This window comes from Clostridium swellfunianum (genome assembly GCF_023656515.1).
GTDB lineage: Bacteria > Bacillota > Clostridia > Clostridiales > Clostridiaceae > Clostridium_AT > Clostridium_AT swellfunianum.
The window spans coordinates 3,822,501-3,880,171 of record NZ_JAMOFV010000006.1 but is presented as its reverse complement, the minus strand read 5'-3'; the positions used below and the strand labels follow the sequence as shown (position 1 = coordinate 3,880,171).

Sequence of the window (57,671 nt, the reverse complement as noted above, 5' to 3'; positions counted from 1 at the left end):
ATTCTTTCATAGTACTCACTTGAATCTATAATAGGCTTATGTACCTCTTTGCTGCTAATAAAAAGAATATCCCAAGGCCTAAGCTTATAATACTTGCCTTCAATTGCGTAGGTTACATTCCCTGAAATAAAAATTACTATCTTGTTAAAATCATGATAGTGAAAAGCATGCTCTTCAGCTTTCTTATCTTTTAAGTGAAAGAATCTAAAATCTTCATTTAGATAACCTCTTTTAATCTTAATCAAAGCATTATCTTCCAAAACAACACCTCCATTTTATTAATTAATTATAGCACCTTTAGCAATGTATTAACCATTTTAAGCAATAAAAATTGCATTTTATTATACTATAATACTACTATAAAAGTGATTTCTGCATGTTCAGGAGGTAAAAATATGAAATTAAACGAACTACTAAAAGGCTTAACCTACGAGATTATTCAAGGAAGCGATAATATTGAAATCAATAATATAGGCTGGGATTCAAGAAAAGTATTATCCAACTCTCTTTTTATTTGTGTGAGAAATAGAAATGTTGATAGGCACTCTTATGCCTCCGCTGCTATTCAAAATGGTGCAGTTGCTTTGGTTATTGAGCATGATATAGAAGAGGTACCAGCAAAAGTTACAATTATTAAAGTGGAGGACTCGAAAAAAGCTATGGCAAGCATAGCAAATATATATTTTGGAGAGCCTTCTAAAAAATTTAATCTAATTGGAATAACAGGAACTAACGGTAAAACTTCGGTAACCTATTTTGTTTATAAGGTCTTAGAGAACGCAGGAAGATTGACAGGAATTATTGGTACTATTGAAAATAAAGTAGGAGACAAGGAGCTTAAAACAGAAAAGCTTAATCCTACTACTCCAGACTCAATTGAGCTTCAAGCGTCCTTTAAGGAGATATCTGAGGCCGGAGGCTCTGATGTAGTTATGGAGGTTACCTCCTCAGCTCTTGATAAAGGAAGAGTTTATGAATGTGATTTTAACATTGGCGCCTTTACAAATTTGACACAGGATCACCTTGAAGAGCATGGAACCATGGAAAACTATAAGAATGCAAAGCTTAAGCTTTTTAAAAAGTGCAAAAAAACTCTAACTAATATTGATGATCCAGTTTCAAAAGAAATAATAGAGACAGCCTCTGGAGAAGTTTTCACCTATGGTATAGAACGCGCTGCAGATTTTAAAGCCTTTGATATAGTTTACGGTCTAAATTTTATAGAGTTTTCCTTAAGCTTTAAAAGCCAGATTAAAAATGTAAAATTTAATGTTCCGGGAAAATTCAGCGTTTATAATGCTTTAGCAACCATAGGTATATGCTATTTGTCAGGATTAGAACTGGAGGAAATAATTGAAGGATTAAAGAATATTACTGGGGTGCCCGGAAGAATAGAAAAAATAGCAAATGATAAAGAAATTTTGACTATTGTAGACTATGCCCACTCTCCTGACAGCCTCGAGAATATAATAAAATCCATGAAGGATATAGCAAGAGGAAAAGTAATTACTGTATTTGGCTGCGGCGGTAATAGAGATACCTCTAAACGCCCTATAATGGGAGACATAGCAGGAAAGCTTTCTGATTTTGTAGTTATAACTTCTGATAATCCGAGAAATGAAAACCCTGCAGCAATTATTGATGAAATAGAGCAAGGAATTCTAAAGACCAATTGTGACTATATAAAGTCCGAAAATAGGGAGGAAGCTATATATACTGCCTTAGGCAAGGCAAATTCCGGTGATGTGGTGATTATTGCAGGAAAAGGTCATGAAACTTATCAGATTCTTGGAGATAACATTATACATTTCGATGATAGAGAAGTTGCTAGAAAATACTTTAGCAGATAAATATTCAGTGTACAGGAGGCGTAACAATTAATAATTGTTATGTACCTCAGAGAAATACAGGAGGGTAAAAAATGAATTTATTAAAATCTTACAAATCTTCTTTAATACTTCTCAGTTCTGTAATTATAGGAGGCTTAGTCGGCGCAATTGTTGGTCCTAAAGCATCTATAGTTGAGCCGCTTGGTGATTTATTTCTAAACTTGATGTTTATGATTATTGTTCCACTAGTGTTTTTCAGTGTTACTTCAGCAATTGGCAACATGGTTAGCATGAAAAGGCTTGGCAAAATACTCGCTGCAATATTTATAGTGTTCACAAGCACAGCCCTTTTAACTGCTGTTATAAGTTTTATTGGAGCCTTAATTATGAATCCTACAAATGGAATTGATACTTCAGCTATTAAAGCCCTAATGTCCAAAGCTGCTGAAGGTACTCAAAGCACAGAGAAAGTTGGTTTTTTAAAGCAGCTTGTTAATACCTTTACAGTATCGGATTTTATAAGCTTATTTTCAAGAAAAAATATGCTTCAGCTTATAGTATTTTCTGTAGGCCTTGGTTCGGCAATTGCCATGGTTAAGGAAAAGGCACAGCCTCTTGCAAAATTTCTGGATGCTGGAGCCAGTGTAATGATGAAGCTTGTTGATATAATAATGTACTATGCTCCAATAGGTCTTGGCTGCTATTTTGCTTCTGTAGTAGGACAACTTGGCCCACAAATCCTTCAAGGCTATCTAAAATCCTTTTTACTATATTTAATATTAACCGTTGTGGTATATTTGGGACTATTTACTCTTTATGCTTTCATTGCTGGCGGAAAAAAAGGAATAAAGATTTTCTGGGAAAATGCCATAACTCCATCTATAACAGCCTTAGCAACCTGCTCAAGTGCAGCCTGCATACCTGTTAACCTTGAGTACGTAAAAAAAATGGGCGTAACAAAAGATATTGCAGAAACTGTAATTCCACTTGGCGCAAATACTCATAAAGATGGCTCAGTAATAGGTGGTGTATTGAAAGTAACCTTCTTATTTGGTTTATTTGGCTATAGTATGACGGACTTAAAATCAGCATTATCTATAATTTTTACTGCCTTTCTAGTAGGTGCAGTAATGGGCGCAATCCCGGGAGGAGGAATGATTGGTGAAATGCTTATAATAAGTGTTTATGGCTTCCCTCCAGAAGTCCTTCCTATAATAGCAGTAATAAGTACAATCATAGATGCTCCTGCTACTCTATTAAATTCTACAGGAAATACGGTATGTTCTATGCTGGTAACTAGAATGGTTGAAGGAAGATTAAAATTCGCTAAAATTTTAGCTTCCGAAGCCGGATTAAGCGAGCCCGCTTAAAACTGAAGCTTTCTCTGTCAAAATCAATATTACCAAAGTAAAGAATCCACAAAATCTATAGCAGATAGCAAAACTAGCCAGCCATATAAGAATATAACAATTTAACCATATGGCTGGCTAGCCCTTAATCTCTTAAAAGAATCAGTATTAGTGACTCAAATTCCAAAACTTTACTTATACCTTCTATTGTAATGGGTAAACTATAGATATGCTAAATTTAGCATAATTCAAAGTTTTGAAAGTGGGGAATTTAATATGAACGATAAAAATCTTCAAGAAACTCAACAATTAAACGCACAGGCAAGGTCAAACTCAACATCTGATGGAAAGTCAAAAGTCAGCCTAACTCATCCTGAGCTAGGACAAAGCTTTACAAACAGCATTTCTAGCTCAGATCTTCAAGAAGCTGTAGAACTTAATCAAAAGTCTAGACAAAATAAAAATAGATAAATATATGATCATAAAAATGCAAGGCAGGTTTCATAACCTGCCTTTACCTAAAATATTATTTTCTCTAAGTCCTTTAAAGAAGTAACTATATAATCTGCTTCTAAAGAAATGTATGCCTTATTGGTATTATACAAGCAGGATTTAGCTCCAGAACTTTTAGCCCCTATTATCTCGATGTCCCTATCACCAACAACTAAAGTTTCAGCCTTATTCATGTCATATTTATTAATTAAATATATGAAGCCTTCAATATCAGGTTTTCTTTTGAACCCTTTGTCTATGGTTACTACTTCAGTAAAAAGTTCTGTCATGTCATGAAAATCTAAAATTTTAAGTGCAGTATCCTCTTCTCTATGAGTCAAAATAAAGTTCCTGCCACCTTTATTTATAAGTTCTCTGCAAACTTCCTTAGCATAAGCAAATGGTATTATTTTACCCAAGTCTGAATTTTTTTCATATACTCTATATTCTTCCACGAACCTGCTATCAAGCTTATAAAGTTCAGTAAAGTGTTTAGCTGCCGTATAGAAGGAAACTTTCATATGTTCTAAAATATTTTCTTCACTTTCCTTTATCTCTCTATCTTCAAGAGCTCTCTTGAAAGCGTACACCATTGCAGGATAAGTATTAAATAGCGTGCCGTCAAAGTCCCAAATTATATTCTTAAACATTTGCATCCCTCCTTTTATTTTATATAAGGTTTACCTAGATTTTCAGTTAAATTAACCAAGTCATCTTTCATTATTATTCTGTCTAAGCTCTTCAATATTTCACCTTTATCTTCAGCTTCAATGTTCATGGATGCTAGTATCATATTTTTTAGTTCAGCTATCTCTTTATTTTTATTATCGATAATATTTTCATACTTTTGTTCCATTTCAGTCCAATTTCTGTTGAGCATATTTATTAAAGACGCCATTTCATCAGAACTACCTACTATACGATTTAGGAGTAGCAGATTAAGCCTTAAGACCTCTGGAATTTCTCCGTGTGAATATCTCAACTGGTGATCTATCTCACCATACCCTTCTTCAAAAATTGTTCTCACTTGTATTTCAGCAATAACCTTGTGATTTGTTGGGAAGGATTCAATCAAGTAATGAACTGAACGATATCCGGATTTTCTTGAATGAATTTGAATATTAAGTTCCTCAAAACGTTTGGTGTCATCACCTTCTCTAACATTTGCAGTAATCTCAACAACTTTCCACATGCTCGTTATAAATTTATGTATTTCTTCCCAATCCTCTTTAAAAATATGTATGGCTCTAATTCCTATTAAATCTGTAATTTGTTCCTTATAATTTTCAGCAGAAAACTTAAAATCTTCACCATATTTTTTCTTCCTATCTGGAGTCTTTCTAATTATCTTCTCTATTAAATGTTCTGATTCCTTAACTCTAGATTTTACAGAATGTATTTTCCCATGAGTTCTTAGGGTACTTGCTATAAAGTCAGCCTGAGTTTCATAAATATTTTTATATATATTATAATCTGAATAGATAGCATTAAGAGTTTCCCAGTTTATTCCCATGCTTTCAACTTCATTTTCAGTAAGATGATATTTCATTAAAAAGTCTTTCCTTGAGATTTTCATGAAATAGCCTCCTTAATATTATTTCTTCATAGATTATATCATAATGCTTTAATTTAAAATAGAAAAAACCATCAGTGCGGTTTAAACTGCTTGATGGTTTTTTCTATTGCTCTATTTACCTAGCTGCAAGAAGAGGCTATTTAATTTAGATGCCAAAAACACCGTGAAAATTGGGGAAGATAAACTATACTAGAGGGAATAGTATAATTATTGGGTCTACTTTTACCTCTTCTTTTGCTTGTTACTTGCTCTGTTATATTCATCTACTTAATTATGATCATAAATGCTTCAACTTGAAGCATTTATTAAATCAAGAAACTCAATTACTTGACAATAAAAAATACCCATACCAAAAAGGCATGGGTGTAAAATCTTTCCAAACCTTTCGGCAACTGGCTGACGTAGTGTTTCTCACTTTAGTCCCTATAGCTTTGCGTCACTAACTTTCGTTAGTTTTGCCTTTATCGAGTTTTACTTTCTCTAAACTAATTATATAAAAGGTCCTTATAGTTTGCAATAGGACAAATATGAATGTTTATAAAACTTTATATATTTATTTTATGAACTGAACTGTAAATGCATCCTTGGAAAGTGCATCAAATTCATACCCCATCACTTTTAACCCCTCAATAACTTGAGGAAGTGCCTCAGTTGAAGTAGTTTTCAATCTGCTGCCGTGCATAAGAATAATAGCTTTATTCTTTCCTTTTGCCCCCTGTAAAACATTTTTCACTATTGTTTCCTTAGGAACAGTATCTGCTGCCGCATCCGCTGAAGACACGTTCCAATCAAAATATTGGTAGCCTTGTTCTCTAACTGTAGATATAAGCTTTTTCATGAAAAGCCTTCCACCATATGCCCAACTTACTTGGTTATTTGAGCCTCCAGGAAAACGGATAAGCTTTGGTCTCATTCCTGCTGCTTCATATATAAAATCATTTAACTTTTCTGTGTCCTCCATATACTTGTCAATTGAAGAATAAATATATGAATATTTATGCGAAGCAGTATGGTTTCCTATTTCATGTCCTTCATCAGCCATTCTTTTAAGCATTCGTTTTTCAAATTCAGAGTTTTTCCCATCAAGCTCCAAGTTAGGAAAAAAAGTTGCCTTTATGTTATATTTCGCTAAAGTATCCAGAATTCTAGCTGTATTTTCTGACATGGTATCATCGAAAGTTAAGTATGCTATTTTCTTATTATCATTGATAACTTCATCGGCACTTTTTTCCTTAAACTTGAGAGCTAGTTCAGTATATTTCATGCTTTTATTTCTTAATATCGCCTCTGAGATTTCATCATTATTATCTTGCTCCTCTGGTGTGCTGATTGATTTGGCCTCAGAAATAGCCTTTTCTGAAAGCAGGTTTTCCTGTTGCTTTTTTTGTGAGCTGCATCCTGAAATAAAAATAATAGCCACTATAACAAAAAGCACTGTAGAAGTAGTTCTGTTAAGCATTTTTATCCCCCTATAACCTACGCCTGTACATACGTTTTATAATCCTTTGTATTATATCTTAATTGTATGTGCCGAAGTAAATACTAATACTAATACTATGAAAACAATGGGAAAAACCGCTAAAGCAACATTAATTACCTTAACGGTTCTTAGTTTATCTATTCATAAACTGTTCAATATCTTCTACAGTTTTAATTATATCTTTAGACAGGTTCTCATAACCACTCTCAGTTACAAGAACATCATCCTCAATCCTGATTCCTATCTTCTCTTCTTCAATGTAAAGTCCAGGTTCCACAGTTAATACCATTCCAGACTTAAGCTCTGTATTTCCATCTCCAACATCATGAGTATCAAGACCTAAATAGTGACTCACTCCATGATAATAGTATTTCGAGAGCTCTGAGTCTTCATTAATAAGTCCTATTTTCTTTAGGCTCTCTGCAAGAGATAGTTTTGTAGCCTCGTTAAGCTTTGAAAATGGAACTCCTGGTTTTATAACTGCCATAGTATCTTCCATTGCTTTTAGAACAATATTATAAATTTCCTTTTGTCTTTCAGTAAATTTTCCATTAACAGGGAAAGTTCTGCTAATATCTGCATTATAGTACTTCCACTGCGCTCCTAAATCAAATAAAATCAAATCACCATCTTGTGTATTGGCGTTGTTTTTTGAATAGTGAAGTACTGTGCCGTTAACTCCTGATGCAGCAATGGTTTTAAATGCATAATCAGTTACTCCGCTACACTTTAAAACATAATCAAAGTTAGCCTCAATTTGGTATTCAAGCATGCCTGGTCTTGCATTATTCATGAGGCTCTTAATACCTTCGTAAGTTATTTCTATAGCTTTTTTTATTTCAACAATTTCTTCTTCGCCTTTTATAACTCTTAAATTGCAAATATCATGATATATATTCTTAATCTTAATCTGCGGGTATTTTTCAAAAACTGTCCTCGCAAATAAATTAGCTCTTGTGGGTACTGAGTCCCATCCCCTACTTTCAAGATCAAGATATAGTCTCTTTACATCATATGAAAGTATGTATCTACCTAAGACGCTTTCAAAGCCATCCAATAACTTAATATTATCTATTCCTGAGGCTTCTTTAGCTTCTTCAACTGTCATTCTTTTTCCTACCCATTTTTCTACAACTGGATCCGCTTTTTCTATAAATAGCGTCTGACTAACTTTATCGTCTATCTTTGTTATCATTAATATTGTCTTTTCTCTATTTACACCTGTTAAGTAATAAAAATTTCTATTAGGTGTAAAACTATAATCTTCATCCGCAGACTTTTGAGGTGCTTCTCCTGAAAACAGTACTAGTATAGAATTATCTTTTATTCTTTTTAATAGATTTGCTCTATTTCTTGTAAAAAATTCTTTATTCATAAAATTTCCCCCATTAAACTTAAATTGATATTTAAATATCTTTTTATATATATTTCTATGCCACTTTGAAAATTCCTGCTAAGTCAATTAAGCCTTGGCATTTTTATATAAAGCTCTTGGTTTTAACTAAAGCAGTTATTATCAGAATTTATTATATTTGTATTATAAAAATAAAGAGGCTAAGTCATTACAACTTAGCCTACTCATTATATATTCCAAAGCTTCTAAACTTATCATATCTTCTATTTAAAAGCGTATCTCTATCATATTTTACTAATATACCTATTGTTTCTTCTAAAGCTGATTTAATGTTAGCTGCTGTTTCATCAACATTTTTGTGTGCTCCACCTAATGGTTCCTTAATAACTCTGTCTATGATTCCAAAGCTTTTTAAATCATCAGCAGTTATTTTCATGACACCAGCTGCTTCTTTAGCCCTACTGCTATCCTTCCAAAGTATGCTTGCAAAGCCTTCTGGTGAGAGAATTGAATATATGGAGTTTTCAAGCATCCATACCTCATCAGCTACAGCCATAGCCAATGCTCCACCGCTGCCACCTTCACCAATTACTACTGACACCACAGGTACCTTTAGATTTGCCATTTCCATAAGGTTTCTTGCTATAGCTTCTCCTTGTCCTCTTTCCTCTGCCCCTATTCCTGGATAAGCCCCCGGAGTATCTACAAAGCATATTACCGGTCTATTAAACTTTTCTGCCTGCTTCATAAGCCTTAAAGCTTTTCTATAGCCTTCAGGATTTGGCATTCCAAAGTTTCTCTTAATATATTCCTTAGTATCTCTTCCTTTTTGTTGACCAATAACAGTTACTGGTCTTCCGTTTAGCTTCCCAACTCCACCAACTATTGAAGGATCATCACCAAACAGCCTGTCACCGTGGAACTCAATAAAATCTGTAAATATCTTTTCAATATAATCTAAAGCTGTAGGTCTTTCCACAAGCTTTGCCAAGGTTACTTTCTCCCACGCACTTAGATTGGTGTAAACCTGGCTTTTCATTTCCTCAAGCTTTTTCTCAAGCTTTTCAATTTCAATTGAAAGATCTACATCCTGCTCCTTTGAAAATCTCTTAACATCCTCTATCTTATTAGCTAACTCTTCAATTTTCTTTTCAAATTCTAGTACAGCCACGATATCACCACCTAAATTACGTGCAGATTTAAAATCTGCGCTAAAACTTCCTTTTGCTTTTCTCTTGGAACAACGGCATCAATAAAGCCATGCTCTAGTAAAAATTCAGCAGTCTGAAAACCTTCTGGAAGACTTTGTTTTATTGTCTGTTCAATTACTCTCTTACCAGCAAAGCCAATTAAAGCTCCTGGTTCTGCCAAGATTATGTCTCCAAGCATTGCAAAGCTCGCAGTAACTCCGCCTGTAGTTGGGTCTGTAAGCACAGGAACGTATAGTAGCCCTTCTTCATTATGCCTAGCAAGTGCTGCGCTTACCTTAGCCATCTGCATTAAGGAGTACATTCCCTCCTGCATTCTAGCTCCACCAGAGGCAGTAAATATTACTACAGGAAGCCTTTTCTTTGTAGCATTTTCAATAGCTCTAGTTAATTTTTCTCCAACAACTGAGCCCATGCTGCCCATCATGAATCGGCTATCCATGACCCCAATTACAACAGCCTGCCCATTTATTTTCCCTTTGCCAACTACCGCAGCCTCATCCAAACCTGTATCCTCTCTTAACCCCTTAAGCTTATTTTCGTAGCCCGGGAAGTCTAATGGATTTCCACTGGTCATTTTTCTATCAAGTTCTACAAAGGTTCCTTCATCAATTATATAGTTAATTCTATCTAAAGCTGGCATTCTAAAGTGCTTGCCACAATCTTGGCATACAAGCTGATGCTTTTCCAAATCTTTCTTGTATAGGGTTTTCCCACAGCATTCACACTTCACCCACATGCCGTTTGGTATATTGGGCTTTTGTTCCTCCTGCTTATTTTCAGGCTTAGTATTTTGTGAAACAGTATTAACAGGAGTCTGACTTACAGTTATATATTTAGTTTTCTTAAACAGTCCATTAAACATCGGCTACCACCAACTTCCAGATAAAATTAAACATTTATTTTAAGCACTTTGGGAATGAATCCAGTATCAAATTCCCCGCTTGCAAAGACTTCGTTACTTAGAATTCTAAATTGAAAATCTATATTTGTATCTACACCTTCTATTACAAACTCACCTAAGGCTCTCTTCATCCTATTAATTGCCTCTTCACGAGTCTTACCGTGAACGATAAGCTTTCCTATCATAGAATCATAGGTTGGAGGGATAACGTATCCTTGGTAAGCAGCACTGTCAAGTCTTACTCCAAGTCCCCCTGGTATGTGCATTCTTTCTATTCTTCCCGGTGAAGGTCTAAAACCTAAATCAGGATTTTCAGCATTTATACGGCACTCAATAGCATGACCTTCTATTCTTATATCTTCTTGCTTTATAGAAAGCTTTTCTCCAGCTGCTATCTTTATTTGCTCTTTTATTAAATCAACACCAGTTATCATTTCTGTTATAGGATGTTCCACCTGTATACGGGTATTCATTTCCATGAAATAATAACTACCATATTTATCAACAAGAAATTCTATAGTTCCTGCATTTTTATAGTTAACTGCCTTAGCTGCCTTTACAGCAATATCACCCATTTGTTTTCTAAGTTCTCCAGTCATAACAGGTGAAGGTGCTTCCTCCAAAACCTTTTGGTTTCTTCTTTGGATAGAGCAGTCTCTTTCTCCTAGATAAACTGTGTTGCCATAGCTGTCAGCCAAAATTTGAAACTCTATATGCCTTGGATTTTCAACAAACTTCTCTACATACATAGTGTCATCGCCAAAGGCACCTTTTGCTTCTGACTTTGCTGTCTCAAAAGCCTTAGCAAACTCATTACTGTTTTTAACTATTCTTATACCTCGTCCTCCGCCTCCGGCGGAAGCTTTTATCATTACTGGGTATCCTATTTTTTCTGCAAGTTCAAGACCAATTTCTATGTTTTCTACCGAACCACTTGAACCTGGAACAACAGGAACACCTGCCTCCATCATTATCTCCCTGGCTCTTGACTTGTTACCCATCTTTTCAATGCTTTCCGAGTCTGGGCCAATAAATGTTATATTGCACTCTCTGCACATTTCAGCAAATTCGCTGTTTTCAGAAAGAAAACCAAAACCAGGGTGTATTGCCTCAGCGCCTGAAAGCACTGTAGCACTTATTATATTTTGCATATTTAAATAACTGTCTCTTGCTTTAGCTGGGCCTATACATACAGCATAATCGGCCATTTCAGCATGAAGAGCATCCTTATCTGCCTGAGAATAAACTGCAACAGTTTCAATTCCCATTTCTCTGCAAGCACGAATGATTCTAACAGCTATTTCACCTCTATTTGCAATAAGAATCTTCTTAAACATAATTCCCTCCTATATCCTTGAGTAGGGATACTTACTGAATTATAAATGAAAGCTCAGCTTCTGCAGCTTTCTTGTCATCTACATAAGCTATTGCCTTTCCAATGCCTATAGGGCCTTTCCTTTTTGTCATTTCAACTTCAAGCCTTAAAACATCTCCAGGCACTACTTTTTTTCTGAACTTAGCCCTATCTATGCCTGTAAAATAGCCAATCTTGCCTTTAAACTCATCAAGGCTAAGCATAGCAACAGCTCCAACCTGAGCTAGAGCTTCAATTATAAGCACTCCTGGCATAACAGGTTCCCCGGGGAAATGTCCTTGAAAGAAATATTCATTCATAGTCACATTTTTATAGCCTACTGCTTTAACACCTGGCTCTAGTGTTTCTATTTTATCTACAAGTAGGAAAGGATACCTATGCGGTAGAATTTCCATAATCTCTTTAATGTTTAACATAGCACTCTCCTAAACAATTCTAAATAATGGCTGACCGAATTCAACCATCTGCTCATTCTCAACTAAAATTTCTGCAACTTCACCATCTATTTCACTTTCAATTTCATTCATAAGTTTCATAGCTTCAATTATGCAAAGCACTTGGCCTTTCTTAACCTTTGAACCCAGAGATACAAAAACTTCTGCGTTTGGTCCTGGTGAAGCGTAGAAGGTTCCAACTATTGGTGAAGTTACTATTGTACCTTCTTGTTTAACCTGTTGAGCTCTTACTTGTTCGTTTTCTTCGCTTCTCACAAGCTCGCTTATTACTGGAATCTGCTGTTCTACTGCAACAGTCTTTACAACTTCTGGTATTCTTTCAAAAGAAACAACTTCTTGTTTTTTTTCAAGCTTTATCTTCATTCCTTCTGTTTCTAATTCCACAAGGGTAAGTTGTGAATCACTTACTGTCTTTATAAGCTCCTGGATTGCTTTATAATCCATAGAATCCTCCTCTTACTCGGAACACTGGGCAATCTAACTGATTAGATTGCCCATTAAAGTTCATTTTGAACCTTAATCGCCCTTTATTCACTCCACTTTTTAAACATTATTGTAGCATTGTGCCCTCCAAAACCAAGTGAGTTTGATGCAGCATACTTAAGCTCTGCTTCTCTGCCTTGATTTGGAACATAATCTAAATCACACTCTGGATCTGGAGTATTGTAGTTAATTGTAGGTGGAACATATCCTTCTTGAAGCGCCTTAACGCATATAATTCCTTCTATTGCACCCGCTGCTCCAAGCAAATGTCCTGTCATAGACTTAGTTGAACTAACAGGCACTTTATAAGCATATTCACCTAAAACTGTTTTTATAGCCATTGTTTCATACTTATCATTTAATGGTGTACTTGTTCCATGTGCATTTATATATGATACCTCAGATACATCAATTCCAGAATCCTCTATAGCTAATTTTAACGCTCTAGCTCCACCTTCACCTTCTGGTGCAGGTGCAGTCATATGATGAGCATCACAAGTTGATCCATATCCAACAAGCTCAGCATATATTTTTGCACCTCTTTTTTGAGCATGCTCTAAAGTTTCAAGAATTAAAATTCCAGCACCCTCTCCCATAACAAAACCACTTCTGTTTACATCAAATGGAGTTGAAGCACTGTTAGGATCATTACTGTTGCTAAGTGCAGTTAAATTGGTAAAACCTGCAATCGCAAGTTCAGTAACGGAAGCTTCAGCACCACCAGCTATAATGACATCTGCCATTCCATATTGAAGAAGTCTTAAAGAATCTCCAATTGCATTTGTTCCTGTTGCGCAAGCCGTAACAACAGAAGTACACATTCCCTTAGCACCATATCTTATAGCAATGTTTCCTGCTGCCATATTGCTTATAGCCATTGGTATAAAAAGTGGTGAAACTCTATTTGGTCCTTTTTCAACTAGGGTTTTAACTTCTCTTTCTATTGTTGCCAATCCTCCAATTCCTGAACCAACAACTACACCTAATCTTTCCTTATTTATATTGTCCAGATCCAACCCCGAATCCTCAATTGCTTCTTTAGAAGCAGCTAAAGCTAGCTGGCAGTATCTGTCCATTCTCTTTGCTTCTTTTCTATCAATATAGCTTTCAGGCTTAAAGTCTTTTACCTCTGCTGCAACCTTAACCTTTAATCTTTCAGTATTAATTTGAGTTATATAGTCTATCCCATTTTTTCCTTCTTTAATTCCCTTCCAAAAGGAATTCACATCGTTACCCAGAGGCGTTATTGCTCCCATTCCAGTAACTACAACTCTATTTTTCATAATTGCCTCCCTTACATTACCATTCCGCCGTCTACGTTTATAACCTGGCCTGTTATATAGCTTGCATTTTCTGAAGCCAAAAATGCTGCTAAATTAGCCACATCCTCTGGACTTCCAAGCCTCTTAAGAGGAACATTTTCCAGTAGCTTTTCCTTAACCTTATCTGATAATACCTCAGTCATATCAGTAGTTATAAAACCTGGAGCAATTGCATTAGCAGTTATTCCACGAGTTCCAAGCTCCTTTGCAACGGATTTGGTAAAGCCTATAATTCCAGCCTTTGCAGCTGCATAATTTGCCTGACCGGCATTACCGATAAGACCTATGACTGAAGAAATATTTATTATCCTGCCGCTCTTTTGCTTAAGCATTATATTACTTGCATGCTTTGTGCAGTTAAATACTCCCTTTAAGTTAATGTCTAAGACTTTGCTAAAATCATCTTCTTTCATTCTTAAAAGTAGAGTATCTTTAGTAATGCCAGCATTATTTACTAGAATATCTAATCTCCCAAAGTTTTCAACAGCAAACTTTATAACTTTTTCTGCCTCATCAAAGCTGCTTACATCACCCTGCACCATCTCGGCCTTTCCGCCACAATTTCTTATCTCAGAAACAACATCCTCAGCTTCCTTTGCACTGCTTCTATAATTGATAACTATGCTAGCTCCAAGCTGTGCTAGTTTTACGGCAATAGCTCTTCCTATTCCTCTGCCTGCTCCTGTTACTACTGCTACCTTTCCAGTTAGCATACTCTATCTCTCCTGACTGTTTAATATTTCACAAACCTTTTCTAAAGACTTCATGTCTTCAACGTTTACTACAGTAACTTTTCTATCTATCTTTTTAACAAACCCGCTTAACACTTTTCCTGGTCCAAGCTCTACAAAGGTATCTACTCCATCCTCAATCATTTTTCTTATGGAGTTTTCCCATAATACAGAACTCATAACCTGTCTCTTAAGAAGTCCTTTTATATCTCCAGCTTCCTTAACATAGTCCCCTGTTACGTTGGTTATGATAGGAACCTTAATTTCACCAATTTCAACTGAGTTCAACTCTTCTTCAAGTTTTCTTGCAGCAAGTTTTAACATAGAGGTATGGAAAGGTGCACTAACTGAAAGAGGCATAACCTTTGCTCCTCTTTCTTTTGCTTTTTCAGAAGCAATTCTAACAGCTTCTATTTCTCCGCCTATTACAATTTGCCCTGGACAGTTAAAGTTAGCTGGTTCAACTATTCCAAATTCACTAGCTTCAGCACAAGCTGACCTAACTTCTTCTGCTCCAAGCCCAAGTACTGCTGCCATAGTACCTATTCCTACAGGAACAGCCTCTTGCATAAACTTTCCTCTCTTTTTAACCAGCTTTACAGCCTCACTGAAGTTTAATGCACTGCTGCAAACTAAAGCTGAATATTCTCCAAGACTTAAGCCTGCAACAACGTCAGGCTTAAACCCTTTTTGCTCTAAAGCTCTTAAAGCTGCAACACTTGTAGTTAAAATTGCCGGTTGAGTGTTTTCAGTTTTATCTAATTCTTCTTTAGGACCTTCAAAGCAAAGCTTGCTTATAGGGAAACCTAAAGCTTTATCTGCTTCATCAAATACTTCTCTACTTGCTGCTATATTTTCTGCAAGTTCTTTTCCCATACCCGCATATTGAGCGCCTTGGCCCGCAAATATAAATGCAATCTTACCCATAACCTTTCTCCCTTCAGTGGAAACACTGGATAGTTTAAGCTTGTTTATTCCTGCTCACAAACTACCATTAAAGTCAATTTAGGACTTTAACCTATACAAATTTTTTGCATACTGCTTCAGCTTCAGTAAACATCTCTTCAACTATCTCTTTACAGCTTTGCTTCTTTTTTATAAGACCAGCAATCTGTCCCGCCATAACTGAGCCGTAGTCTACGTCTCCTTCTCTAACTGCTTTTGGCAAAGCACCTTTACCTAAAGCTTCAAGTTCTTCAACGGAAGCTCCACTTTTCTCCAATACCTGGTATTGTCTTGCAAGTTTGTTTCTTAGAATACGAACTGGGTGACCTGTTGGTCTTCCGGTGACTACTGTATCTATATCTCCTGCATCTAGAACTTTCTGCTTGTAGTTTTCATGAATCGTACATTCATCAGCAACCAAGAATCTTGTTCCAATTTGCACGCCTTCTGCGCCCAGCATAAATGCTGCGGCAACTCCTCTTCCATCACCAATTCCACCAGCTGCAATAACAGGAATATTTACCGCATCTACAACCTGAGGAACAAGTGCCATGGTAGTAAGCTCACCTACGTGTCCTCCAGACTCGCAGCCTTCAGCAACAACCGCATCTGCCCCTGTTCTCTCCATTCTCTTAGCAAGAGCTACAGAAGGAACAACTGGAATAACTATAATTCCATGAGCCTTCCACATTTCTATATACTTTCCTGGATTACCTGCTCCAGTAGTGACTACCTTAACTCCTTCTTCGCAAACAAGCTTTGCAAGCTCCTCTGCATTGCTGCTCATAAGCATTATGTTCACACCAAAAGGCTTATCAGTTAAAGCTTTCGCTTTTCTGATTTCTTCCCTTATATAATCAACTGGTGCATTAGCTCCTGCTATAAGCCCTAAGCCTCCAGCGTTAGAAACCGCTGCTGCAAGTGAGCTGTCTGCAACCCAAGCCATTCCACCTTGAATAATTGGATATTTAATTCCTATCATGTCGCACAATTTAGATTTAAACATGGTAGCCCTCCCATAATATCAGTCTACTACTTCTATTCTTCCACTCTTTCTTCAACATACTTTACTGCATCCTGAACTGTTTTGATGCTTTCAGCCTCTTCTATTTGAATTCCAAATTCTTCTTCAAGCTCGATTATAATTTGGAAAAGATCCAATGAATCTACTCCTAAATCTTCAAAGCTTGTCTCTAATTTAATTTCATCCTCTTCAATTCCTAATTGGCTTGCTATAACTCCCTTAATCTTTTCAAATATCATTTTAAAATTCCTCCCTAATCACTAAATCATATTTTTAAATTTTTTATTATTTATTTTTAGAAACTCCATTCAACTAGAGCTACTGACCAAGTAAATCCTGCCCCAAAGGCAACCAATATAATCTTATCTCCCTTTTGCAGCAGTCCTTTTTCAACCATTTCATCCAAAGCAATTGGAATACTTGCTGCTGAGGTATTACCATAGTTCTGGAGATTTACATAGAACTTATCATTTGCCGCACCAAGTTTTTTTGCTGCAAACTCAATGATTCTATAGTTAGCTTGATGAGGTACTATATATTTAACATCATCAAGGCTATAACCTGTATCTTTTAGCACCTTATCAATTGCCTCAAGAATAATTCCAGAAGCAAATCTAAACACTTCTCTTCCATCCATGCTTATTTTAAAGTCCTCAAGCTTTTCTGGCTTAACTAAAGGATTTTTTACTGGGACGCAGCCAAGAGTTAAAAACTCAGTTTTTCTTCCATCAGCTCCATTAAATATAGAAGCAATACCTTTTTCCTCGCTTGGCATAAGTACTGCTGCTCCTGCACCATCACCAAATAGTACACAAGTATTTCTATCTGTCCAATCAGTAACTTTTGATAGCACTTCTGCACCAACAACTAAAGCTTTCTTGCTTTGACCAGTCTTAATAAACTGTGCTGCAACATTTAAAGCATATATAAAACCTGAGCAAGCTGCAGATATATCAAAGCATGCTGCATTAAACGCTCCTATCTTAGACTGAATATATACAGCAGTAGAAGGACTTAATGCATCTGGTGATGAGGTTGCAACTACAATCAAGTCAATTTCTTCAGGAGTTAGAGACGCTTTTTCAAGCGCTTTAATTGCTGCTTTTGCACCTAAGTCTGAAGTATTCTCTCCTTCTGAAATCCTTCTTTCTTTTATACCTGTTCTAGTTGTAATCCATTCGTCATTTGTATCTACAAGCTTGGATAAATCATCATTTGTCATTATTTTGGGTGGAACATAACTTCCTATGGAAGCAATTTTAACTTGTTTCATTATACTTAACCCTCTTTACTAGTTAGATTGTATTTTGATTTAAAAAATCTATTTAGTTTCTCAAGTGAGTGTATTAATACTTCCTCTTCCTGTTCGCTCAAATCCTGAATTGTTTCTCTGATCATATCCTTATGAAACTTATCATGTATCCTATAGGCAAGCTTGCCTCTTTTAGTAAGCCTAATTAAAACGACCCTTCTATCTCCCTCAAGCCTCTCTCTTTCAACATAACCCTTCTTAACAAGATTGTTTATTGCAGTAGTTAGAGTGCCTACAGTTATCTCTAAGTCTTTTGCTACCTCAGACATACTTCTAGCTTCATACATACCTATAGCCTCAATGGTGTGTATTTCCGTTATAGATAAATCCTTAAATTCGCCTTCGCTTAAAGCTCTCTGTTCAATAGTAAGTATGTCGTTAAATAAATCCACTAAAAGTTCATTTAACACATTTATAGTTTTACTCATTTATAAGCTCTCAGCCTCCTTTACTAATTCATCCATAAGCTCTCTCACTGTAACAATCTTATTAAGCCTATAGGCATTACTGCCTGTGAAAATAAGGCCTTCCTCAACATTACCTTTTACTGCTTCAATAAGAGCCTTAGAAATACAATAAGGAGTCACAGCAGGTTCACAGGGTTTCAGACAATTGTAGCATTTCTTCACCGCAATTCTGCCATTCTTAAGCTTATCTAAGAATGTATTGTGTATTGCTCTTCCCGGCATTCCTACTGGACTTTTTACTATTTCAATATCTTCTAGCTTTGAATTTACATAAGCCATTTTGTATCTTATGTCTGCATCGCATTCCTCTGTGGCTACAAATCGTGTCGCCATCTGAACTCCTGCTGCACCTATTCTTATAAGTTCAACTATATCTTTGCCAGTATAAACACCACCAGCAGCTACTACAGGAATGCTCTTTTCATACTTCTGTTCATAAGGCTTTATAGCTTGAATAACTTCTCTTACTATATCAGCCAACTCTGGTTCTTCTCCTGGATTAAGCTGCTCTAAGGAGTATCCTAGATGCCCTCCAGCCTTAGGTCCTTCTACAACTATCAAATCGGGGATATAAGAATATTTATGGTCCCAAAGCTTTGTAATTACTGCTGCAGCCTTACCCGATGAAACAATAGGAGCAATTTTTGTATCTGAACCTTTTATCAAGCTTGGAAGCTCAGTAGGTAGCCCTGCTCCTGAGATAATTAAATCTATTTTTTCATTCACTACAGTTTTGACCATTTCTCTATAATTATTCATAGCAACCATTATATTTACTGCTATAATTCCCTTAGGGCTTAACTCTCTTGCCTTTTTTATTTCCTTTTTCATAGCTCTAAGGTTAGCTTCTTCAGTGTTAGTCTCAAAATCTGCTTCTTCAAAACCAATTTGAGCGCTTGATATAACACCTATACCACCCTCATTAGCTACCGCTGAAGCAAGTTTAGACCTTGAAACTCCTACCCCCATGCCACCTTGTATAATTGGAACGCTTGCCACTAACTCACCTATTTTTAAAGGAGGTAGTTTCATATTATCCTCTCCTTAAGTTTTTTTGATTGTCAAATGTTTTGACTATCAAAGCATTTATTTTGATAATCAAAGTATATAAGAAAGTTAAATAACTGTCAACCCACTTCCATAAAAAGTATTTTAATTATTTATGAACATTTATAGCAAGTTGTAGAGTTAATATTGTTCTTTAAAAGAAAAATGGTGCATTTCTGCACCATCTACTATTTTTCTAAAAGCTCTCTTCTAAGCCAATCAAGGGTATTTACAACAGTTCTATTTCTTATTTTTTGCCTATCTCCAAACATATTGAGCTTCTTAACTTTAACTTCACCTTTTATATAAAGGCCTACATAAACCAACCCTACTGGCTTTTCCTCTGTACCTCCACCTGGACCCGCTATACCTGTTACTGATATTCCTACATCAGTATTGGCTGCTTTTGCAATGCCTTCAGCCATTTCTCTAGCTGTTTCTTCACTTACAGCCCCAAATTTATTTAAGGTTTCTTCCTTAACGCCAAGTCTCTTCATTTTTGCCTCATTGCTATAAGTTATGGCTCCTTCCATAAAAACGGAAGATATACCAGGATAGTTTATAAGCGTACCTGCTAGAAGTCCGCCAGTGCAGGATTCAGCAGTAGCAATAGTAAGGTTTCTGCTAACAAGCATCTCACCTACTACATTTTCTATTGTAGTCTCTCCCTCAGCATAAACATTTAGTTCAAGTCTATCTCTAATCTCCTTTTCCATAGGAATAATAAGCCGTTCTGCTTCTTCCTTGGTCTTTCCTTTTGCAGTAATTCTAAGGATTGATTCATAATCCTTTGCATAAGGCGCAGCCGTCGGATTTTTGCTATTCTCTAATATATCTATAACTTTTTCTGCCATGGCACTTTCGCCAAGTCCTAAAACCCTAAGCACCTTTGAAACCAAAACACCATCTGAAAACTTTTCAAGATAAGGAACTACTGAAGTTTCAAACATAGGCACCATTTCCTTTGGAGGTCCCGGCATCATTACAAGTATTTTGTTTTTTTCTTCAACAATACATCCTGGAGCAGTTCCATTTGGGTTTGAAAGTATTATTGCCCCCTCTGGAAACAAGGCTTGCTTTCTATTTCCCTCACTCATAGGCCTGTTTAATCTTTCAAAAAAATTCTTTATATATTCTAAGGATTCTTCGTGTATTATTAATTTCTTATTAAAATATCTTGCTCCTATTTCCTTTGTTAAATCGTCATTTGTTGGTCCAAGTCCGCCTGTTGCTATAACTATATCTGCCCTGCTAAAAGCCAGTTCGTAAGCTTTAAGAAGTCTGTCTTCGTTATCTCCAACAACGGTTTGATAATAAACAGATATCCCCAAATTCGCTAACCTTTTGGATATGTAGTGTGAATTCGTATTTACTATGTCTCCTAAAAGTATTTCTGTACCTACTGCTAAAATTTCAGCTCTCATTTAAATCAACCTTCCTTAATCAGTATCTATAGTTTAATTCCTGTTTGTTTTAATTTAACTTCTCCACCTATAAAAGGTGCATAGGTCATATAAGCATGATTTTCTGTAACATATTCATCCTTTATTAATTCTTTGTCTGTGGTATATATCCTTCTCCATATAGTATTATTTCTAACATAGCCTCCAAACATACCGGCTGTAATGCTATGTTCTTTTTCATAAATATCATATGAATACCTGTTTTCACTGTTGCTTTTCCATTCACCCTCCAAGTTCTGCTCTGTTACTTTAAGACAGAGCTGAAACTCCTTGTTTGTTCCATTATAAAACTGTAAATCAAGGTAATTATAAGAACAAGTTGCTCCAGAGCCAAAGGGTTGAGTTCTGTTCACATCAGGGAAAACATCATGACTATGTCTGTATCTTTCTGCAACAGTTAAAGGACTATGCAAGGTCATCCAGTAAATTAAGTTAGACAACTGACAAAGCCCTCCCCCTACTCCAGGCTTAAAACTGCCATCTGGACATAGGACTACTCCGTCTAAATATCCTTTTTTATAGGTGGGCTTTCCTATAAGCTTCCAATAGGAAAAAGTCTCTCCTGGTTTTATGACTACTCCATTAAGTCTTTCAACAGCAAGCTTCAAATTAGTTATTTTATTGTACTGAAGATACATGTCTACATCTTTTAGCTTCCTTAATAGAGGAGCGCTATGAGAAAACACTAAATACTTATATTGCTTGTCAACTTTTAGCTTTGCATAGCGTTTCCCGCTAAACGCCCATTGAAGATATTTTCTTAGGGTGTAGTACTTTCGCCCCAGATAAATTCTAAGCTGTGATCTTATAATTGGTTTTCTTTCTCTATAGTTCATTTTTACCTTCCTCCATAAGCATAAAAATTCTATAGCATATTAAACATTCTAAGCCCAATAATTATTATTGCAGCATCTGCAAATATATGAACAAGCCAAGAATTTATAAAATTATTTGATTTTGTATTAAGCCAATTAAAAATAAATCCTACTGAAATCAAACCAAACAGACAGAGCATAATTAAACCCAAACTAAACCAAGTTTTAAAAATAGCTATGTGATACAATCCAAATAGTAATGAAGAATATACATAGGCAAGCTTTGTGTTTTTCTTATTGTATAGATTTAAAAATATGAAACCTCTAAAAAAGAATTCTTCAAGAAAGGAGTTTCCAAAGGTTATATATAATCCAATCAAAATAAAATTAGCCGATGTTATATTTTTTTGCTGCAAATCCATTGCTATGCTATCTAAATCCATAAAGCCTCTAAAAATAAAGAATGCTGCTAATATTATAATAAAGCAAGCCAGGCCAAATATAAATCCAAGTCTTAATCGCTTTTTATCCAACTGTTTCAGCTTTAATTCTTCTGATATACTGGTCCTATTTATAAATTTTATATAGATCATCGGTAGCGCTATGAATAAAATCAGCTTAGACAGCGTCTTTACAACATAGCTTGCAGCAAAATACTGCTCTATAAAATACAAGCATATACATGCAGCTAAAGAACTAAATATTATATATTTTTCTTTCATAGTTTCTCTCCTATCAAATCTTTATTACTGTTTTTATATTTCCATCTTTAGTATTCAGTTAAGTAGTAAAGTAAACTCAGTAAATAATCGCAAAGATTAAGTTATATTATCCTTATTCTATAATCTACTGAAAATTCCTTTTATATCTTAAAACATAGTTTAAAAATGAGGCCTAATTGAATTTCTTCAACTAGGCCTATACAAATTTAAATTAAAAATATCTATTCTTCTTTTTATTAAGTAAAGCATTGGTGTCTAGCTTATCATCCTCTTTTTTCTTTTCCTTCTTATCCTTGTTTATATCTGTTTTCATAGTTTGTATTTGATCTGAAGTTTGAGGCTGTAGCGATTTATCCTTTATATTACTTTGAACCATAACCGTTTCTTCATTTTTTACTTTCTTCTTATATAAATCTTTTATAGATAAATTTAGTTTTCTAATAACTATATCAAAGAAGAAGAGTATAAGCGCCATAGTAAGAAAATAAGGTGTTAAATTAGTCTTACTGGATACTTCCTTAAGTTCACCTGCAAAAACCTCTGAAGGACTTTTTATATAGCTTACACCCATTTCACTTAGCATCTTGTCAAGATTGCTCCTACTTTGAGTTGCGATTTTATACTCAGGAGAATATTGAAGAGCAACTGCAGAATTTATTGCTCCAAGGACATGCTCTCCTTTATTCTGTCTTACATTAACCATATACACACCTGTTTCCTTCATGTCAAAGCTTCCTGTGTACTTTCCTGGTGATGAAGGATTAAGTTTAATCTCTTTATTTGTTGAATCTGGAGCCATAACTACTGCAGTTACAGATAAATCCTCACCTGCGTTTTTAGTTTCCAAGGTTATTTCTCCCTTGCTGCCCACATTTTTAACTTCTACATGTCCACTCTCATCTCCATAATTCTCAACAGTATAGTTTATTATGTTCTGCCACAGCTTTAAGTTCTTATCCCAATTTATATAATTCCTGCTCCATTTGCCGCTTATATCAGAGTTCCAAGCTACGGTCTTTCCAAGACCGTACTGCCAAACTGAAAGTATAGGATCTTCTTCATCGCTTCTAAGTATCATCCTTGCTGTTTCTTTAGGCGAGGAACCTACATATCCAAATAAGTTTGGAAGTTTTTCCTCTGTAAGAACCCCATTCAATATTTGATGGTTGCTGTTCAGTACAGGTGTAAATTCTCTTTCATTCAAATACACACTTGCAGCCATAAATATTTCTTTAGCAAATATTCTTGGTATGTTTGTATTCTCGTCTGTGTAGTAGTATCGGCCCCCTGCTTTCTTAGCAATACCTTGCAAAAGCTTTGTATCTGAATCTTTACCTACTGCTACTGTAGACACTGTAATTTTTTCCTGCTTCAGCTTTTCTATAAGAGGGTCATAGCCTGTATTCTCAGCCTGCCCATCTGTTAAAAGAATTATATGCTTTATTTTTGTCTTACTATCTTTTAAAGACTTATACGCTTCTGCTAGTGAAGGAAGAATAGTAGTTCCGCCTCGAATATTTATGTTTCCAATCTTATTTTTAATATCATTTCTATTTTCAGCCTTCTGTCTTTTAACAGCCCATTCCACTTGGTCGTCAAAGGCAATTACTCCAATTTCATCTATATCTCTTAAGGTATCTGCTGCTTTAAGAGCTGCGTCTTTGGCTAGGTCAATCTTTTTAACATGCTGATTTCCTCCATCCATACTTCCAGATCTGTCTATAACAAGCACTAACCCCATTTCCGGAATAGACTTCTTGCCTCGCATATCCATGTACACTGGAAGAACCTTTTCTAAAGGTGAATTAAGATATTCTCCTAATATAAAGCCTTCATCTCCACCAGTAGCAATAAAGCCTCCAGCAAAATCTTTCACGTAAGGCTCCATAGCGTTCAAAAAGCCTTTGTTCAAACTATCAATATGCACATTACAGGTTATTATTGTCTTATACTGATTTAGTTCCTCGATATTTCTAGGGGCAGCTGCTGCATTAATTTTCTTATAGTCCATCTTTGAAGCTATAAGCATCTTTTCAAGCTCAGATGCTTCACCACTTTTATCTTCTATTAAAAGAATTCTAGGCTTGTCCTGTACATTAGTAAAGGACGAATATTCATTATTCTTAAGTTCTGTATCGCTTGCTGGCTCAACTACAACTTTGTAACTTTTAAAGCCACCAGCATCTGCTGTATCCTTAAAGACAAATTTATTATTTCCTTTTTGAAGCTGAACCTCCTGCTCGCCCCTTTTATCTCTACCGCTATATAGGGTTACTTTAGCTGACGTACTGAGGGTGCTAGTTATGTTGGTAACTATCGTAAACTCATCACCAAGATTTATTTTTTCAGGGATAGTTACACTTTCTACCGCAACCTCGTTTCCTTCAGCCTTTTCTATCTTAAAAACCTTAAAATCAATATTCTGTTCAAGCAGCGATGGTGCAATTTTATAGGCACTGCCCTCATTTTCTTCTCCATCGGTTATTAGTACAACCCTCTTTTTATTATTTTGAGGCAAAAGAGACAAGGCTGTAGTCAATCCATTTTCAATATTAGTGTAAGTACCCACAGGCTTTGTTTCAAGCTTGCTAAATGTGTTATTCTTTGAAATGAACTGCTCTATTAAACTATCACTTCCAAAGGTTATAACCCCTGTCTTGTCTTTCTTTGTTTTTAGCGGAAGTGCCTCTCTAATAAATCTTTCTGCTGTTTCTCTAAACATACTTGTACTATCCGAGGCATCTACAACGAACATGGTAGTCGTTGTATCTATTGTCCACTTAATACTTATTCCCGCCAGAGCTAAAGCTAAAAAAGTAAATACTAATACTCTAAAAATAAGTATGGATACCTTTTTCTTCCTTGTCATCCTTATCATAAAGCGAGCCATAATGGCTATAAAAAGAATAGCCAGAGGTATTATTATAAAGGCATACGGTCTTAGTATTTCTAGTGACAAATTACACCTACCCCCTTTCATCATTAGTTCCTCTTAAATATACTTTAATTATTCAATTACATCATCCACACTTATTCTCCATATCATATGGTCGGAACCTTCTTCCCAGTAATCCTTCAGAAGATACTCTGGATTGCCGAATTTCTTGATCCATGTTTTCTGCGCAGTTTTATAACCGCTATCAAAACAAAACTCTTTTATTCCTTTTTCCTTCATCTCTATAAATATTGAATTTAACATCCTACTGCCAATACCTTTATTCTGATAATCCGGATGTACAAAAACCGTACCAAGCTCTACTACTTCTTTTAGTTCTCCATTAGTGCATGAATTGATTAAATCGTTTGAGGGACCATATTCTATTGAAGCTACTATCTTTTTATTTTCTTTTGCTATAAGAAAATACCTAGCCGTCCCACCAGTTTCAAAATCCTGATTTAAAAATCTTCTCTTATCTTTAATTTCTTCTTCAATCGTATCTATTAAATATGAAATACCATTTCTTTCAAAGGTATCTCTTAGAACAATTTCAAAAAACTCATTAATCAGTTCTATATCTTCAATTTTAGGTCTGCTAAGTTCTACATTTACCATAGTATTTTACCTCTTAGGTTACATTAATAAATAATTTGGATTAGTTTATATTATCTCCAGATATGTTGCACTTTCAAAAGCTTGTTGCCTTCAAAGCTTAATTTGTATATATCAGGCATGCTTAATTTTCTCCAAAAATCATAATTATATTTTTTATCGTAATAGTTCATCACTAGTGCCATAATATTTCCATGTGTACCAATAACAATATTTTCATTCTTATATTTATCTAAGATTTCCTTAAGAAATTTTACGCCTCTGTATTGGGCCGCATAGCCTGTCTCCCCTCCATGAAGAGAGAAATTAAAATCCTTCCAATACTCTAACACTACTTGGTCAAAGTTATCAATCTTGCTATCGGCTAATTTTCTCTCTATAAAACCATCATTTATTGAAATGTCTAATCCGAAAAGCTCCGCAATACCTTCAACTGTTTGGATGGCTCGTTTGTATGGACTTGCCATAACATGAGTTATATCCTCATTAGCAAGCAGCTTTGTAACTCTCTTGGCATCCTTCAACCCTTTTTCTGACAATGGTCTATTTAGTTCCTCAGGAGTATATGTTGAGTGTGCATGCCTGACGAAGTATAAATTAGTCACCATTTAGTACCTTCTCTCCGTAAATAATAAAGCAATTAAAAAATCTGTACTAGCATAAATTCACAAAACTTCTGCGCTTCTATTTTATTAACAACCATTTTCTCTTGGGATTTATAACTATTCAAAGCTTGATTAATAATATCACTATGTTCAATTGGCAGATTACTTAAGCCCCAATTTCCTCCCTGCTCTTTTGAAACAATTAAATTATCCCTAATATAAGCAACAACTCTGCATAAATTGAGTGTAATGTACACTGGATTTTCCACTATCTCTATCTTTGCATTTTTAATATCCATCTTAATACTATCAATATAGTATTCTTTAGGGACGTCTCCAATAACCTCTTTAATAGGCATACCACATAAAGTTATACCTACATCCCGAATTATTGTAAAATGAGCAGCTAGGTCTTTGTCTGTTTTAAAATTATCATCACATAATAATACGGGATTTTCTAAATATCTTTCTAACCAAGCCTTTGAAAAATGCAGCTCATATGGTGTAGGATATATAAATGTAGTACAATATTCTTTCAGTACAACACTCATTTCCAATCCTTTAGGCGGAGACTGTGATCTTAGCTGCTCTAACACCTCTAACAAGCTTATTTTTGTTTCTTGCGTTAATTTTTCATTAACTACAACTAAAAAATCTATATCGCTTTTGTTCCAATTAAAACAATTAAAAGCAATAGAACCATGGACATATATCCCAATTAAATTATTTCCAAGTATTTGTTTATATTTTTCAGCAATTATATTAAGTATGGTTTTGTGATTCATTTTTACCTCCACGGAAATCAAACTATCCATGACTTTAGTCTCCTTGGAATTCAAATTCTGATTATGCAAAATCTTCTCTTCTTAGCTCATAGTCAACCGCTGACTGTAAAACTCCAAGCTGATCAGTCCACGAATTAATTCGAACTGCTACTTTTTTGAAGCCAATTTTTTCATAAACGTGCTGTGCTCTAGTGTTGCTTAGATTAGTGTCGAGTATAACCTTTTTTACTTTCATTTCATCAAATAAATATTTAATCAACATTTTTAAAATTCTAGTACCATAACCTTTTTCCTGATAGGAAAAGTTACATATTTTTATCCCTATTTCTGCGGCATCACCTTGAATACGATAACTCATTTCCCCTACTCTGTTAGAGTCTATTTCAATTATCAGCCTTCTCGAAGCATCAGTTTCATTTTTTAACTTCTCTTTTAGCTCGTCAGCATCAGTATTAATGCCATTAGGGAAACCAGCATGAGCCATTATCTTTCCATCACTCCACCAATGGCAAAGGATTTGCACATCATCAACAGTAGCATGTCTAATAACTAAATTATCATTTTTTAAATACATCCTATTTCCCCCTGGTTAAATCTCACTTTTTAATTGCCCTTGTAGCGTAGAAGGATGGAATATTAAATTCATGAAGCCTTCCTGCACCGTTTGTATCTTGGTATATATCAGTAAGCATAAAACCTGCTTTTAATTGACCGCCAATTTGCTCTTCAATGGTATGCGAAAATTGGATTCCCCAATCATTTTTTATAGAATCCTCATACAATTGTCTATCTTTTAAGGGGTTGAATGGAAGTTTATAGTATAATGTTGTTTCATCATCGTCAAAAACATAATTAATTCCATTATCTACTCCTGCTAACAAGATACCTCCCTTTTTTAATACCCTATAGCACTCTTTCCAAACTGGAATAACATCTTCAATATAGCAGTTGGATACCGGGTGAAAAATTAAGTCAAAGGATTCGTCTTCGAAAGGCAGCGGCTTTGTCATATCTGCTCTCACTGTTTTAATCTCATAATTTTCTCTTCCTGCTACTTCTATTTCGCTTGATAGTTGTTTTTCCGAATAATCCAACACAGTACACTTTGCACCTAATGCAGTAAATATAGGCATCTGCTGACCACCACCAGAAGCTAAGCCAAGTATTTCAGCATTTTTCATTTCACAAAACCATTCCTTTGGTACTGGTTTTGTAGGTGTTAAAAGTACAAACCACTCATTATTCTTTGCTCTTTCAAAAACTTCATGACTAATAGGTTGTCCCCATTCCCAACCTTCCTCAATCCACTTGTCAATAAATCCAGAATTTATTTCAGTATACTTTTTATCCATATAATAACATCTCCCGAATAATTATTTCAGCGTAGCAAACATGGCTTCATGCTTTGCAATTTACATAATGACCTGCTTAAGCTTAACAAAATAATCGCCATACATCATAACCTTTTTACCAACTAGCTGATATCCTCGTTGAGTTAATGCTGCAGTTCGTACAGATGCCTCTGGAATAGCCTTTGTGATAATTGCTTCAACCTCAAAGGCTTCATAGAAATTTTCATTGGCAACTTCTAGAATTCCATTAATAATTGGCTGAGTCTCATAATTACTTTGCAAGTCAATTCTTAATACCCCAAAATGGTTAAATTCATCATCTGCAGCTCTGTGAAACATTTCAATAGTACCTATTTTTTCTTTTGTTTCATTTAAAATTATTGTCCATCTTATAAAATACTTATTTCTATAAGAAAAATCCCAAAAATCAATAGCTTGCTTCATTCTTTCAATTGTAGTGTAATTAAAATTATCTCCATTGCAATTGTCTGAATTAAAAAATGGTACTGCTCTTTCATCAGAATAGCAGTTTAATAGCTCTTCAGCATCTTCCATTTTAGTTTGTCTTAATGTAATAAGTTTATTTTTATAGATTGGACATTCTTCATAAATATCCTTCATCTCTACACCTCTCTACTAACCTTTAAATTAAACTCTGGCTGAGTTATATATTCTAAATACTGTACATTTCCATCATAATTTAAATAGGCATTAAATCTCTGACGAATAGCAGGAGCTGTAATCATATCAAGCACCTTGTCTTTTTTGATCCAACAGGATTCTGAGTTTTCATCTGATATGCATAACTGTCCATCTGCATATGTACATATAAAATCCATCATCACTTTTGTAGGTACTGTTTCAACCCCGTTATAACCTTTATTAATTCCTGTGTTTGAGGAAATTGCAAAAAGTTTTTTTACTACAACATTTACTCCGCTCTCCTCTTTTATTTCCCGAATAACTGCATCAATTAGGTTTTCTCCAACCTCAACTTGTCCACCAGGAAAAACCCATCCTCCATGATGTGTTTTAACCAGTAAAATCTCACCTTGCTCATTTTCCACAACACCTGCTGCAGTAACAATATGTGTCGGCATTATCATTATCCTCACCCCTTATTTTTTTCGAAAAATATCCAAGCTATGATGCGTTATTCCGATCAAATCAGAGCGCTCACATATAGAAAGATGATATTTCAAGTAAGTCTCAAACATTTTTTCATCCATTTCATCGATTATGTTCTTCATGTGATTTGTTGCCAAGTCAGTTGCAACAAAATGAAGACGTTCAACATTATATCCTTCCATCAGTTTGTCAATTTCCTCTTTTCTATACATTTCAAACAGCAAAGATGGGTTTGACAAACATTTAAACGTATCTTTATCGACGATACCACTTTGAATACCTTCAAGGATATTGCCTTTCTGAAATCCCCAGTTTATAATTGTTGCTTCATTCATACAATACGATACAAAAACAACACCACCTTCTTTAGTAACTCTAATTGCTTCACTGATGGCTTGTTTTTTATCACTATCATTAAATAAATGGTATAAAGGCCCAAATACTAAAGTAATATCAAAAGTATCATCATTATAGCAAAACAAATCTATAGCATTTCCTTGCCTAACGTCAATAGTGCAATCTTCAGTAATCTTGTTTTTAAGAATATCAATATTATGCTGAATAAGTTCAATTGCATCAACCTGAAAACCTTCTTGTGCAATTGTAAGTGCGTATCTGCCAGTTCCGGCGCCTACTTCTAAAACTCGCATTCCTTTTTTGAGGAATTTGTTAATGTACTTCATAGTAGTGAGAAATTCCACCTGACCATGTTTCGATACAAGACGCCCATCTTCATTATAATTATTATAATACTCTGTTAAATATCTAAACTCTTCCATTCTCTTCCCCCAAACCTGCATGTTTCCTACATATTGTTATATTGTTATATGGTTATGTTCTTATATGGTTATAATCTTATATGGTTAAATAGCTAGTATTTTGCTTTGATGCTCTTGATTTATAATTGAATCCAATATCTTTGAATTATTTCAGAGAAAGCTTCACTATAAACTTCATTTTCTAATACCCCATTATTATTTTGTATTACTTTAGCTGATGCGATATTTATTTTGTCACAGGTAATTAAAATTCTATCTAAATTCAGCTCTCTACATTTTTGAAGACCTTGCTTCAACATGAAAGTTGCATAACCTTTTTTCCTTTCACTAGGTCTTACAGAATATCCTATATGCCCTCCCTCGCTTAAAAGAAATTCATTCAAGCAGTGGCGTATATTTATCATTCCAATAATCCTGTTATCTGCTTTCCTAACAAAAAAATAAGTACTTGCCGGTACTTTGCCCTCAGGAACATTTGATAAATCTGCTTCCTTTTGAAGCTTCAAAAGCCATTGCTCATAGTTATTATATCTATTGAGCCCGCCTGTGCCGTTTATTTGAGAATTACACTCTATGAACTCCTGTATGTATTCAAATGCTTGTTTTTCGTATTCCTTTGACGGGACTACTAATTCCAAGTATTCGTTTATTTCACTCTCAATCTCTTCCCGTTTCATTATGTTTCCCCCAAATTCTAATAGACTTTGACTTGTTATTCTAAAGAAATCATATATTCTAGATATTTCTTACTTAATCTCAATAATTTATTTTTGTTGCTATCTACATGCTTAATAAGTCTTTTAGCTTCGTCCCAAGCTAAGTCATACTGCTCTTTAGAAATATCCCTATCTAATAATGCCTGTTCTAATTCGTCTTCATCAAACAACAAAACATCACCTGTTGAAAGCAATACAACATCTAAATACAGGTCGTCATAATATGGCATTCCGGAAGAAGAAATAAAATTCCCATTGCAAACATCATAATAAAGCTGTATTAAATCTTGTTCTTTATTGAACATTGCAGTTAGAGAATAATTATAGCGTTCTGGAAAATATTGCACCCATGTATAACCATTATCTGCTAAACATAGGTCTTTATTTTCTATTCCTACAAATAAGGGGTCCTGTACTTTGTCTATATATGTAATAGCTAGGTATCCATCAAGTTCATCATTTTCAATATGTATAAACTTAAATCTTTTTTCAAGAACTCTTGTCCAATCTGGCCGATCTGCAAACTTTCTCTTCATCTAATCATTTACCTCGTGTAACTTCGTTAATTCGATATAGCTCTCTTTTCCCGCCTTCCAATTTCTTAAATTAATCAATCTCTCTCCGTTGTCTCCATGCTCTGGATTATCGAAAGCAGACTGTAAATTATCACATGGTAGCTTGGAACAATGCCCGCAATGATTAAAGCTCTTTTCTATTGAGCACTTTGCAATGGTACATTCTCCCCAAAACATTTTTCCCTGTGCAGCTTGGCAGCCTGGGCAATTTGTTTTTTCCTTCCATTCACAAGCACCGCAGTAGGCTCCGCACATAGCAATCATTTGTTTATCCATGATTTCCCCCTATATATCTATCTTCTTTAAATATTTTTATGCATGAGATAAGATTGGAAACATTAGTTTCTTTTTTTCAATCTTATCTAAATCTTTTCCTAAATAGAAAAAAGTACAATTTTGTTTATAAAATTCAACAGCATCATACCCATTAACATCATAAGGTGTAAATCCAAGCCTTACTTTCTTTATATTACTCCCAAATGATTTAATTACTTTCTCCAAGTTAACTTTGCATATGGATATAACTTGATAAATATAAAGATTTTCCTTCTCTATATCAGCGATTATATATGCATTTTCATCAGCATAATAATAAATTAAATCATTCATAGGTCCTGTTGTCCAAAATGCCATTAAGCCAAAATTGCTCATTGAAAGTCTTTCATTTCCAACACTGTTCTTTACTGTATCAAGAAACTTGTGCCTTGCCATTTTATTTGTCATATCAATATGTTCAACTTGTATCTTACTATTTATTGAATTTATCATTTTGCTATACTGATACTCTTTCCCTCTAATAAATGCAAACTTAGGATAAAAATCAATAACGCTATCATTGGCAAACAAATAAATACCATCAACTTTTCCCTTATATTCTTCAATTATCTTTTCTATAAGATATCGGCTTAATCCCTGCCCCCTATACTTTTCATCTGTCATAACAGTTCCGATTTGAATGTAACTTTTGTCAATGCCATCCATATTAAAGTCCATTAAACTAACAGATACATTTGCTATAACCTTTTCACCATCGACCAAAGAGTGTGGAATATATTTGTCTCCCCAAAATCCGTTATTAAACCATTCAACAAAGTTAAAAGAAAAAGTGTTTTCTGTCATTTCGTTAAAACTCCTACGTAGTGCATTATCATTTTTATAATTAGTGACATAATTATATTTCACATTAACCACTCCAATATGTTTTTTTTATATCCTCTAATCCTTGATAAATCTCACTTCGCGTAAAATTTCCTTCTTCTAATTCTTTATCACTTTTTTCAAGCAATAGATTATAGAAATCAAGTGCAATTTCATAAATCTCTTGTGAGTTATTTTTACTTATTTCCTCAAAAAGTATGTCTTCTGCATTATTAAATTCTCCAGCATAAACAAGTCGTTTTAAAATGATTTTCAAAATATCTTCAGAACCAATATCATTTAAATTTATTGTCTCGCTGCTTTCATCTTCTTTATTTAATATAGCTTTTGAAACATTCTTTGCCAGTTCATTAATCAGCTTCTCAATATTCATGTACTGCCACCTTCTTTATCACTAATAAAAATAAAGCTATTTCATTTTCCCCTTAATCCATTCCATAAGTAATAACTCCATATCTGCCTCTCCCTTAACAGGGTATTTTGCAATTAATTTCTTCGCACCTTCATAATACTCAAGGGCTTTATTTTTGTCTTCATTATAAAAGGCCTCATATGCCATAAGGAGTCTTCTCTTTCCTATCATAAATTTCGCAGCCTTTATATATTTTCTAAGATTCTTACTATACAAGTCATCAATAGCAGCTTTATTGCAATTTGTTACCAGTTCTAAAAACATACGTTCACAGTCGGTCTCATTTTTAAATAAAAGCGGTAAATCATCAATATAAGGTATTAAGGTATCTATGCACTCTTTGGCACTATCAAAATCCATATTATCTAAATGCCAGGAATATTCCATTAATCTAAGAGAAGTATTCATAGGATTACTAAGGTCGGAATTCTCCTTTAGCTTAAACATTTCTATAGGTATTTCCTTAATTCTTGTTCCTAAACTCATCAGTCCATTAACCTTGAGCTGAACATAAAAGCCTCTTTTAGCTTGTTCATCTCTAAGCATTGAAAATATATTATAAGCATCATTTGGAACCCCACCTACCTTCATTGGTATCCCATTTGTTAGAGCGGCAAATAATCCTCCCGCAGCAGTTAAAACTAATATAGCATTTAGAGGAAAGGCTATACTCTCTAATAAAACCACTAATAATATCTCAAGTGCCGATACTACTAAGTTCATTATTACTCCGCCATAATTATAAATCACAAAAGGATACTTTCCCTCCCTAAAATTAGGCGGCATCATAAGGCACTGCCCAGCTGTACCAGGTATATTAAATCTTTTGAACTTTATTTTTCCACTTTCCTTTATCATAGTAAAAGAACCTATTCTAAAAGATACAAAAGAATATCCAGTCATAAGCCCAAATACAAGATGTCCTGCCTCATGGATAATTATGTGCGTAAGGTATCCAAGAACGAATATTATTACTGACCCTAAAAAACTAAACAACTCCAATGACTTACTGCTATTGCCCTCTACATTCATAAACTTTATTATAAGGCTGTTTGATAGAATTCCTATACTCGCTCCAAAAATTCCACCAATTATAAACAATAGAAATGTACTGAGAACTTTACCTTTCTTTTTTACTTCTAAATTTGTATTAGTTTTTCTTTTAATCATTGAATATCTCCCACAACTTCTTAAGTTATATTATTATTTTTCTTTTATAAGCTGAAGGTACTTATAAGGTCTTATAGATTTAAGTCAAGACTAATTTAATATCTCTTGACATAGGCAACCCATTCTAAAGCTAGAATAGCAATCAATGCCATTATTAAAAATGGCTGAAGAACAATCCCTGCCATTTTATTTAAGTCTGATTTTTTAACAGTACTCTCACTCTTTCCTTCAAAGTTTATGTTTGATTCCTTATCAGTTGGAAAATTGACAGCAAATATATTGCTTTTCTCCACATCTCCGAACTTTTGAGTAACCTTATAAATTCCTGGCTTATAGGTTGAAGAAAAATTCTTTAAAGGATACCTTAGCGGTATTGTTTCCTTAAGTTCAAAGGCGGTATCTACTATTAAATCTCCTCCATCTGGAAGAGCATTAATTTCAACATTGTCCCCACATAGATAATCAGTTTTAGTCATAAGTCCAGTATCTACAAGATAGGAGCTTAAGTTATGCATAAGTATTGGAAACTCTGCATTCAAAACTAGGTCTGTCTTATGTAAATCAAAGCCTATGGCTGCAAATTTTCTATTTTTATATTCGCCTACAAAGCCAGCTTCCTTGTCGTTAACCTTCATAATAGACTTAGCCCAGTTTGGCAAAACTATATCCCTTTGCTTTTCAACATTGAATACTGCTTCGGTAACGTATTTTGTAGTAGTATGTTCAAGTACCTCGCCAAGCCCTCCCTCTACAGTTGAATTTACCTGAAAAAGTGAGTTGTCGGGAGGATTTATAAAGAGTATGCTTCCATCACTAGGTAATATTGTTGGTACCATACCATCAAAAATATAAAGGTTATATTTATCAGACATTTTAATACCTTCAACGGAGCTTGCCTTAAATAACTCCACATTATTAACAGTCCCTAGAGCTTTTTCGATGAATATATTTTTCTGAGAAACCAACAGTACTTTCTGTGTTTCTCCCTGTTTAATCACATCGTAGGCAATATTATCATTCATAAGATCATCTTTTTCCGTCAGCTGTGCTCTTAAATGCTCGCCTTTTAAAGCTATATCCTCAAAATAAACTGTCTTTGTTTCTCCAGCTTTTATATCTAGCTTTTTTACCGAAAGAATTCTTTCATCACCATATATACATATTTCTCTGGTTAAATCCTTATCACTTCTATTTGTTGCTCTAACAATTACCTTAAGACCACTTTTTTCCTTGCTATGGGAAATATAATCAAGGCTTACGTTCTCTCCATTGCTTGAAAGATTTACAAGCTCAGCGTTTAGGTCTTTTAGATCCATATTTTCATCTGTGTAAAAAACAGCTCTATAGCTTTCATACTGCTTAGCCATAGATTTTACAAGTGAAACAGATTCATTTATATCTCCTGCTAAATCGACCGGCTCTATGTTTTTAAGCTTCATTAAAGCTTCAGCCTTGTCTGAGGTTCCGCTTACCTCTACTTTTGGTGTATTTCCGCAGATTATTATGCTTATCCTGCTGCCTGTCCTTAAAGAATTTATAAATTTTTCCGCTCTCTTCTTTCCTTCTTCAAATCTTGTAGTATCCTTGCTATAGGCTGCTCCCATACTTCCTGTGTTATCCAAAATTAGGATAACATTTTGATAATCCTTTCCTCTTAAATTTATAAAAGGATCTGTCAAAGCAAATATTAATGCTAGTAATGCTAGCAACTGAAGGAATAAAAGAAGACTCTTCTTAAACTTCTCCCAAGGAGTATTAACCTCTTTGCTTTTATAAACCTTGTCCCAAAGATAGAGACTGGAAACCTCCTTTTCTTCCGGCTTTTGCTTTAGAAAATAAAGCATTATTACAGGAGGTATTAATAATAAAAAGAAAAATGGCCATAAAGAAAAAAATCTCATTTAATCACCTACTTTTGTTTGGGTGTTATTGTTCACTATTAATCTTAAAATGTTCCTATAGTCTAGTAATTTTTCAATCTAATTTGGTATCCCCTCTCTATAGGGTGATGTCCCATCAAAAATATTTTTATAAGAACACATCCATGTTGGAACAAACCCACTTCTATAAGCAACACATTGTGAGGCTATGTTAGATGAAGCAGTTCCATAGTATGGTACTATTCCTCTCTCCATAATTATTACTGCAAGATTGCTAACTAAACCTTTTGCAAGTCCCTTGTTTCTAAACTCAGGTAAAACATCTATACCTATTTGCCACATTGAACTGCAGTCGGCAGATGCTCCTGCCATAGCAACAATTTCATTACCCTTTACTGCATATATTACAATTACATCTGGACGAGGATGATTTATATCATATAAAATTGCATTCTCAAAACCTGGTATCTTATATAATTGGTGTATTTCCTTTCCCTCTTTTATGTAGTAACTAAAACCATCCGGCAAGGGTAGTTTTTGTATCCTATCATAATCAGGAACGTAATAAAGAGAGTGACCGTACAAAAAAGGAGCTGCAAATATATCATCTCTTGTTTTATTTTTTAATATCGGCATAATTTTATGTAAAATATCTTTATCTGCAGAAACAACTATACCTTTCCCCATTGTTGCAACTTCAAGAAAAGGTGATTGTCTGTCAAACTTTCGCCTTTCTTCATTTAATTTGGCTTCACAAAACACTATTCCTTCTTTGGCAAAATCCTGAACCCTGCAATTCATATCTATTGCTAATTGATTTCGTACAATATCTAACATTTTTAATCTATTTAGTCCCATATTATTCCCTCATTTATAATTTACTTATATCATGTCATATAGAAGCATTTATTCTTAATAGCCAGTGAACGTATTTTAAAATCGCTGGCTAATTGCTGTCTATTTTCTTAAATTCATTTCTATCTCAATATTTGAATCTTCATTTTCATCAATAATTTCTACAGATACTTTTTCAATTAATGTAGAAAATCTCTCTTTAATTGTGGCAATAGCATTATAGGCATTCCACAATTCATCCCTATCAGTAAAACAGCCTATAGTCATATGAGGCATAAATTCTACCTGATTTAGCCAATTAGGTTTATACTGACTCAACATGCCTTCATATAATCTGTTGTGAATAGCTTTTATTTCTTTAATTCCCTCTTGTATTTTAAGAAATAAATATAGTCCAGTACTATTATCAACTTTAATTATTCCTTCTAAGGTTAATTTAAAACTTCTCGTTTCTTTCAAAACTTTTGATAAATACTCTTCCAATTCTTCCTTACTTATACTACTTTCAAATGGAAAAACAAGAGTAATATGTGGTCTTACCTTCTTAGAAAGAGGGTCATACTTATCTCTAATTTCATCAATTATATTCATATTATCAAAATGAGGAAATATCATTATGCAGCGCTTTACACTTTTTGAATTCATTTTCACTTCATCCTTTTTAAATAATTAACCAAACTAATCTTATCTAACACTGGATACCACACCGTTTCTCGTAAACTTCTCTAATATAATTTTATCGATGCTCTCCTCTGATGAAGCCTCAATATATGAAGCACCATACTTCGCAGCGCTCTCCTTTAAACTGTTCTTAAAAGTAGTTAGCTGTTTTTTATAAGCTTTCATTATTGAAGGATTTAATATAATGTTTCTATCCTCTCTAGTTTCACTGTCGACAAGCTTAACCTGTCCAAAATAGTTAGGCTCAAGCTCTTCCGGAGATAATATATGAATTAATATAACCTCCTGCTTTTTATAGGTTAAATATCTCACGGTCTCCTCTATTCCATTGTCAGTGAAAAAATCAGAAAGTATAATTGAAACCCCTTTGCTATTAAACTCTTTCTTTACAATAGAAGCATTAATGTCAGTTGTTCCTTCGTGTTCAATGTCCTTAAGATAACTAAGCGCTCTTTGAAGCATCAGCTTTCCACTTAAAGCTTCAATAGATTTTAACTCTTTATTCTTTAAAGAATTTATACAAACCCTATCTAGGTTGTTTAAAGCAATATATGAAAAAGCAGCAGCAAGTCTTAAAGCTAAAGCAGACTTTGAGGGCTCCCCAAAGCTCATAGATTTACTGCTGTCAACGAAGATATTAATTAAGGCTTCTCTTTCTTCCATGAAAAGCTTAATAAAATATTTATCAAATCTACCATAAGCATTCCAATCAATTCTTCTAAAGTCATCTCCAGGAACATATTCCCTAAAGTCCGAAAACTCTACAGAGGTTCCTTTTACTCTGGATTTCCTTGCTCCAGAAGCACCATAGTTTGCACTCTTTTTAATATTTATATTTAAGTTTTGCAGAATCTTAAAAAATTCAGAATCAAATAATTTATTCTTATCTTCCATGGCTTCCTCACATATTTACGCTTTGAAGAATTTCTGCTATTAGCTTATCTGTTGTAATGCCATCGGATATAGCATCAAAATTTAGGAAAATCCTATGTCTTAAAGCCGGATAAGCCACATATTTTATATCCTCAAAAGCTACATTGAACCTTCCTTCCATAAGTGCTCTTATTTTAGCCGCACTAATCATTGCCTGAGCCGCTCTTGGACTTGCCCCAAAGCTTACATATTTTCTAGACACCTCAGGAGCTTGTTCATTTTCTGGATGAGTTGCCAAAAGTACTTTTAGAGCATATTCTTGAACACCCTTTGAAATTGGTACCTCTTTAAATAGTTTTCTCATTTCTAAAATAGTTCGACCATCTATTATTTTATTTAACTGAATTTCCTTGTTAGTTACTGTAACCTCCATAATAGCTTGTAGCTCATTCAAGGTAGGAAACTTAACATCTAATTTGAATAAAAATCTATCCAGCTGTGCCTCTGGAAGTGGGTAGGTTCCTTCCATTTCGATTGGATTTTGTGTCGCTAAAACCATAAAAGGTTCTTCAAGCTTATAAGTATGTTTGCCTACAGTAACGGTTCTTTCCTGCATAGCTTCAAGCAGCGCTGATTGGGTTTTTGGTGTGGCTCTGTTAATTTCGTCTGCAAGAACTAAATTCGCAAATATTGGCCCCTTTTGAAACTCAAAGGAGCTGTCTCCATCAGTATCTTTAACTATTATGTTTGTTCCTACTACATCTGCTGGCATAAGATCTGGAGTAAACTGAATTCTTGAGAACGATAGCTCCATAACCTGAGCCAAGGTCTTAACAAGTTGTGTCTTACCAAGACCAGGCGCCCCTTCTAAAAGCACATTCCCACCTGTAAATATTGCAAGCAGTACTTGTCTTATAATATCTTTTTGTCCTATTATAGCCTTTCCTACTTCATTTTCCACCTTATTAATTTTCTCTACTATATCCTGAATTGTTTTTTCATTAATCTCCATAATCGCTTCCCCCTCAGTATTCCCTTTTGAGCTAAAAGATTACTTATCCTTTACCCCTATTTTCATCTATTGTTCTAAAGCTGAAAAATAGCTTTTAATTATATCTTTCATCGCCTCTGGTATTACATAGGAATTCATATTTTCATATGCCTTTTCTTTATATTTGCCTATAACCTTATCAAGACTTTGTGGCTTTGCAGGTTCTGTAGGTGGCGGCAGACTGCCTTCCTTAATAATCTCACCACTTCCACCCTCTTCACCTGTTGAAGGCACATAAACACTTTCTCCTTTGTTTGAATTGTCATCCTTTGGTTTATTTAAACCCTCTCCAGCATTAGGCTTTTCTCCTTGGCTTGGGCTGCCTTCCGAACTACTTCCATTGCCGCTACCAGGCTGCCCTTCATTTGAAGTGCTTCCACCCTCTGGAGACTTCCCTTGTTCTGGCTTAACTTGATTGTCTGTACCTGTTCCCTGTCCTCCTCCAGCTTCACCTTTCTGAGAATCATCTTGCGGATCTTTATTACCTGTAGATGTTTCTGGCATAAAATCCTCTTTTATTCCTTTTAATTCATTTTTAGCAAGCTTCTTATCTACATTCTCTTGAACTGAGTTATTAAAGTTTCCTAATGAGTCCGCTAGTTCTTTCATCTTGTCAGGATTATTCTCCACAAGCTTCTGCGCTATTTCATTCAGTGATTTCTTAAGCCCTTCATCTCCCGTATTTTTAGCCATATCTGCAAAATTCTCTGCTATCTTCTTTTGCTCCTGCTCTGAAGCGTTTTTTAAAGCCTCTGGGAGCTGCTTTATTTCATTATCTATAGCAGCTTTATCACTTCTTTCAATGGCATTGGCTAGTCCTGCTGTAGCTTCATTTCTTGAAAGTCCACTTGCTAAATTGTTTAAATCTTTATTATCATATTTACTCTGCATTATATCCATTTTTATTTGAAACTTTGTAAGTGAATTGTCTATCTCAGAAATGCTTTTTGCTTCCTTAATTTCCTGTCTTAACGCATTAAGGTTGTCTAGTAGCTCTTTTTTATCTTCTTCGCTTAAAATAGTATCTTTCTTAATTTCCTTTTCTACCTTATCTATACTTTCTACTTTTTTCTCCTGAATTATTTCAAACTTATATTTTTCTTCTGCTTTAGACTTTGCTGGTGCTGGTATTGCCATACTCCCAAATATTATTGCACAAAATATAATTCCCAAAACAAGCTGCCTTTTTTCTACTCTAAAACATAAGCCTTCTTTATAATTAAGAACTTTTAGCTTATTTAATGTATCTTTCTTTTGAATAACAGCAAAGCCTTCCTCTACACCTATAAACTCCATTGAAGTAGCCAATCTCTCCCTAAGTCCAAGGGAGTCTGCAAGCCTTGCTGCTTTATTATTGCTTGGTGCTCTAGTTAAACCAACTAGTATAGAAACTAATATTCCTGTACCTAATACTTTTAGTACAATAACGTGAACTTTATAAAGAGGAAGGAGCAAACCTGCAATACTTATTAAACTGCCGCAGCCTAAGGCCAAAATTGCTCCCCAGATCATATAATTAATTATTGTGTTTCGGTGTATTCTTCTCTTTATTCTTCTTAGGCAGTTTAATATTTCTCTATCTAGGCTGCTCATAAATATCCCCTTTCTTATTTTTCTAATACAGCTTGAGTTTTTTTGTTTCTTTTAATAGATAGCTTCTTTCTAACTGGATTTATTTTATATGAAGTCCATAAAAACAATCCACAAGCTACTATAAAATTAACCCCAGTATTAACAATCCAGGGCTTTATACCACTTTTACTCAGTCTCATAATACTGCCAATAAAAGGTATTCCCAACCCTGAGTTTCCCCCAAATTGATCCATTAAAAGTGCTGCAAAGCCAACTAGAGGATTAGTATAAAGTATCGGAAGGAAAGGCTCCTTAATTTGAGTTGGTGTCATTCCTGGCTGTACCTGAACCTGCTTTCCATAAACAAAAATCTGTAAATACATGGCTGTTAAAAATATAGTTCCAAACAATATAAATAAAATTACACCATAAGTAACTACATTAGAAGTAGTAGTTCTCTTGATTAGTGTTGAGAAAAATATTCCTATGCACCCCATAAGCAGTGCGGTTACTATATAGAATAGAAATAATTGCAGCAAGTTTATTACTGATATTCCTCCAAACACAAAAACTATAGCAAAAATAGGAAAAGACGCTACAATTAGAAGAATTACCTGACTTAGAGAAGAAAATAGCTTTCCTAGCACAATTGAACTTGGCCTAAGCTTTGTACAGAGCATTAAATCCAAGGTTTGTCTTTCCCTTTCTCCAGATATAGCTCCTGAGGTTAGTGCAGGTGCTATAAATACTATCAACAAAAATTGTATAGCTGACAGACTAATATAAGTTGCCATTGATGCTTCACGGTTCATTGAGCTTGCAGACATACCGCTAATCATATTTATTATTAAAAACACGGCAACTAAGGTAAGAACCAGCAGATATACTCCAATCATACCTGCAGCCTTCCAATTTCTCATTTTTACCTTTAGTTCTTTATTTAAAACAGGGTTAAGTTTCATTTTATTACTCCTTTCAATGGTAATACTGGTTAGTTTAAGAGTAGTCACTCCCTTTCACAGATAATCCGTTAAAGGTCATCTCCTCTACACTGCTTCTGCTTTCTCAGTGACCTTCATGAATATCTCTTCAAGGTTTCCTTCGCTTTGACCAAAGGACACAACTTGAATCTTTTTGCTAACAAGTGTACCAAGAAGTCTGCTTACTTCTTCTTCACTTCCTGAAAAAGCTATAGTAATAATAGAACCCTCTGCTGTTATTCTGTCTACTTTTGGTATTTCCTTAAGCACAGCTACAGCTTCTGTAATATCTCCAAGCACTTTAACTTTTATTGGTCTTGAATTATAAAGGTTTAGCATTATTTCTTCAACTGTTCCCTTTATCACTATGCTGCCCTTTTCAATAATGCCTATTGTAGTACAGAGCTCAGCAAGCTCAGGCAGTATGTGAGAGCTTATTATAATAGTTTTCCCCATATCTTTTAAGGTTCTTAGAATTTCTTTCATTTCAAATCTAGCTCTTGGGTCCATTCCTGAAGCTGGTTCATCCAAAATTAATAGTTCTGGGTTGTGTACTAAGCTTCTAGCAAGGCATAATCTTTGTTTCATACCTCTTGAAAGGCTGTCAACATAAGCATTTTCCTTTGCAGTTAAATCAACGAGCTCAAGCAGGTCACTACAAATTTTTCTACTCTCTTGTCCACTTATGCCATATATAGAAGCATAAAATTCTAGGTATTCTTTTACCTTAAGATCATCATATACTCCAAAGAAATCCGGCATATAGCCTATTTTCTCCTTAACCTTTCGGCTGTCATTGACAGCATCTATTCCATCTACATACACTTGCCCAGAAGTTGGCGGCATAAGTCCGGCTATTATTTTCATAGTTGAAGTTTTTCCAGCTCCATTAGGACCTACAAAACCAAATATTTCTCCCTTGTCAACAGTTAGATTAAGATTATTAACTGCAGTATATTTTCCATAGTTTTTAACAAGATTAATTATCTCTAGCATTATTTCACACTTCCCTTCACATAGATTTGAGGAAGAGTTCCCGCTCCCCGCATTCCGCTTATATCAATTTTTACTCTGAAAGTATTTTCTTTACTTACATAGTTGGAAACCTTATCCTCGCTTATAGAGAAGTTTTTCAAATCTATTTCTTCCCAATCATTTTTAGAAGTGTTAAAGGCATATCCCTTACCTTGTACCATCTCAAACTTTCCCATTCTAGGATCGCGTTCTACTTCTTTAAGCTCTATTTTATCTACATTTACCTTTTTATCTAATGAATAATTTAACTCAACAGTTCCGGAATCTCCATGTATAACTCCAGCCATTTCATCATAACCAATCTTGGTATTTTGCCCTAGTATAACCTGAGGCTGTATGCTTCCAGTAGGATACTCAACTTTACCTTCTTTAACATAGCTAAGGTTAAGCTGAGAAACTACTAAGGTCTTGCCATATTTTCTAACAGCTTTTTCATTTACAAGTATATCCTTAGTAACTGGAACATCTGTTATTGCAAGTATAATATTTGTATTAATCTTGTTGCCCATAGTTTCAAGATAGGACTGTATAAGATTTCTCTTCTGTTCTACTATTTTTCTTTCCTTTATCTGCTTTTCATTTCTAGCAGATATTCTATAATCTATACCAAGCATATTGTCTAGCAACTGATAAGACATTCCTGTATAGGACTTTACTGGATCATTAACATTTTTTACTTCACCATTTTTTATTTCACCAAGACTAATATAATTGTTAGGGGTAACTATATAGCACTCCTTCAAATCTATCCCACTGTTATTTTTTATTATACCTGTTATCTTGTTATCGCTAAAATTCACTTCAGATTGAATAGTACCCTGCTTTACTTCATTGTTGTCAATTATAAAGCTATATTGTCCAAAAACTGATGTATTGTAATATTCTAGAGTTGTTTTTGGAGATTGAGTAACTTTAGAGTAAATCATTTTTTCTTTTTTTGTTTCATTTGAATTAGGTGAAGTTCCCTTATCATAATACTCAAGGTTTGATATTGGTCTAATTGCCATTCCTTCTTGAGGTTCTAACTTTATATCAGCCTTTTTAGGCGTTATTACTGTTCCATAGCTCTGAACTACCTGGTTACCCTTACTGTCAATTTCTATAGTAGATAATACATTAGCAATAGGCTCAGTCACCCTAGTAGGTGAGCCTGCAAAATAAACGATAACGGCAAAGATAATTGAGAGAGCTGGTACTGTAACCCACATAAGTTCTCTCCTATCTTTCTTTTTGAGAATAAAATAGTTAACTGGCGCTACAATTATAATATAAATAAGGAATATTATTATTAAACTTGATGCCTTAGGCACTGGAAGCTCTGGTATGTTTCCGAGACTATAACTTAAGTTTCCCATGCTCCCATAGGCTATTCTGTCATAACTAGGATCCTTATAGTAGGCTGGAAGACCTTGGGCTATAAGGTTTTCTCCAAAAGTACTGTTTAAAGGCCAATTAGTTAATGGGCTTAGTCCAAAATCAAAGCCAGCTACAACCACTGCTCCCTTTCCTCTTTCAAGTCTATGTACTAAAGTTGTACTTCCTTCAGATAATAAACTGCTGCTGTCTTTAATATTTATATTTAGAATATCTAGCTTCATAGAAGTTGTAGAACTGCTATCTACCAGTTTATTAGCACTTTTAGTTTCTATTGGAGCTACATTTCCTATTTCACCATTTAAAAAGCTATCCTTAAAAACGGCTAGAGTTTTGTTTTGCGAAGGCCCTGTCCCTAATAAAAGCATGCCTCCTTTTTCTACCCATTTTTTTATGGCTTCATATTTAGCTTTACTTATTTTTGACGTATCAAAGTTATTTATAAATAAAACATTTATTGACTTTAAAACATTCAGGTCTTCTGATATAGAATTTTCATCAAGTTTTACAAGCCTTGTATTGTAAACTCGCTTTCCTGAACTTGTTCCGCTAATTGATACCTTATTTATGTAGCTTACACTGTTAAAATCATCACTTAACGTTCCAATAATTATATCTGTAGGATTTAACCCTGTTCCAATTGGTAAGTCCTTTGAAAAGATATTATTAGTCCCTTCTAACACGTTCATCTTTAACGATGATATATTCCTCGCCATTGGAACATTTAATGTAACCTTTTTCTTTGTGTTTACAGGAAGGTTTATTTTTTGAGAATAAACAGTTACGCTTTCTCCTGCCCCAATCATTCCATTCTGAGCATTGTTTACCGGAATTTCGATTTGGATTTCGCCATCGATATCTTTTAAATTATTATCAATTTCAATAGTTATTGGAACCAAACTTCCCCACTTAAATATATTTTCAAAGCCATAGGTATGCGATACCTTAAGCTTTTCCTCCTCCGCACCCTTGACTATGTTTACGCTTGCTATAAGCATAAATAAAGATAATATAAAGGTTGTTAATACTCTTTTGTTTTTTCCCCTCATTACTTTCCCCCCGTTAATAGTTTAAATATGTAATGATAGGATATCATTACCATGAGTTATTTTCAATAATATTCTGATAAGCTAAGAAATTCTTAAGAATTTAACAATATTTAAATATATATTTTTAAAAAAATAGCAGTCAAACCCTAATGGTTTTGACTGCTATACAAAATTTTATGCTTTCATATTTGGCTTTTTATTTACTGCCACAGTAACTTTTGACTTAGCTACCATGTTATAGAACCATGCACAGAGCAGGAAGAACATTACGGCTGCAGTCCATGGGCTTCCAGTTATACTTTTAGCAATGTTTGCGCCAAAGCCAATTTCAAAGTTAAATACTGCAAATACAGCAATTAAAATACCTATTATAGCTTCTCCAGCTATTAAACCAGATGCAAGAAGTGTTCCTGTTTCAACTTTTTCCTTTTGAACAGCTTCGTCCTTTTTATACTTTTTATCTACTAATACTCTTAATACTCCACCTACAAATACGCCTGTGCTTAGGCCCATTGGAAGATAAAGTCCAAGTGCAAATGGAAGTACAGGAATTTTCATAAGTTCGCACATTACTGCAAACATAACTCCAACTATAACAAATATCCATGGAAGCTGAGCATCCATTATACCCTTAACTATCATTGACATCATGTTTGCTTGTGGAGCAGATATAGTTTCACTTCCTATTCCATAAGCCTTGTGAAGCATTAATATAACTCCACCAACAGCTGCTGCTGAGGCAACAACCGCTGCGTACATACCGATTTCAAGTTTCTTAGGAGTTCCGCCCATGATATAAGTAGTCTTTAAGCTTTGAGCAGCTCCCCCTGCTATAGCAGCAGCTACACATACACAAGTACCAGCTATTATAGCTATAAACATACCTGAGTCTCCAATGTTATTAGTAGCTTTTAATGCAGCTGTAATAACAAGAAGTGATGCTATAGTCATACCTGAGATTGGGTTATTTGAAGTTCCAATAAGACCAACCAATCGAGCTGATACAACTGAGAAGAAGAATGCACAAATTACTATTAGTAAGGATGCTACTATATTTTTACCCTTAAGGTTTGGCATTACCCAAGAAAGTAAGAATACTAGTATTGCTCCACCTACAACCCATACCATTGGAACGTCCATATCTGTTCTCTTTTGTCCAGCTTTTCCACTGATTCCTGACATAGCTGATTTAAAGGACTTAACTATAGTTGGCATAGCCTTTATGATACTGATAAGTCCGCCTGCAGCAACTGCACCAGCACCAATATATTTTACAGGTGAAACAGCCATTTTAAATTCTGGAGCAATAAAGGCTATAAGTGGTACTAATGCAAACCAGGAAACCAAAGCACCTGCAAGCATATAGGAAGCTATTTCTATTCCAACAATGTAGCCAACACCCATTAAGGATGCATAAGCACTTAAGCCTAAGTTTGACTTATAACTTGTAGCATTTATCTTCCAGCTTGGATCTTCATTCCAAAGTTTGAAACCACCTGATAATATCTTGTATAATCCGCCTGCTAAAAGACCAGCCATCATTGTCTTAAGACCAGTTCCACCAGCAGTTCCTGTTACTAGAACCTCAGAAGCAGCCATAGCTTCCGGATATACTAGCTTTCCATGTTCTTCAACTATTAAATACTTTCTTAGAGGAACTACAAATAATATTCCAAGAAGTCCTCCAAGTAATGCTGTTACTACTATTGTAAATAGAGTAAGCTCTTGCTTAAAAATTATAATTGCTGGTATTGTAAATATAAGTCCGCCTGCTAAGGATTCTCCCATTGCGGCCATGGATTGAATCATATTAGCTTCTAGAATTTTGCTTCCAGCTGCATTTTTGAATACTGCTGTTGCAAGTATTGCTGCTGGAATACCTGCTGCAACTGTCATACCAACCTTTAAACCTAGGTAAGTATTCGCTGCACCGAAAACGATTGCAAATAAGCATCCAATGATGATAGACACAGCTGTCAATTCTGGTAGTGCTTGACTGGTAGACACATAAGGTATGTAGTCTTCACCCTTAATACCTCCGTAAGCAGTGTGAGAAAGACCTTTTTTCTCTGCCATTTTTTTACCCCCCCTAATAAAATTTAAAAAACTAGGACAATTTCATGATATCACAGTTACTTTTTACAGTAAACTGCATATTATAATATATTTTGAATTTTATGAAATATTTCTTGTATCCTATATTTTTTTACAAATTTATATTTCATATAAAAAAGAGGCATCTTGAATTAAATCAATTTGCCTCTTTTTGAACTCCTCTCTCAAAGGATATCCAACTCTTTTTATTTAAATATCTTAAATACATTATCAGACGGTCGTAAACTGGATCTATCTTTTCACCAAAATAATTTTTAAGTTCTTCACCTATATCGTAAACTGTCTTTTGTCCATCTATACATTGCCAAACCTTGGAACCTATTTCATCCAATTCTACGTCACTTACTGTTGGCTTTTTTACAAGCCATCTTGCAAATCTTTCAACAGTCCTGTCATGATGAAAAATCAAATATACTTTTCCTTTTCTAACTTCCCAATTATCATGCTTTTTTCTTGGTATGTACAAAAGAAAATTATCTTCTTTATGATTTTCTTTTTGTGTTTCTTTATTAAACAACATAAATAACTCCCGCCTTTTATAAATTAAGGAGAGCACTTCTGCTCTCCTATTATTTTTTACTAAGCTTTGTTGTCTTTCTTTACTGTAAACTTATATATCCAAAATGCAAGCAATAGATAAATTATGGCTGCAGTCCAATTGTTACCTGATAATCCAGGGATAAACTTTGGACCAATTCCAACTGCTTCACCTAAACCAGCAGCTGTTAATACTGCTACTACGATACCCATAATAGCGTCTCCAGCAACAAGTCCTGATGCAAGCAAAATACCTTTTTCTGTTTTTTCCTTAAGTTCTGTTTCATTTTTCATGTATTTTTTATCAACTATAACTCTAACTAATCCACCTACTAGTATACCAGCACTTAGGTGAATTGGCAAGTAAATTCCAAGAGCAACTGGAAGCACTGGAAGTCCCAATAGTTCAATCATTACACCAAAGGTTGCTCCAATAAGTATTAGAGACCAAGGAAGTTGTGCTGTCATAACACCTTGAACAACCATTGACATAAGAGTTGCTTGAGGTGCCGCTATTGCTCTAGGTCCTGTAAAGCCATAAGTATTTATCATAAGCATTACAGTTAAAGCAGCAGCCACTGCTCCTAATATAACTCCAAGATACATTCCTATTTGAACCTTCTTTGGAGTTCCACCGATTATATATGTTGTTTTAAGTGCCTGACCTGCTCCTCCTGCTACTGATATACCAATACATACTATAGCACCAGTTATAAGAGCTGCCAGCATTCCATCATTACCTGTTCTTCCAACTGCCTTTAAAACAGAAGTAACAAATAATAATGTTGCAATGGTCATACCGGAAACTGGGTTGTTTGACGCTCCTATTATACCGCAAATTCTTGCAGAAACTACTGCAAAGAAGAAGGAAAATACAACTGCGAGAAGCGCTCCTGCAAAACCTATTCTAGTTGCTCCAAACGGAAGTAGCCATGATAGGAAGAAAACTAATGCAGCTCCTCCAATAACCCAAGTCATAGGAATATCTAAATCTGTTCTCTTAGTTTCTCCGCCTTTAGCTCCTATACCAGACATAGCCGCTTTAAAGGATTTAATTATTGTTGGAAGTGACTTAGCTAGAGAAATAAATCCTCCTGCTGCAACTGCACCAGCACCAATATATCTGATATAATTACCTCTTATTGCTGAAGCACTTAATTTGCTTATTGCTTCTGTTGCTGGGTACAACACTGTATTTGAGCCTTGACCTATAAACATTATAAGTGGTATAAGTCCAAAGGTAGCAACCAAAGCACCTGCAAACATATAAAGTGATGCTTCTATACCAACTATAAACCCAACTCCTGCAAGAGATGCCATTGCATCAAATCCAAAAAATGTTTGATATATAGGCTTATTGTTTTGAGTTAAATTTATGTTCCAGTTTGGCTCTTCAGACCAGAGAAGAAGGCCTGCTGAAAGAAGCTTGTAGATTCCACCAACTATGATACCAGTAAGAACTGTTGTAAAACCAGCTCCTCCTGCATTACTTGTTACAAGAACCTCTGCTGCTGCCATACTTTCTGGAAAAGCAAGCTTTCCGTGTTCTTCGACTATAAGATATCTTCTTAGTGGCACAACAAATATTACTCCTAGTAATCCGCCAAGAAGAGTAATTATTACTATTGTAGCTACGCTTAAGCTCATTCCCCATATAAATACTGCAGGTAAAGTAAACACTATACCACCAGCTAGGGATTCACCCATTGCAGCAACTCCTGAAATCATATTAGCTTCAAGAATGTTATTACGTCTAAATAGTATCTTTAATAATCCTGTACCGAGTATTGCTGCTGGTATACCTGCTGCTATAGTCATACCTACGTTAAGAGCTAAGTATGTATTAGCTGCAGCAAATAACGCGGCTAACAATACGCCAATCAATAGGGATATAGAACTTAATTCAGGCATAGCTTGACTAGCTGGTATGTATGGAATATAGTCTTCGCCTTTAATGCCACCATACGCTGTGTGAGAAAGACCCTTATGTTCTGACATGTAATTTCCTCCTTTAATATATAGTATCGCTACACTAGAGTAACATAAAATTCACAATTTATTAAATTATAAAAAATTACAAAATAGCAATCCTAGTTCAAATCTCGTTATTTTCTGCGTTTTTTCATCATTTTTCGTATATTTTCAATTTTATTTAGCAATTTGAAACGTATTCACTATATTTATGAATTGCTATTTTTATATATTATAAAGTTATATTTAAATATAATAAAAATATTCTTCCACTAATACTTACTCTTATTCATAAAAAATAAACGCTTAGTAAAATGTAATTACTAAGCGTTCATATAATTTATTTACTTTCTAGTAATGCTAGAGCTACTGCTCCTACTACTCCTGCATCTGTTCCAAGTCCTGCGGGAACAATCTTGCAATTCTCTGACATTGCTTTAAAACATCTTTTGTTTACAATTTCCTGTACCTTATCAAATAAAACCGAGCCCATCTGTGAAACTCCGCCACCTATAACAAACATTTCTGGATCAAAGCTTGTTATAATGTTAGCTACAGCTATTCCAAGATAAGTAAAGCTTCTTTCTAATAATTCTTTAGCAACTTTATCTCCATCTTGTGCAGCTTTATATACTTCATAGGAAGTAACTTTATCATATAAGCTAAGCGATGTATTAAGCCCTGCTTCAATAGCTTCTTTAGCCTGTCTTGCGATAGCAGTTCCTGAAGCTATAGCTTCCACGCACCCATAGTTTCCGCAATTACATCTTGGCCCGTCTGGAAGAACAGTAGTGTGACCTACTTCAAGAGCGTTTGATGTATTTCCTCTATATACTTTTCCATTTAGTATAGCTCCGCCTCCTATACCTGTGCTGACTGTTATATAAACCATGTTGGTTGTACCTTTTCCTGCTCCAAGCATAAATTCTCCAATAGCAGCAACATTGGCATCATTATCTAAATATGTAGGTACATTAAATTTTTCATGTATAGGCTTAACCAATTGGAAATTTCTAAACGGAAGATTCGGTGTAGTTATTATTACACCAGCTTTAGCATCAAGAGGTCCTGGTGAACCAATTCCAATAGCTTTAACTTCCTCAATGCTCTTATCAGCCTTTTCCATAACCTTTTCTATAACATCAATTATTCTTCCTAAAACAGCTTGTTCGCCTTCAGAAGCATTTGTTGGTATAGTATGCTGTCCTAAAATATTTCCTTTTAAATCTGCAAGAGCGCCATTTATTTTTGTGCCCCCTAAGTCAATTCCAATAACAAAATTCTTTTCCATTTAGCTTCCTCCAAAATGTAATAAATCTAATAATATAAGAATTAATACTAGTCTTTATTATACAACAAAACACAAGTTATATAAAATATATAACTTGTGTTTTGTAAAGCTTTATAAATTTTATGCTTTAAATTCATCACCTTGTCTAAATGCGGTAATATGATATGTGGCATCATCATTACCACCCTTGAGTGCTACTTCAAAACCATTGTGTCTTAAAATATTGGTTATTATATCTACATTATGAGATTCTCCAGATCCAACAGTAATTATAACCTTATCATTCTCTCCAATAATATTTAGATAGTCATTTATATTGCTATAATCACTCAATCCCATGGTTCCATTAATTTCCAAACGATATTCAGACATAATATCTCTCCTTCTGCTTACAAGCATCTAATCCTGAAATCTTCCATGCTTATTTTTTGTAATATATAATAAAATATTCACTAATTTTTTACCAATAATTTATTTATGGAAAATAATTCTTATGTTATAATAGACTTGTTGCGCCAGTATTTGGCAATTTGTTGAATGATGATGGGAGGATTATTTATGAATTCACTAAAAGGAACTAGAACTGCAGAAAATTTAATGAAGGCTTTTGCTGGAGAATCACAGGCTAGAAACAGATATACTTTCTATGCTTCAGTAGCGAAAAAAGAAGGTTATTTACAAATAGCTGATTTATTCATTGAAACTGCTAATAACGAAAAAGAGCATGCTGAAAGATTTTTCAAATTATTAAATGAAGGTGGACTAATGGGTGAAGTTGTTGGAATTACAGCTGATTTCCCAGTAGGACTCGGAGATACAAAATTCAATCTTAAAGCTGCTGCTAGTGGAGAGAATGAGGAATGGACTGATTTATATCCTAAATTTGCTGATGTAGCTCAACAAGAAGGTTTCCCAACTGTAGCTGTAGCTTTCAGAAAAATAGCTGAGGTTGAAAAGAGACATGAAGCTAGATATTTAAAGTTGCTTTCTAATGTAGAAAATGAAGAAGTATTTAAGAAAAATGAAACTGTACTTTGGAAGTGCAATAATTGTGGCTACATATTTGAAGGTACTGAAGCTCCAAAGGCTTGCCCAGCTTGCTTGCACTCACAAAGCTATTTTGAGCTTTTCGTTGAAGCTTACTAAAATAGCTATAGAAAAACTCCCTGAATTGCTTCAGGGAGTTTTATTTTACTCTTCTGCTTCTTTTAATTTTTTTGCAGCTTCTATTATCTTATTAGATTCCAAAGCTGGCACTTCTTCATATCTCTCAAATCTCATACTAAAGTTTGCTCTTGCTTGAGTCATAGACTTTAGGTCAGTAGCATACTTAAATAGTTCGGCCATAGGTACCTCAGCAATAATTTTTTGATTCCCATCATCTGGTTCCATACCAAGAACTCTTCCCCTTTTCTTGGTTATATCACCCATAACGTCTCCCATATATTCATCTGGTACTATAACCTCAACATGCATAACAGGTTCAAGAAGAATAGGATCAGCTGCTTGAAGTCCTTTCTTGTACGCAAGTGATGCTGCCACCTTAAAGGCCATTTCAGACGAATCAACAGGGTGGAAAGATCCATCATGTAGAGTTGCCTTTAATCTTATAACAGGGTAACCTGCAAGTATACCACGCTGTATGCATTCCCTTAGACCTTTGTCAACAGCTGGTATGTATTGTCTTGGAACAACCCCTCCAACTATTTGGTCTACAAATTGAAGCTCATCTTCTCCATCGTTTCGTGGTTCAAACTTTATCCATACATCTCCGTATTGACCATGCCCTCCAGACTGCTTCTTATGCTTTCCTTGAACATCTGACATTTTCCTTATGGTTTCTCTATAAGGAACCTTTGGCACTTCAAGAGAAACATCAGCACCAAATTTATTCTTTAGTTTGCTTGCTATTATATCCAGGTGTGTTTCCCCTACACCAGAAACTATCATCTCAGCATTCTCAACATCTCGTGATACCTTGAAAGTTGGATCTTCTTCTAGAAGCTTTGTTAATCCTGAGGATATTTTATCTTCATCACCTTTAGCCTTAGGAAGTACAGACATTGACATCGATGGTGCTGGAAAATTAATTTCTTCAAAGGCTATCGGAGAAGCCATCTCACACAATGTATCTCCAGTTCCAGTAAATTGAAGCTTAGCAACAGCTCCAATATCCCCCGCTACTATTTCCTGTGTTGGAGTTTGTGATTTACCTCTAACAAAGTACATCGTCCCTATCTTCTCTTGCTTATCTTTATTTGAATTATATACGGTAGAATCAGCTTTTGCCTTACCAGTCATAACTCTAAATAATGAAAGCTTACCTACAAATGGGTCTGCTATTGTTTTAAATACAAAAGCTGAGAATGGAGCATCCTCCTTTATTCTAATTTCTAAATCTGTGTTATTTTTAACATTCTTAGCCTTTAAGGTTTCCATATTTTCTGGTGATGGAAAGCATTCTATTATATCTTCAACTAAAGTTTCAATACCAATACCAGTTAATGCAGAACCACACATAACAGGTGCTATTTCACCTTTTGCAGAACCTGCTATAAGCCCCTGGTATATTTCTTCATCGCTTAACTGACCTTCACTAAAATACTTTTCTAAAAGTGTCTCATCAGTTTCGGCAACAGCTTCCATTATCATATTTTTGCATTCAGCAGCCTTATCTACTAGTTCCGCAGGAATATCTGTTTCTTCCATAGCTCGGGTTTTTGAATTAAATAATCTTGCCTTTCCTGAAATAACGTTTACAATGCCTCTGAATTGTGCCTCATCTCCTATTGGGTACTGAATCGGCACAACAGATATACCAAACTTATCTTTAAGTTCACCTAGTACTTTATCAAAATTACTATTTTCTCTATCTAATTTATTTATAAAGAACGCCCTTGGCATTTTTCTCTTATTAACATAATCCCAAGCCTTTTCTGTTCCGACTTGGATTCCTGATGCTCCACAAACTGTTATTAATGCTAAATCAACAGCTCTTAAACCTTCAATCATTTCTCCAACAAAATCAAAATATCCAGGCATATCTACTAAATTAATCTTCGTATTATTATATTCACATGGTGCTACTGCTGTTGATACAGATATCCCCCTCTTCTTTTCTTCTACATCATAATCACTTATTGTTGTTCCCTCTTCAATTTTACCTACTCTATCGATTGTCTTTGTATAAAATAGTACTGCCTCTGTTAATGTAGTTTTTCCCGCGCCGCTATGACCTACTATTCCTACATTTCTTAAGTTTTTGGTTTTGTACTCTTTCATATGAAACTCCCGCCTTTCTAAAATATAATGTAGTAGTTAATTTAGTAGCTTAATTAGATTATTATATTCTGCCCTGCCCTCCTTAACCGACAAACATCTATTTAAGATTATTGCCATATATTAAATATTAAACAAAGTAATCAAAAATTTATTTCTATATTTACTTTTATTAAGCGTTTTCCATAATTATACATACTGTATATATTCTATTATAAGTTTTAAATTTCTCTTTTACAATGGACAAGTTGTCAAAATTATTTGAATTGTTTATTAAGTTATATTATATATAATTAAATTATATATAGCAATAACATTCACATGGTTTTGATGATATTTGCGCAAAAATAAGCATCGAGTTTTAATTCGATGCTTATTTGTCAATATCGTCTATAAATTACACTTATAAAATCTACAGTAAAAACAAAAGACACTAAGTATAATACTTAGTGTCTTTAACCTGGCAACGTCCTACTCTTCCACTCAGTCTCCCGAGCAGTACCATCGGCGCTGAGAAGCTTAACCATCGTGTTCGGTATGGGAACGGGTGTAGCCTTCTCGCCATCATCACCAGATATAGAACAATTTTTTGTTCTTTCAAAATTGCACAGATTAAAATATATTTGGTCAAGCCCTCGACCTATTAGTATCAGTCAGCTAAATATGTTACCACACTTACACCTCTGACCTATCAACCTTGTGTTCTTCAAGGGGTCTTACTAGCTTACGCTATGAGAAGTCTTATCTTGAGGTGGGCTTCACGCTTAGATGCTTTCAGCGTTTATCCCGTCCTAACATAGCTACCCAGCCGTGCCACTGGCGTGACAACTGGTGCACCAGAGGTTAGTCCATCCCGGTCCTCTCGTACTAAGGACAGCTCCTCTCAAACTTCTTGCGCCCGCGACGGATAGGGACCGAACTGTCTCACGACGTTCTGAACCCAGCTCGCGTGCCGCTTTAATGGGCGAACAGCCCAACCCTTGGGACCTACTTCAGCCCCAGGATGCGACGAGCCGACATCGAGGTGCCAAACCTCCCCGTCGATGTGGACTCTTGGGGGAGATCAGCCTGTTATCCCCGAGGTAGCTTTTATCCGTTGAGCGATGGCCCTCCCACGAGGAACCACCGGATCACTAAGTCCTACTTTCGTACCTGCTCCACTTGTAAGTGTCGCAGTCAGGCTCCCTTCTGCCTTTACACTCTTCGAGCGATTTCCAACCGCTCTGAGGGAACCTTTGAGCGCCTCCGTTACATTTTAGGAGGCGACCGCCCCAGTCAAACTGCCCACCTAACAATGTCCTGTGACCAGATTCATGGCCGCCAGTTAGAAACTCAGTACTGTCAGGGTGGTATCCCAAGGATGACTCCGCAGGGCCTAACGACCCTGTTTCCCAGTCTCCCACCTATCCTGTACAGACAATACCGAATCTCAATGCTAAGCTACAGTAAAGCTCTACGGGGTCTTTCCGTCCAATCGCGGGTAGCGAGCATCTTCACTCGCAATACAATTTCGCCGGATTCGTTGTTGAGACAGTTCCCAAGTCATTACGCCATTCGTGCGGGTCAGAACTTACCTGACAAGGAATTTCGCTACCTTAGGACCGTTATAGTTACGGCCGCCGTTTACTGGGGCTTAAGTTCATGGCTTCGCCTTACGGCTAACCAATCCCCTTAACCTTCCAGCACCGGGCAGGCGTCAGCCCCTATACATCAGCTTTCGCTTTAGCAGAGACCTGTGTTTTTGCTAAACAGTTGCTTGGGACTATTCTCTGCGGCCACATTGCTGTGGCACCCCTTCTCCCGAAGTTACGGGGTCAATTTGCCGAGTTCCTTAACAACGATTCTTCCGCTGGTCTTAGGATTCTCTCCTCACCTACCTGTGTCGGTTTGCGGTACGGGCACCAATTACCTCGATAGAAGCTTTTCTTGACAGTGTGGAATCAGATACTTCGCTACTTAAATTTCGCTCCCCATCGCACCTCAGCTAATCCAGGCGGATTTGCCTACCTGAATACCTAAATGCTTAGACAGACTAATCCAACAGTCTGCACATCCTATCCTTCTGTGTCACTCCATCTCTAATAACGCCATTGGTGGTATCGGAATATCAACCGATTGTCCATCACCTACGCCTTTCGGCCTCGGCTTAGGTCCCGACTAACCCTGAGCGGACGAGCCTTCCTCAGGAAACCTTAGGTTTTCGACCAATGAGATTCTCACTCATTTCTCGCTACTTATGCCAGCATACTCACTCCTGTACAGTCCACCACTCCTTACGGTATGACTTCTGCCCATACAGGAAGCTCCTCTACCACGTACCTTACGGTACATTCATAGCTTCGGTGGTAAGTTTTAGCCCCGGACATCTTCGGCGCAGGATCTCTCGACTAGTGAGCTATTACGCACTCTTTAAATGAGTGGCTGCTTCTAAGCCAACATCCTAGTTGTCTTAGAAATCCCACATCCTTTTCCACTTAACTTACACTTTGGGACCTTAGCTGATGATCTGGGCTGTTTCCCTTTTGACTACGGATCTTATCACTCG

The 57,671-nt window shown here is 35.2% G+C and carries 55 protein-coding genes, 2 rRNA genes and 1 riboswitch (2 of these 58 cut by a window edge); of the genes, 4 read left to right on the top strand and 53 right to left on the bottom strand.

Annotation, left to right across the window (positions count from 1 at the left end):
- Positions 1 to 260: the 5' end (the start) of an AraC family transcriptional regulator gene (locus NBE98_RS18345; RefSeq protein ID WP_250816460.1), read on the bottom strand. The gene continues 655 nt to the left of window position 1, outside the view; the window shows 260 of its 915 coding nt (coding positions 1–260); its start codon is at positions 258 to 260; its stop codon lies beyond the left edge, outside the window.
- Between the two features lie 135 nt (positions 261 to 395).
- On the opposite strand from NBE98_RS18345, the gene NBE98_RS18340 reads away from it, so the two are divergent.
- The 3 genes from NBE98_RS18340 to NBE98_RS18330 all read left to right on the top strand — a co-directional run bounded on the left by NBE98_RS18340 (position 396) and on the right by NBE98_RS18330 (position 3,649).
- A complete protein-coding gene (locus NBE98_RS18340) occupies positions 396 to 1,850 on the top strand; it encodes a UDP-N-acetylmuramoyl-L-alanyl-D-glutamate--2,6-diaminopimelate ligase (protein ID WP_250816459.1) in 1,455 nt (484 codons plus the stop codon).
- Positions 1,851 to 1,921: 71 nt separating this feature from the next.
- Complete coding sequence (locus NBE98_RS18335; RefSeq protein WP_250816458.1) at positions 1,922 to 3,199, top strand: dicarboxylate/amino acid:cation symporter; 1,278 nt, start codon at positions 1,922 to 1,924, stop codon at positions 3,197 to 3,199.
- Positions 3,200 to 3,454: 255 nt separating this feature from the next.
- Positions 3,455 to 3,649, top strand: coding sequence for a hypothetical protein (locus tag NBE98_RS18330; protein ID WP_250816457.1), 195 nt, complete (start codon positions 3,455 to 3,457; stop codon positions 3,647 to 3,649).
- 47 nt (positions 3,650 to 3,696) lie between these two features.
- Here NBE98_RS18330 and NBE98_RS18325 read toward each other — a convergent pair whose 3' ends face one another.
- The 49 genes from NBE98_RS18325 to NBE98_RS18085 form a co-directional block, all read right to left on the bottom strand.
- Positions 3,697 to 4,320, bottom strand: coding sequence for an HAD-IA family hydrolase (locus tag NBE98_RS18325; protein WP_250816456.1), 624 nt, complete (start codon positions 4,318 to 4,320; stop codon positions 3,697 to 3,699).
- A 14-nt stretch (positions 4,321 to 4,334) separates the two neighbouring features.
- On the bottom strand, positions 4,335 to 5,246 hold the full coding sequence (locus tag NBE98_RS18320) for a RelA/SpoT domain-containing protein (RefSeq protein ID WP_349305962.1): 912 nt from the start codon (positions 5,244 to 5,246) through the stop codon (positions 4,335 to 4,337).
- 384 nt (positions 5,247 to 5,630) lie between these two features.
- A riboswitch (cyclic di-GMP riboswitch) is annotated at positions 5,631 to 5,716 on the bottom strand.
- Positions 5,717 to 5,799: 83 nt separating this feature from the next.
- Complete coding sequence (locus tag NBE98_RS18315) at positions 5,800 to 6,705, bottom strand: polysaccharide deacetylase family protein (RefSeq protein WP_250816455.1); 906 nt, start codon at positions 6,703 to 6,705, stop codon at positions 5,800 to 5,802.
- 154 nt (positions 6,706 to 6,859) lie between these two features.
- Complete coding sequence (locus tag NBE98_RS18310; protein WP_250816454.1) at positions 6,860 to 8,101, bottom strand: aminopeptidase P family protein; 1,242 nt, start codon at positions 8,099 to 8,101, stop codon at positions 6,860 to 6,862.
- 199 nt (positions 8,102 to 8,300) lie between these two features.
- Positions 8,301 to 9,251: an acetyl-CoA carboxylase carboxyltransferase subunit alpha gene (locus NBE98_RS18305; RefSeq protein WP_349305961.1), complete on the bottom strand. Its 951-nt coding sequence runs from the start codon at positions 9,249 to 9,251 to the stop codon at positions 8,301 to 8,303.
- Positions 9,252 to 9,262: 11 nt separating this feature from the next.
- Entirely contained in the window at positions 9,263 to 10,153 is an 891-nt protein-coding gene (gene accD / locus NBE98_RS18300; RefSeq protein WP_250816453.1) for an acetyl-CoA carboxylase, carboxyltransferase subunit beta, read from the bottom strand.
- 26 nt (positions 10,154 to 10,179) lie between these two features.
- The gene (locus NBE98_RS18295) at positions 10,180 to 11,529 is read right to left on the bottom strand and encodes an acetyl-CoA carboxylase biotin carboxylase subunit (protein WP_250816452.1); all 1,350 of its coding nucleotides are present in this window, start codon (positions 11,527 to 11,529) and stop codon (positions 10,180 to 10,182) included.
- A 31-nt stretch (positions 11,530 to 11,560) separates the two neighbouring features.
- A complete protein-coding gene (gene fabZ / locus NBE98_RS18290; protein ID WP_250816451.1) occupies positions 11,561 to 11,983 on the bottom strand; it encodes a 3-hydroxyacyl-ACP dehydratase FabZ in 423 nt (140 codons plus the stop codon).
- 9 nt (positions 11,984 to 11,992) lie between these two features.
- Positions 11,993 to 12,466 carry an acetyl-CoA carboxylase biotin carboxyl carrier protein gene (gene accB, locus NBE98_RS18285; RefSeq protein WP_250816450.1) on the bottom strand — a complete coding sequence of 158 codons (474 nt, stop codon included), beginning with the start codon at positions 12,464 to 12,466 and terminating at the stop codon, positions 11,993 to 11,995.
- An 83-nt stretch (positions 12,467 to 12,549) separates the two neighbouring features.
- On the bottom strand, positions 12,550 to 13,788 hold the full coding sequence (gene fabF, locus NBE98_RS18280; RefSeq protein WP_250816449.1) for a beta-ketoacyl-ACP synthase II: 1,239 nt from the start codon (positions 13,786 to 13,788) through the stop codon (positions 12,550 to 12,552).
- Positions 13,789 to 13,799: 11 nt separating this feature from the next.
- Positions 13,800 to 14,540: a 3-oxoacyl-[acyl-carrier-protein] reductase gene (fabG, locus tag NBE98_RS18275; protein WP_250816448.1), complete on the bottom strand. Its 741-nt coding sequence runs from the start codon at positions 14,538 to 14,540 to the stop codon at positions 13,800 to 13,802.
- Between the two features lie 3 nt (positions 14,541 to 14,543).
- Positions 14,544 to 15,485, bottom strand: a complete 942-nt coding sequence (gene fabD, locus NBE98_RS18270) for an ACP S-malonyltransferase (RefSeq protein ID WP_250816447.1) — start codon at positions 15,483 to 15,485, stop codon at positions 14,544 to 14,546.
- A gap of 91 nt (positions 15,486 to 15,576) precedes the next feature.
- Entirely contained in the window at positions 15,577 to 16,509 is a 933-nt protein-coding gene (fabK, locus tag NBE98_RS18265) for an enoyl-[acyl-carrier-protein] reductase FabK (RefSeq protein WP_250816446.1), read from the bottom strand.
- A 32-nt stretch (positions 16,510 to 16,541) separates the two neighbouring features.
- A complete protein-coding gene (acpP, locus tag NBE98_RS18260; RefSeq protein WP_250816445.1) occupies positions 16,542 to 16,766 on the bottom strand; it encodes an acyl carrier protein in 225 nt (74 codons plus the stop codon).
- Positions 16,767 to 16,822: 56 nt separating this feature from the next.
- The gene (locus tag NBE98_RS18255; RefSeq protein ID WP_250816444.1) at positions 16,823 to 17,800 is read right to left on the bottom strand and encodes a beta-ketoacyl-ACP synthase III; all 978 of its coding nucleotides are present in this window, start codon (positions 17,798 to 17,800) and stop codon (positions 16,823 to 16,825) included.
- Between the two features lie 5 nt (positions 17,801 to 17,805).
- Positions 17,806 to 18,267, bottom strand: coding sequence for a MarR family winged helix-turn-helix transcriptional regulator (locus NBE98_RS18250; RefSeq protein WP_250816443.1), 462 nt, complete (start codon positions 18,265 to 18,267; stop codon positions 17,806 to 17,808).
- Complete coding sequence (locus tag NBE98_RS18245; protein WP_250816442.1) at positions 18,268 to 19,338, bottom strand: NAD(P)H-dependent flavin oxidoreductase; 1,071 nt, start codon at positions 19,336 to 19,338, stop codon at positions 18,268 to 18,270. It lies immediately after the preceding gene.
- A 203-nt stretch (positions 19,339 to 19,541) separates the two neighbouring features.
- Positions 19,542 to 20,777 carry a competence/damage-inducible protein A gene (locus NBE98_RS18240; protein ID WP_250816441.1) on the bottom strand — a complete coding sequence of 412 codons (1,236 nt, stop codon included), beginning with the start codon at positions 20,775 to 20,777 and terminating at the stop codon, positions 19,542 to 19,544.
- Between the two features lie 26 nt (positions 20,778 to 20,803).
- A complete protein-coding gene (locus tag NBE98_RS18235; protein ID WP_250816440.1) occupies positions 20,804 to 21,652 on the bottom strand; it encodes a VanW family protein in 849 nt (282 codons plus the stop codon).
- Positions 21,653 to 21,681: 29 nt separating this feature from the next.
- The gene (locus NBE98_RS18230; RefSeq protein ID WP_250816439.1) at positions 21,682 to 22,353 is read right to left on the bottom strand and encodes a CPBP family intramembrane glutamic endopeptidase; all 672 of its coding nucleotides are present in this window, start codon (positions 22,351 to 22,353) and stop codon (positions 21,682 to 21,684) included.
- Between the two features lie 211 nt (positions 22,354 to 22,564).
- A complete protein-coding gene (locus tag NBE98_RS18225; protein WP_250816438.1) occupies positions 22,565 to 25,312 on the bottom strand; it encodes a VWA domain-containing protein in 2,748 nt (915 codons plus the stop codon).
- A gap of 48 nt (positions 25,313 to 25,360) precedes the next feature.
- Entirely contained in the window at positions 25,361 to 25,906 is a 546-nt protein-coding gene (locus NBE98_RS18220; RefSeq protein ID WP_250816437.1) for a GNAT family N-acetyltransferase, read from the bottom strand.
- Between the two features lie 50 nt (positions 25,907 to 25,956).
- The gene (locus NBE98_RS18215) at positions 25,957 to 26,511 is read right to left on the bottom strand and encodes a histidine phosphatase family protein (RefSeq protein WP_250816436.1); all 555 of its coding nucleotides are present in this window, start codon (positions 26,509 to 26,511) and stop codon (positions 25,957 to 25,959) included.
- A 32-nt stretch (positions 26,512 to 26,543) separates the two neighbouring features.
- Entirely contained in the window at positions 26,544 to 27,323 is a 780-nt protein-coding gene (locus NBE98_RS18210; protein WP_250816435.1) for an aminoglycoside adenylyltransferase domain-containing protein, read from the bottom strand.
- A gap of 31 nt (positions 27,324 to 27,354) precedes the next feature.
- On the bottom strand, positions 27,355 to 27,867 hold the full coding sequence (locus NBE98_RS18205) for a GNAT family N-acetyltransferase (RefSeq protein ID WP_250816434.1): 513 nt from the start codon (positions 27,865 to 27,867) through the stop codon (positions 27,355 to 27,357).
- 22 nt (positions 27,868 to 27,889) lie between these two features.
- Positions 27,890 to 28,645 (bottom strand): class I SAM-dependent methyltransferase, encoded by a 756-nt coding sequence (locus tag NBE98_RS18200; protein ID WP_250816433.1) that lies wholly within the window; start codon positions 28,643 to 28,645, stop codon positions 27,890 to 27,892.
- Between the two features lie 60 nt (positions 28,646 to 28,705).
- Positions 28,706 to 29,266, bottom strand: coding sequence for a GNAT family N-acetyltransferase (locus NBE98_RS18195; RefSeq protein ID WP_250816432.1), 561 nt, complete (start codon positions 29,264 to 29,266; stop codon positions 28,706 to 28,708).
- 2 nt (positions 29,267 to 29,268) lie between these two features.
- Entirely contained in the window at positions 29,269 to 29,751 is a 483-nt protein-coding gene (locus NBE98_RS18190; protein ID WP_250816431.1) for an NUDIX hydrolase, read from the bottom strand.
- Positions 29,752 to 29,763: 12 nt separating this feature from the next.
- Positions 29,764 to 30,552 carry a class I SAM-dependent methyltransferase gene (locus NBE98_RS18185; RefSeq protein WP_250816430.1) on the bottom strand — a complete coding sequence of 263 codons (789 nt, stop codon included), beginning with the start codon at positions 30,550 to 30,552 and terminating at the stop codon, positions 29,764 to 29,766.
- Between the two features lie 119 nt (positions 30,553 to 30,671).
- The gene (locus NBE98_RS18180; protein ID WP_250816429.1) at positions 30,672 to 31,229 is read right to left on the bottom strand and encodes a GNAT family N-acetyltransferase; all 558 of its coding nucleotides are present in this window, start codon (positions 31,227 to 31,229) and stop codon (positions 30,672 to 30,674) included.
- A gap of 35 nt (positions 31,230 to 31,264) precedes the next feature.
- The gene (locus tag NBE98_RS18175; RefSeq protein WP_250816428.1) at positions 31,265 to 31,804 is read right to left on the bottom strand and encodes a ribonuclease FAU-1 family protein; all 540 of its coding nucleotides are present in this window, start codon (positions 31,802 to 31,804) and stop codon (positions 31,265 to 31,267) included.
- Positions 31,805 to 32,119 (bottom strand): DUF3795 domain-containing protein, encoded by a 315-nt coding sequence (locus NBE98_RS18170; protein WP_250816427.1) that lies wholly within the window; start codon positions 32,117 to 32,119, stop codon positions 31,805 to 31,807.
- A 36-nt stretch (positions 32,120 to 32,155) separates the two neighbouring features.
- The gene (locus NBE98_RS18165; protein WP_250816426.1) at positions 32,156 to 32,962 is read right to left on the bottom strand and encodes a GNAT family N-acetyltransferase; all 807 of its coding nucleotides are present in this window, start codon (positions 32,960 to 32,962) and stop codon (positions 32,156 to 32,158) included.
- A 64-nt stretch (positions 32,963 to 33,026) separates the two neighbouring features.
- Complete coding sequence (locus tag NBE98_RS18160; RefSeq protein ID WP_250816425.1) at positions 33,027 to 33,374, bottom strand: DUF6483 family protein; 348 nt, start codon at positions 33,372 to 33,374, stop codon at positions 33,027 to 33,029.
- Positions 33,375 to 33,410: 36 nt separating this feature from the next.
- Positions 33,411 to 34,583, bottom strand: coding sequence for a hypothetical protein (locus tag NBE98_RS18155; protein WP_250816424.1), 1,173 nt, complete (start codon positions 34,581 to 34,583; stop codon positions 33,411 to 33,413).
- 95 nt (positions 34,584 to 34,678) lie between these two features.
- Positions 34,679 to 36,484, bottom strand: a complete 1,806-nt coding sequence (locus NBE98_RS18150) for a vWA domain-containing protein (RefSeq protein WP_250816423.1) — start codon at positions 36,482 to 36,484, stop codon at positions 34,679 to 34,681.
- A gap of 78 nt (positions 36,485 to 36,562) precedes the next feature.
- Positions 36,563 to 37,321, bottom strand: a complete 759-nt coding sequence (locus NBE98_RS18145; RefSeq protein WP_250816422.1) for a GNAT family N-acetyltransferase — start codon at positions 37,319 to 37,321, stop codon at positions 36,563 to 36,565.
- A 99-nt stretch (positions 37,322 to 37,420) separates the two neighbouring features.
- Positions 37,421 to 37,963 (bottom strand): 2'-5' RNA ligase family protein, encoded by a 543-nt coding sequence (locus tag NBE98_RS18140; RefSeq protein WP_250816421.1) that lies wholly within the window; start codon positions 37,961 to 37,963, stop codon positions 37,421 to 37,423.
- 39 nt (positions 37,964 to 38,002) lie between these two features.
- Complete coding sequence (locus NBE98_RS18135) at positions 38,003 to 38,893, bottom strand: DUF58 domain-containing protein (protein ID WP_250816420.1); 891 nt, start codon at positions 38,891 to 38,893, stop codon at positions 38,003 to 38,005.
- 7 nt (positions 38,894 to 38,900) lie between these two features.
- On the bottom strand, positions 38,901 to 39,884 hold the full coding sequence (locus NBE98_RS18130) for an AAA family ATPase (RefSeq protein WP_250816419.1): 984 nt from the start codon (positions 39,882 to 39,884) through the stop codon (positions 38,901 to 38,903).
- A gap of 66 nt (positions 39,885 to 39,950) precedes the next feature.
- Positions 39,951 to 41,516, bottom strand: coding sequence for a DUF8809 domain-containing protein (locus tag NBE98_RS18125; protein ID WP_250816418.1), 1,566 nt, complete (start codon positions 41,514 to 41,516; stop codon positions 39,951 to 39,953).
- A gap of 14 nt (positions 41,517 to 41,530) precedes the next feature.
- Complete coding sequence (locus NBE98_RS18120; RefSeq protein ID WP_250816417.1) at positions 41,531 to 42,457, bottom strand: ABC transporter permease; 927 nt, start codon at positions 42,455 to 42,457, stop codon at positions 41,531 to 41,533.
- Positions 42,458 to 42,541: 84 nt separating this feature from the next.
- Positions 42,542 to 43,471 carry an ABC transporter ATP-binding protein gene (locus NBE98_RS18115; protein ID WP_250816416.1) on the bottom strand — a complete coding sequence of 310 codons (930 nt, stop codon included), beginning with the start codon at positions 43,469 to 43,471 and terminating at the stop codon, positions 42,542 to 42,544.
- Positions 43,471 to 45,933: a DUF8725 domain-containing protein gene (locus NBE98_RS18110; RefSeq protein ID WP_250816415.1), complete on the bottom strand. Its 2,463-nt coding sequence runs from the start codon at positions 45,931 to 45,933 to the stop codon at positions 43,471 to 43,473. The genes NBE98_RS18115 and NBE98_RS18110 overlap by 1 nt, the downstream gene beginning before the upstream one ends.
- A gap of 174 nt (positions 45,934 to 46,107) precedes the next feature.
- A complete protein-coding gene (locus NBE98_RS18105) occupies positions 46,108 to 48,009 on the bottom strand; it encodes an OPT family oligopeptide transporter (protein ID WP_250816414.1) in 1,902 nt (633 codons plus the stop codon).
- A gap of 175 nt (positions 48,010 to 48,184) precedes the next feature.
- Complete coding sequence (locus NBE98_RS18100) at positions 48,185 to 48,568, bottom strand: PqqD family protein (RefSeq protein WP_250816413.1); 384 nt, start codon at positions 48,566 to 48,568, stop codon at positions 48,185 to 48,187.
- A 59-nt stretch (positions 48,569 to 48,627) separates the two neighbouring features.
- A complete protein-coding gene (locus tag NBE98_RS18095; RefSeq protein ID WP_250816412.1) occupies positions 48,628 to 50,583 on the bottom strand; it encodes an OPT family oligopeptide transporter in 1,956 nt (651 codons plus the stop codon).
- A 313-nt stretch (positions 50,584 to 50,896) separates the two neighbouring features.
- On the bottom strand, positions 50,897 to 51,847 hold the full coding sequence (locus NBE98_RS18090; RefSeq protein ID WP_250816411.1) for an ROK family protein: 951 nt from the start codon (positions 51,845 to 51,847) through the stop codon (positions 50,897 to 50,899).
- Positions 51,848 to 51,967: 120 nt separating this feature from the next.
- The gene (locus NBE98_RS18085; protein WP_250816410.1) at positions 51,968 to 52,219 is read right to left on the bottom strand and encodes a hypothetical protein; all 252 of its coding nucleotides are present in this window, start codon (positions 52,217 to 52,219) and stop codon (positions 51,968 to 51,970) included.
- A gap of 186 nt (positions 52,220 to 52,405) precedes the next feature.
- On the opposite strand from NBE98_RS18085, the gene rbr reads away from it, so the two are divergent.
- A complete protein-coding gene (gene rbr, locus NBE98_RS18080; protein WP_250816409.1) occupies positions 52,406 to 52,993 on the top strand; it encodes a rubrerythrin in 588 nt (195 codons plus the stop codon).
- 45 nt (positions 52,994 to 53,038) lie between these two features.
- On the opposite strand, the gene fusA is transcribed toward rbr, so the two are convergent.
- The 3 genes from fusA to NBE98_RS18065 form a co-directional block, all read right to left on the bottom strand.
- On the bottom strand, positions 53,039 to 55,129 hold the full coding sequence (gene fusA / locus NBE98_RS18075) for an elongation factor G (protein ID WP_250816408.1): 2,091 nt from the start codon (positions 55,127 to 55,129) through the stop codon (positions 53,039 to 53,041).
- Between the two features lie 455 nt (positions 55,130 to 55,584).
- Positions 55,585 to 55,701, bottom strand: a 5S ribosomal RNA gene (rrf, locus tag NBE98_RS18070).
- Between the two features lie 48 nt (positions 55,702 to 55,749).
- Positions 55,750 to 57,671: ribosomal RNA gene (locus tag NBE98_RS18065) — 23S ribosomal RNA — on the bottom strand; it runs 984 nt beyond the window's last position.

Excerpts from the sequence above, each read along its gene's own strand:
- NBE98_RS18340 (WP_250816459.1), top strand. The coding sequence starts at position 396 with ATGAAATTAAACGAACTACTAAAAGGCTTAACCTACGAGATTATTCAA.
- NBE98_RS18335 (WP_250816458.1), top strand. The coding sequence starts at position 1,922 with ATGAATTTATTAAAATCTTACAAATCTTCTTTAATACTTCTCAGTTCT.
- NBE98_RS18330 (WP_250816457.1), top strand. The coding sequence starts at position 3,455 with ATGAACGATAAAAATCTTCAAGAAACTCAACAATTAAACGCACAGGCA.
- NBE98_RS18325 (WP_250816456.1), bottom strand. The coding sequence starts at position 4,320 with ATGTTTAAGAATATAATTTGGGACTTTGACGGCACGCTATTTAATACT.
- NBE98_RS18320 (WP_349305962.1), bottom strand. The coding sequence starts at position 5,246 with ATGAAAATCTCAAGGAAAGACTTTTTAATGAAATATCATCTTACTGAA.
- NBE98_RS18315 (WP_250816455.1), bottom strand. The coding sequence starts at position 6,705 with ATGCTTAACAGAACTACTTCTACAGTGCTTTTTGTTATAGTGGCTATT.
- NBE98_RS18310 (WP_250816454.1), bottom strand. The coding sequence starts at position 8,101 with ATGAATAAAGAATTTTTTACAAGAAATAGAGCAAATCTATTAAAAAGA.
- accD (WP_250816453.1), bottom strand. The coding sequence starts at position 10,153 with ATGTTTAATGGACTGTTTAAGAAAACTAAATATATAACTGTAAGTCAG.
- NBE98_RS18295 (WP_250816452.1), bottom strand. The coding sequence starts at position 11,529 with ATGTTTAAGAAGATTCTTATTGCAAATAGAGGTGAAATAGCTGTTAGA.
- fabZ (WP_250816451.1), bottom strand. The coding sequence starts at position 11,983 with ATGTTAAACATTAAAGAGATTATGGAAATTCTACCGCATAGGTATCCT.
- accB (WP_250816450.1), bottom strand. The coding sequence starts at position 12,466 with ATGGATTATAAAGCAATCCAGGAGCTTATAAAGACAGTAAGTGATTCA.
- fabF (WP_250816449.1), bottom strand. The coding sequence starts at position 13,788 with ATGAAAAATAGAGTTGTAGTTACTGGAATGGGAGCAATAACGCCTCTG.
- fabG (WP_250816448.1), bottom strand. The coding sequence starts at position 14,540 with ATGCTAACTGGAAAGGTAGCAGTAGTAACAGGAGCAGGCAGAGGAATA.
- fabD (WP_250816447.1), bottom strand. The coding sequence starts at position 15,485 with ATGGGTAAGATTGCATTTATATTTGCGGGCCAAGGCGCTCAATATGCG.
- fabK (WP_250816446.1), bottom strand. The coding sequence starts at position 16,509 with ATGTTTAAATCTAAATTGTGCGACATGATAGGAATTAAATATCCAATT.
- acpP (WP_250816445.1), bottom strand. The coding sequence starts at position 16,766 with ATGATATTTGAAAAGATTAAGGGAGTTATAGCAAGCCAATTAGGAATT.
- NBE98_RS18255 (WP_250816444.1), bottom strand. The coding sequence starts at position 17,800 with ATGAAACAAGTTAAAATTGCTTCCATAGGAAGTTATGTTCCACCCAAA.
- NBE98_RS18250 (WP_250816443.1), bottom strand. The coding sequence starts at position 18,267 with ATGAGTAAAACTATAAATGTGTTAAATGAACTTTTAGTGGATTTATTT.
- NBE98_RS18245 (WP_250816442.1), bottom strand. The coding sequence starts at position 19,338 with ATGAAACTACCTCCTTTAAAAATAGGTGAGTTAGTGGCAAGCGTTCCA.
- NBE98_RS18240 (WP_250816441.1), bottom strand. The coding sequence starts at position 20,777 with ATGAGAGCTGAAATTTTAGCAGTAGGTACAGAAATACTTTTAGGAGAC.
- NBE98_RS18235 (WP_250816440.1), bottom strand. The coding sequence starts at position 21,652 with ATGAACTATAGAGAAAGAAAACCAATTATAAGATCACAGCTTAGAATT.
- NBE98_RS18230 (WP_250816439.1), bottom strand. The coding sequence starts at position 22,353 with ATGAAAGAAAAATATATAATATTTAGTTCTTTAGCTGCATGTATATGC.
- NBE98_RS18220 (WP_250816437.1), bottom strand. The coding sequence starts at position 25,906 with ATGGTAAATGTAGAACTTAGCAGACCTAAAATTGAAGATATAGAACTG.
- NBE98_RS18215 (WP_250816436.1), bottom strand. The coding sequence starts at position 26,511 with ATGGTGACTAATTTATACTTCGTCAGGCATGCACACTCAACATATACT.
- NBE98_RS18210 (WP_250816435.1), bottom strand. The coding sequence starts at position 27,323 with ATGGATAGTTTGATTTCCGTGGAGGTAAAAATGAATCACAAAACCATA.
- NBE98_RS18205 (WP_250816434.1), bottom strand. The coding sequence starts at position 27,867 with ATGTATTTAAAAAATGATAATTTAGTTATTAGACATGCTACTGTTGAT.
- NBE98_RS18200 (WP_250816433.1), bottom strand. The coding sequence starts at position 28,645 with ATGGATAAAAAGTATACTGAAATAAATTCTGGATTTATTGACAAGTGG.
- NBE98_RS18195 (WP_250816432.1), bottom strand. The coding sequence starts at position 29,266 with ATGAAGGATATTTATGAAGAATGTCCAATCTATAAAAATAAACTTATT.
- NBE98_RS18190 (WP_250816431.1), bottom strand. The coding sequence starts at position 29,751 with ATGATAATGCCGACACATATTGTTACTGCAGCAGGTGTTGTGGAAAAT.
- NBE98_RS18185 (WP_250816430.1), bottom strand. The coding sequence starts at position 30,552 with ATGGAAGAGTTTAGATATTTAACAGAGTATTATAATAATTATAATGAA.
- NBE98_RS18180 (WP_250816429.1), bottom strand. The coding sequence starts at position 31,229 with ATGAAACGGGAAGAGATTGAGAGTGAAATAAACGAATACTTGGAATTA.
- NBE98_RS18175 (WP_250816428.1), bottom strand. The coding sequence starts at position 31,804 with ATGAAGAGAAAGTTTGCAGATCGGCCAGATTGGACAAGAGTTCTTGAA.
- NBE98_RS18170 (WP_250816427.1), bottom strand. The coding sequence starts at position 32,119 with ATGGATAAACAAATGATTGCTATGTGCGGAGCCTACTGCGGTGCTTGT.
- NBE98_RS18165 (WP_250816426.1), bottom strand. The coding sequence starts at position 32,962 with ATGACAGAAAACACTTTTTCTTTTAACTTTGTTGAATGGTTTAATAAC.
- NBE98_RS18160 (WP_250816425.1), bottom strand. The coding sequence starts at position 33,374 with ATGAATATTGAGAAGCTGATTAATGAACTGGCAAAGAATGTTTCAAAA.
- NBE98_RS18155 (WP_250816424.1), bottom strand. The coding sequence starts at position 34,583 with ATGATTAAAAGAAAAACTAATACAAATTTAGAAGTAAAAAAGAAAGGT.
- NBE98_RS18150 (WP_250816423.1), bottom strand. The coding sequence starts at position 36,484 with ATGAGATTTTTTTCTTTATGGCCATTTTTCTTTTTATTATTAATACCT.
- NBE98_RS18145 (WP_250816422.1), bottom strand. The coding sequence starts at position 37,321 with ATGGGACTAAATAGATTAAAAATGTTAGATATTGTACGAAATCAATTA.
- NBE98_RS18140 (WP_250816421.1), bottom strand. The coding sequence starts at position 37,963 with ATGAATTCAAAAAGTGTAAAGCGCTGCATAATGATATTTCCTCATTTT.
- NBE98_RS18135 (WP_250816420.1), bottom strand. The coding sequence starts at position 38,893 with ATGGAAGATAAGAATAAATTATTTGATTCTGAATTTTTTAAGATTCTG.
- NBE98_RS18130 (WP_250816419.1), bottom strand. The coding sequence starts at position 39,884 with ATGGAGATTAATGAAAAAACAATTCAGGATATAGTAGAGAAAATTAAT.
- NBE98_RS18125 (WP_250816418.1), bottom strand. The coding sequence starts at position 41,516 with ATGAGCAGCCTAGATAGAGAAATATTAAACTGCCTAAGAAGAATAAAG.
- NBE98_RS18120 (WP_250816417.1), bottom strand. The coding sequence starts at position 42,457 with ATGAAACTTAACCCTGTTTTAAATAAAGAACTAAAGGTAAAAATGAGA.
- NBE98_RS18115 (WP_250816416.1), bottom strand. The coding sequence starts at position 43,471 with ATGCTAGAGATAATTAATCTTGTTAAAAACTATGGAAAATATACTGCA.
- NBE98_RS18110 (WP_250816415.1), bottom strand. The coding sequence starts at position 45,933 with ATGAGGGGAAAAAACAAAAGAGTATTAACAACCTTTATATTATCTTTA.
- NBE98_RS18105 (WP_250816414.1), bottom strand. The coding sequence starts at position 48,009 with ATGGCAGAGAAAAAAGGTCTTTCTCACACTGCTTACGGAGGTATTAAG.
- NBE98_RS18100 (WP_250816413.1), bottom strand. The coding sequence starts at position 48,568 with ATGTTGTTTAATAAAGAAACACAAAAAGAAAATCATAAAGAAGATAAT.
- NBE98_RS18095 (WP_250816412.1), bottom strand. The coding sequence starts at position 50,583 with ATGTCAGAACATAAGGGTCTTTCTCACACAGCGTATGGTGGCATTAAA.
- NBE98_RS18090 (WP_250816411.1), bottom strand. The coding sequence starts at position 51,847 with ATGGAAAAGAATTTTGTTATTGGAATTGACTTAGGGGGCACAAAAATA.
- NBE98_RS18085 (WP_250816410.1), bottom strand. The coding sequence starts at position 52,219 with ATGTCTGAATATCGTTTGGAAATTAATGGAACCATGGGATTGAGTGAT.
- rbr (WP_250816409.1), top strand. The coding sequence starts at position 52,406 with ATGAATTCACTAAAAGGAACTAGAACTGCAGAAAATTTAATGAAGGCT.
- fusA (WP_250816408.1), bottom strand. The coding sequence starts at position 55,129 with ATGAAAGAGTACAAAACCAAAAACTTAAGAAATGTAGGAATAGTAGGT.